The organism is Curtobacterium sp. MCLR17_055 (assembly GCF_003234305.1).
GTDB classification, from domain to species: domain Bacteria; phylum Actinomycetota; class Actinomycetes; order Actinomycetales; family Microbacteriaceae; genus Curtobacterium; species Curtobacterium flaccumfaciens.
In genome coordinates, this window is record NZ_QKSX01000001.1 from 338311 (window position 1) to 390029 (window position 51719).

Sequence of the window (51719 nt, forward strand, 5' to 3'; positions counted from 1 at the left end):
ACGCTGGACGGGCCTCCCGGGTGGTCGGGCACACGGCCCTACTCGGCGACCTCCTCGAGGTCGTCGATCCCACGGGCGGCGGCCGCTGCGCGGCGGGCACGCATCGACGGCGCGGCGACGGCGGCGAGCACGGCCACGACCGCCACACCGGTGCACGCCCAGAACCCGATGGTGAAGGCGTCGTCGGTGGGCAGTCCCTGCGGCGTGCTGTGCGAGGTGATCAGCGCGGCGATGACTGCGGTGCCGACGCTCGAGCCGATGGTCCGGACGACCGTGTTGGCGCTGATGGCCTCACCGGTCTGGTTCGCGGGGACGCTCTCGATGATCGCGTTCGAGCAGGCGGCGAGGGCCATGCCGATGCCGATGCCGGTCAGGACGCCGGAGGCCACCACCTGCCACAGCTCGGCGTGTGCGATCGCCGGCAGCACGAACGCGGCGACGATGGCGAACCCGCCGATGAGCATCGGCGGCTTCGGGCCGACCTTGCGCACCAGGATGCCCGCGATCGGCCCGGCGACGACCATCATCACGACGGTCGGCAGCAGGAAGAGACCGGCCTGGGTGACGTCCTTGCCGAAGCCGTAGCCGAGCGCCGTCGGGAGCTGCAGCAGCGTCGGCACGAGGACGAAGGTGCCGAACATCGCGAACCCGAAGACGAGTGCGACGACGTGGGCGGTCCAGACGCCACGGACCGCGAAGAGCCGGACGTCGATGAGCGGCTCGGCGACCCGGAGCTCGACCAGGACGAACACGACCAGTGCGACGGCGCCGAGGACCAGCAGACCGATGGTCTTGCCGTCGCCCCAGCCCCAGGTCTCGCCCTCGCTGACGGCGAGCAGGATGGCGACGAGCGACACCGCGAGGACGAACGTGCCGGCCATGTCCAGGCGACCGGGCTTCCGCACCGGGGACTCCGGCATGCCGAAGACCGCACCGAGCAGGGCGATGACGACGAGCACGGCGGGGAGCCAGAACAGCCAGTGCCAGGACAGGTGCTCGACGATGGGCCCGGCCGCGACGATGCCGACACCGGCGCCGATGCCGAAGATCGCCGACAGCAGACCGATCGTGACGCTGACCTTCTCCTTCGGCAGCTCGTCACGGACGATGCCGATCGACAGCGGCATCACGGCTCCGGCGGCACCCTGCAGCGCGCGCCCGACGATCAGCACGCCGAGGTTCGGGGCGAGGGCGGCGAGCACGGCGCCGACGAGCAGGATCGACAGCACGACGATCAGGACCTTGCGCTTGCCGATCATGTCGCCGAGGCGACCGAGGATCGGCGTGAGCACCGAGGCGGAGAGCAGGTACGCGGTGAGCACCCAGCTCGTCGCACTGGTGGAGGCGCCGAGGTCCTGCCCGATGGTCGAGAGCGCCGGGGCGACCAGCGACTGCAGGACCGCGAAGGACAGGCCGCCGAGGGACAGGTAGACGATGATCGCCGTGCTGTTCGGACGGCGTCCGTCGGTGGTGGGGTGCGAGCCGGTCCGCGGGCTCTGCATGGTGTCGGTCATCGTGCTCCGTGTCGTCGTGGTCGTCGATGTAAACAATTGCTGACATGACGAGCGTACGCGTTCGAGAGGGCATGTCAACGCTTGCTTACATCCCTGTGAGGACAGGTAGGCTGCGCTCCATGAGCAAGGACGCCGCGGCCACCCGACTCCTGCTCGTGCAGGCCGCCCGGCGTCGGTTCGCCTTCGACGGGTACCGCGCGACGACCGTCCGCGACATCGCCGGGGACGCCGGGGTGAACGTCGCCCTGATCAACCGGTACTTCGGTTCGAAGGAGGGGCTCTTCCGCGCCTGTCTCGACCGCGTCGTGCGCGACCTCGGAGCCGAGGAGACGAGCCAGCAGGGCCTCGAACGGGCGCTGACCGGCATCATCACGCACATCGTGCGCGCCCCGACCGACGACGACTCCCTGCAGCTGATGCTCCTGCTCCGGTCCTCCGGCGACGACGGCGCCGATGCCATCCGCCGAGAGACGCTGCGCCGGTACGCCGAACGGCTCGCGGGTACGGTCGGCGGCGCCGGGGCCGAGGAACTGCTCGTCCGTGCCGAGATCGCGCTGGCGGTGGTGCTCGGGATGTCGATGCTCCGGCAGTCCACCGCGGTGGAACCGCTGGCATCCGCCGACGACGCCGTCGTGTCGGCCGCGCTCGAGGACGCCCTCCGCGCCCTGCTCGCGCCGTCGCGGTAGCGTCGAGGCGTGTCCGACCGTCCCGCACGTCGCCCCGACCCCGCTCCGCGCCTCGACGAGGTCGACGAGCGCATCCTCTGGACGCTGTCGGCCGATGCCCGGATCCCGAACAACCGGCTCGCGGCCGCCGTCGGCATCGCGCCGTCGACCTGCCTGGCACGGGTCCGTGCGCTCGAGGACGCCGGGGTGATCCGCGGCTACCGAGCCGAGGTGGACGTCGCCCGGCTCGGGTTCTCGATCGAGGCGATGGTGTCCGTCCGGGTGCACGCCGCGGCCCGCCACGAACTGCGGGACTTCGCCAAGCGCCTCCTGCGGGTGCCTGTCGTGCAGGACGTTTCGTTCCTGGCGGGGGACAAGGACTTCCTCGTGCACATCGCGTGCGAGTCGACCGAGCAGCTCCGGGACTTCGTGGCCGACGAGCTCAGCGGTGACCCCTCCGTGGCGACGACGCAGACGAACATCGTGTTCGAACGCCTCGTCGCCGACCGGGCCACCCAGGGCCGCTCCTTCGACGAACTCCGGCGCTGGCGGGCCTGACGCGCGGAACCCGGGTCAGCGCTTCCGGGTCATCGGGATGTGCGGGATGCGGTCCTCCAGGTACTCGTCGCCCGAGCGCACGAAGCCGAAGCGGCCGTACCACTGCTCCAGGTGCGACTGGGCGCCGAGGGCGATGCTCGGCGAGCGCGACTCGACGATCGCGGCCTCCATGAGCTGCGCGCCGAGGCCCTGGCCGCGGGCGTGCTTCGCGGTGGCGACCCGGCCGATGCGCTCGGTGCCGTCGGGCTCGCGGAGCAGGCGGAGCGTCGCGTCCACCGAACCGTTGCCGGTCCAGAACTGCACGGTGCCGGGCTCGAGGTCACGGCCGTCGATGTCGCCGTACGCGGCCTCCTGCTCGACGACGAAGACGTCCTGGCGGAGCCGCAGGATCTCGTGCAGCGTGACGATGTCCAGGTTGCGGGTCGGAGCGTTGAAGATCGAGACCACGGACGGCCCTTCCTGAGAATTTCTTCCGAAACAGGGTGTGTTCCGGACCGGATCGGCGTACATTGCCGGTCAACCACTCTACGTGCGCAGCCGAGATCAGGAGGTGAGCGCATGGACCACCCGTTGCGCGCACCCTGGCGCGCCGCACTCCGCATCGTCCTGCTGGGCGTCGGGACCCTCGCCGCCCTCGTGCTGCTGTCCCTGCTCCTCGGCGCGCGACCGGCCTCCGCCGCGACGACCTCCGCCGCACCGACCGAGCAGCGCGGACTCGTCGGTAGCGTCGTCGACGGCGTCGGCGGCACCGTGCAGGGCGTGACCGGTGAAGTCGGCAAGGTCGTCGGCGGCGTGACGGATCCCGTCCGCAAGGCCGTGGCACCTGCACCCGCACCTGCTGCGCCCGCTCCGGCCCCCGCGCCCGCACCTGCTCCGGTGCCCGCAGCGCCCGCACCGGCACCCGCAGCCCCCGCTCCGGCTCCCGCAGCCCCCGCGCCGTCGAGCCCTGCTCCGGTCGCGACCACACCGGCTGCCGAGCCCTCCACGACCGCCCCTGCGGCCCACCCGGCCACGCGCCCGGTGCGACAGGTCGTCGACCAGGTGAGCAGCGCCTCCCGGCCGGTCACCGACACCGTCGCGAACGTCCTGCGCCCCGTCACCGGCACCGTGGAACGCGTCACGGACGCGCGCCCCGTGACCGCCGTCGTCGACACCGTCGACGACGTGGTCGGCGGCGTCCCGGTGGTCGGCACGGTCCTCGGCGACGACACGCTCGGCACCGTCACCGGCCCGGTCGCGGGCCTGGTCGACGACACGCTCGGCTCGGTCGGCACGACCGTGGGCACCGTCCCCGACGTGGTCGAGGGCGTCGTCCCGTCCGTCGGCGGCACCCTGCCAGGAGGCACGGCCCCCGTCGTCGACGTCCCCGCGCTCCCGGTGGGCGGCGGTTCGAACCCGTCCGCCGGGCCCGTCCCGTCGGTGCCGGTCGCGAACGCACCCGTCCGGCCCGGAACCGTCGCCCCGCAGGGCGCCACGGTGCCCGCCGCACCCGCACCCGCACCCGCGCGCCTCGCCGCCGATGCCGTGGGCGACCGCGCAGCCGGACTCCGCCCGTCGGAGCCGCTCGCCGCAGCCGCCACGACGGCCACGGCCGGCCCGGTCGTCCCGGCCGTCGAGCCGCAGGACGCGACCCTCGGCGGACACGCGCTGCTCGTCCCCGCGGACGGCGAGGGCCACGGGCTCCCGTTCGACGGAGCCGACGCCGGCGTGCTCGGTGGCAGTGCCTCCTCGACCTCCGGCGGCGCAGCAGCCGTCGGCATCGTCGGCTCGACCGACGACATCGTCTCCCTCGCCGCGGGGTCTCGCGGCACGCTCTCCGACGACGCGGTCCCCGGATCGGTCGTCGGCGAGCACGACGTCGCCCCTGACTGAGATCGGTGCGCCTGTCCGCCACGGCAGGCACGCACACATCCCGGCTGCGTCCGCGGTCGGTGACGATCTCGATCAGGGAGTACGACCATGAACAAGTACGTCTCCAGAGGGCTCTGGTTCGCCCTCTTCGTCGGCGGGCTCACGCTCGGCGGCACGGCTGCGGCGAACGCGGCCACGACATCCGGTGCCGACGGCACCGTCTCGGGCACCCAGGTGGCCCCCGCCGTCGACGCCCCGGTGTCCCTCGGCGGCAACGCGATCGCCGTGCTCGGCGACGCGGTGTCGACGGCGACGGGGTCCACGCCCGCCGCTCCGGCGACTGCTCCGGCCACGACCGCTCCTGCCCCCAGCACCTCGGGCCAGGACGGCACGCTCTCGGGCACCCAGGTGGTGCCGGACGTCGCGGCCCCGGTGGCGGTCGGTGGCAACGCCGTGGCCGTCGCCGGTGACGCGGTCTCGGCCGCCGCACCCGCACCCGCGGCAGCTCCGGCGCCTGCAGCACCGGCTCCGGCTCCGGCGCCTGCTGCCCCCGCTCCGGCTCCTGCCGCTCCTGCCGCTTCCGCTCCGAGCACCTCGGGCGAGGACGGCACGGCCTCCGGCACCCAGGTCGCTCCGGCCTTGACCGTCCCCGTGACGGTCTCCGGCAACGGGATCGGCGTCCTCGGTGACGGCACCTCGACGTCGACCGCCCCGACGGCGGCGACACCGGCGCCGGCTGCCGAAGCCCCGTCGGCGCCCACCACCTCGGGCACCGACGGACTGCTCTCCGGCATCCAGGTGACCGGTCTGGTCGACGTCCCGGTGACGATCGGTGGCAACGGCATCGGTGTCCTCGGTGACGGAACCGCGACGGGCACGGCGCCCGCCGCGGGTACGGGTACCGGAACTGCTCCGGCGGCCGGCGGTTCGACCTCTGGTTCGGACGGCACGGCTTCGGGCACGCAGGTGTCGCCGGTCGTCTCGATCCCGGTCACGGTGGCGGACAACGGCATCGGGGTGCTCGGTGACGGGACCGCGACGGGCACGGCGCCCGCGGGTACGGGTACCGGAACTGCTCCGGCGGCCGGTGGTTCGACCTCTGGTTCGGACGGCACGGCTTCGGGCACGCAGGTGTCCCCGGTCGTCGACGTCCCGGTGACGATCGGTGGCAACGGTATCGGCGTCCTCGGTGACGGCACGAGCACCGGCGGCGCCACGGCTCCGGCCACCGGCACGACGACCCCGGCGGCCGGTGGTTCGACCTCGGGTTCGGACGGCACGGCTTCGGGCACGCAGGTGTCCCCGGTCGTCGACGTCCCGGTGACGATCGGTGGCAACGGCATCGGCGTCCTCGGTGACGGCACGAGCACCGGCGGCGCCACGGCTCCGGCCACCGGCACCACGACCCCGACGACCGGCGGTTCGACCTCCGGCGACGGCGGCCTGCTCTCCGGCACCCAGGTCACCCCGGTGATCAGCCTGCCGATCACGATCGGCGGCAACGGGATCGGCATCGTCGGTGACGGCACCAGCTCCACCCCCGGCACCGGCACGAACCCCGGGACCGACCCGGGCACGGACCCGGGCACGGACCCCGGTACCGACCCGGGCACGGACCCCGGTACCGACCCCGGTACGGACCCCGGTACCGACCCGGGCACCGTCCCCACCGACGGGACGGGCATCGACACCGGCACCACGCCCGGTACGGTGACCATCCCGGTGGGCGTGGTCGACGTCGTCGAGCCGACCCGGGCCTCCACTGCGGGTGTGGTTACCACCACGACCGCTGCCACCAGCGGGGTCCGCACCAGCGCCGGGACCGTCGCGTCAGCCGCCGCGGCCGGTGACGGCCAGCCGGAGCTCGCCTACACGGGAGCCGGCTCGCCGGTCCTGCCCGCCGGGTTCGCGCTCCTGCTGCTCCTCGCCGGAGCGGGCGCGCTCGTGCTCCGTCGTCGGCACTGACCGGCGGGTGATCGAGGGGCGTCACACCGTGGCGCCCCTCGTCACCATGCCCGGAGGGGCGTGCGCGTTCCACGACAGAACACCGGAGGATCGACGGATGTCCTGTCGGAACATGTCGGCGCATCGGATGCGTGTGCATGTTCCGACGGACCGCTCGTCGATCGACTCGTGCATCGTCGCAGTGCGGACGCCGGACGCCGGACGCGGGCGCCGGACACCGCGGGCGCCACGTGCTCACCGCGCCCGGGGAGACGTCCGGTTACGGCGGCGCTGCCACCGTGGCGCGGCCGTCAGCGGCCTGGGGTATCGTTCCGACTACGCAAGCGCTCCGGGGTCGGTGTAATTCCGAGCCGGTGGTGACAGTCCACGAACTGATGACGGGTGCGAACCCGACAGAGGTTGACCCGGTGGGATTCCGGGACCGACGGTGAAAGTCCGGATGGGAGGCGCGCTGGGCGGACAGGACGACCCCACGACCCGTGGGGTGCGACCCGTCCGTCGATGCCGACGATCGTCGAACGCCCCCGGAGTCCCGTTGAGAGGACACCAGTGTTCACCGGCATCATCGAGGAACTCGGCACCGTCACCGCCGTCGAGCAGCAGGGCGACTCCGTCGCGCTCACCGTCCACGGCCCCGTCGTCGTGCAGGACGCCCGGCACGGCGACTCGATCGCGACGAGTGGTGTCTGCCTGACCGTCGTCGAGCAGACCCCCGAGACCTTCACCGCCTTCGTCATGAAGCAGACCCTCGACATGAGCGCCCACGGTGCACTCCGGGTGGGTGACCGCCTGAACCTCGAGCGCGCCGCCTCGGTCGGCGACCGCCTGGGCGGGCACATCGTGCAGGGCCACATCGACGGCACCGCCACGGTGCTCGAGACGGCCGACGGTGACGGCTGGCGACGCGTGCGGTTCTCGCTCGCGCCCGCACTCAGCCCGCTCGTGGTCGACAAGGGCTCGATCGCGCTCGACGGCGTCTCGCTCACGGTCAGCGCGGTCTCGCCCGAGGACACCGCGCCCGACGCGGCCTGGTTCGAGGTGAGCCTGATCCCCGAGACGCTCGAGGCGACGACGCTCGGGCTCCGCGTGCCGGGTGACCGGGTGAACGTCGAGACCGACGTCCTGGCACGGCACGTCCGCCGCATGCTGCGGCTCGACGCCGCGGCGCAGTCGCTCGAGACCGTCGGATCGGAGGCCCGGTGATGGTCGCCGAGGCCGGTGCCGTCCCGCAGGCACTCGGGTTGTCGAGCATCGAGGCCGCGATCGCGTCGATCGCCGCCGGTCGTCCGGTGATCGTCGTCGACGACGAGGACCGCGAGAACGAGGGTGACGTCATCCTGTCCGCCGAGCTCGCCTCGCCGGAGTGGATCGCGTGGACCGTCGCGCACTCGTCCGGGTTCATCTGCGCGCCGCTCAGCACCGAGATCGCCGACGCCCTCGACCTGCCGCCGATGGTGGCGCACAACGAGGACGTCCGCGGCACGGCCTACACGGTCACCGTCGACGCCGCCGTCGGTGTGACCACCGGCATCAGCGCTCATGACCGTGCCCGTACGCTGCGGGTCCTCGCCGACCCGACCTCGGTGCGCGACGACCTGCACCGACCCGGACACGTGGTGCCCCTGCGCGCACGACCGGGCGGGGTCCGGGAGCGCGCCGGGCACACCGAAGCAGCGATCGAGCTCGTCACAGCAGCCGGGCTCCGGCCCGCTGCGGCGATCTGCGAGATCGTCGACGAGGACGGCAGCATGATGCGGCTGCCGGCGCTCGTCGCACTCGGGGCACGCGAGGGCGTGCCCGTCATCACCATCGCCGCGCTCGCCGAGTGGCTGGACGCGGCAGACCGGGCGGCGGCAGCGACCGCAGCGCCCACGGAAGGAACGACACGATGAGCGGAGCAGGCGCGGCGGACCGCGACCAGGTCGACGGCACCGGGATCCGGGTGGCCGTCATCGCCGGACAGTGGCACGACACCATCGCCGCGGGCCTGCTGGCCGGCGCACAGCGCGAGGTCGAGCGGCTCGGGGCGACGGCCGAGGTCATCCCCGTTCCCGGCAGCTTCGAGCTGCCCGTGGTCGCGAAGACCGCGCTCGAGGCCGGTTTCGACGCGGCGGTCGCGCTCGGCGTCATCATCCGCGGCGGTACCCCGCACTTCGAGTACGTCTCGGGTGCTGCGACGAGCGGCCTGACGCAGGTCGCGATCGACACCGGCAAGCCCGTCGGGTTCGGCGTGCTCACGCTGGACGACGAGCAGCAGGGGCTCGACCGAGCCGGGCTGCCCGACTCCAAGGAGGACAAGGGCGCCGAGGCCGCACACGCGGCGATCAGCACCGCGGTGACGCTGCGGTCCCTGCGCCTCCCGGTCTGAGGCGCCGGACACGCCACACAGAACGGCCCCGCACCGGTGAGGTGCGGGGCCGTTCTGTGTGTGCTGATCAGTGCTTGCTGGCCAGCGGCGATGCTTGCTGGCTCGCGGCAGTGCCTGCTGGCTAGCGCTTGCCGAACACGTGGATCGGCAGGAAGAAGGAGAGGCTCATCAGGAGCACGCCGGCCATGAAGACGAAGGCCTGGCCCGACTCGACCTGGAAGGCGAACCCGAACAGGTACATCGACACCAGCAGCAGCAGGATCGAGAAAACAGCGGCGATGACGCGGCCCACGGGATACCTCCGGGTGTCGACGAGTGGATCGTTCCCCAGTCTATCCCCAGCCGGGGGTGTGCCGGTTCACGCTCCGGGTCGCGTCGCGATCAGACGGTCGACGACGGTGAGCAGGGTCTCCATGTCGACGCTGCCCCGCTTCGGTCGCACCTCGCTCGCGGCACCGAGCGAGGCCTGGTGGTACAGCCCGTCGCCGAGGAGCTTGACGGCCTGCGCGGTCGGCTCGTCGCCGAGGGCGTCGACGAGGGTCGCGAGCCAGGCGTTCTCCGTGTCGTCGAGGGTGCGTCCGGCCTCTTCGTAGCCGGCCTGCTGCAGGCGGCTCGCGGCGAGCAGGGCGAGGTCCAGCTCGCTGCCGACGAACAGGCAGTTGCGGACGAAGTAGCGCGCGGCACCGTCCTCGGCGTCCTGCATGCGCTCGACGTCGATCGCGGACAGGTCGGACAGGCGTTCGCAGAGCCCCTCGACCAGCGCGGCCTTGGAACCGAAGTGGTAGAGCAGGCCGCCCTTCGAGACACCGGCGCGCGCGGCGACGGCGTCGAGCGTGGCGGGACGCTCGCCTTCCTCGCACACGATGGCGACGAAGCTGTCGAGGACGCGGTCGCGGGCACTGGCCATGCCCAGAGTCTAGGAGCAGTTCCGGGGGTCGCGGACGCCGGCTCCTCCGCCGCCGCCGTGAACGCTCACGAATTGCCGCAGGACCATTGCCGATCGCTCTCGAGCCCGCTAGCGTCGAGCCGACCGTGAAGGTTCACGAGACGACAAGGATCCGCATGTCAGCGCAGACGGCGAACACCGCCACCACCCCGACCTCGACCACCACCGACCGCCCCGGGTGGGCCGTCCTCGGCCCCGGCAGCATCGCCCGACGCTTCCTCTCGCAGCTGCCCGCCAGCGGGGGCGTCCTGGTCGCAGCCGGCAGTTCGTCCGCCGAGCGGGCGCAGGTCTTCGCCGACGAGGCCGCCGGGTTCGGGTTCACGGACGTGACCGCCGGGACCTACGACGAGGTCCTCGCCGACCCGCGGGTGGACGCCGTCTACGTGTCGACCGTGCACACCGGTCACGCCCGGCTCGTGCTCGCCGCACTCGAGGCCGGCAAGGCCGTCCTGTGCGAGAAGCCCCTCGCCGTGAACCACGGCACCGCGATGGCACTCACCGATGCTGCGCGCCAGGCCGGCCTGCCGCTCGTCGAGGCGTTCATGTACCGCTTCCACCCGCAGACCGCGGCACTGCTCGACCTGATCCGCGACGGCGTGATCGGCGACGTGACCCACGTCGACGCCTCGTTCGCGTTCCGGACGGGTGAGCGCACCGGTCGCCTGTTCGACGTCGACACCGCCGGCGGCGGGATCCTCGACGTCGGCGGGTACCCGGTGACGATGGCCGCGGCGATCGTGCAGGCCGCCACCGGGGTCGCCGTCGCCGAGCCGGTGGACCTCACCGCCACGGGCACGCTCGGGCCGACCGGGGTCGACGAGTGGACGGTCGCGCAGCTCACCTACCGGGGCGGGATCACGGCGACGGTCCGGACCGGCGTCTTCGTGCAGGACGACAACGCCGTGTCGGTGTACGGCTCGCGCGGTCGCATCGTGCTCACCGACCCGTGGACCCTGGGCGACGATCCCACCATCGAGATCCACACCGTCGACGAACCCCCTCGCTCGATGTCGTTCGCGGGTGAGCACCCCTACGCCCGAGAAGCCGACGCCACCACCGACGCACTTCGTGCCGGTGCGGTCGAGGCGGCGCAGATGACCATCGACGAGACCCTCGCCACCGCCCGCACGCTCGACAGGTGGCGCGCGGCGATCGGCCTGCGCTACCCCTTCGAGGCCGAGACCGCCGACATCCCGACGGTGTCCGGCCGACCGCTCATCGTGCAGGACGGCAACCCGATGCGCTACGGCGAGGTGCCGGGCGTCGGCAAGCGGATGTCCCGCCTGGTGATGGGCGTCGACAACCAGCCCGACCTGGCACACGCCAGCGCGATCTTCGACCTGTTCGTCGAGCAGGGCGGCAACGTCTTCGACACCGGCTACATCTACGGCGGCGGTGTGCTCGAAGGACGGCTCGGCAGGTGGATCCAGAACCGGGGGATCCGCGAGGACGTGGTCGTCATCACGAAGGGCGCCCACACCCCGCACTGTGACCCGGAGTCGATCACCCGGCAGCTGCTCGAGAGCCTCGAGCGCCAGGGCACCGACTACGCGGACATCTACATGATGCACCGCGACAACCCCGACATCCCGGTGGGGGAGTTCGTCGACGTGCTCGACGAACACCGCCGGGCCGGGCGCATCCGCGTCTACGGCGGCTCGAACTGGACCCCCGCACGGTTCGACGAGGCGAACGCCTACGCACGGGCCAACGGCAAGCACGGGTTCGAGGTGCTCAGCAACCACTTCGGTCTCGCCGAGGCGTACGACGTGCCGTGGGACGGCTGCGAACACGCGACCGATGCGGCATCGAAGGCCTGGCTGGAGGAACGCCAGGTCCCGCTGCTGCCGTGGTCGTCGCAGGCCCGCGGCTTCTTCACCGGCCGCGCGACGCCCGAGGACACCAGCGACGCCGAACTCGTCCGCTGCTACTACTCGGACGACAACTTCGAGCGGCTCCGGCGTGCGCGGGAGCTCGGCGAGCAGTTCGGCGTGCCCGCGACGGCGATCGCCCTGGCGTACGTGCTCAACCAGCCGTTCCCGACGTTCCCGCTCTTCGGACCCCGTACGATCGCGGAGGCCCGGTCGTCCATGACCGGCCTCTCCGTCGACCTCTCCCCGGAACAGGTGGCATGGCTGGACCTCCGCGCCTGACCCCGGGCGGCCGCGCGACGATCATCGACGTCGCCGCGGCCGCCGGGGTGTCCCGGCAGACCGTCACCCGCGCGATGAACGGCATGTCCGGCATCAGCGCGGCGACCAAGGACCGCGTGCTCCAGGCCGCGGCTGCGCTCGACTACCGTCCGTCACGGTTCGGCCGCGGGCTCGTCACGGGTGGCGACCACCAGCTCGGGCTCGTCGTCAACGACCTGCGGAACCCCTACGCACCGGCACTCGCCTCCGCGGTGCTCGGCCTGGCCGCCGCCCGCGGGTGGAACGTCATGCTCGCCGACGTCGGGCTCGCGAGCGACTCGGACCGGATGGTGGAGTCCCTCGGTGCCCAGACCGACGTCGTGATCGGCTACCTCGGGTCCCGCGCCCCGGAGTGGATCGAACGGCTCGGCTCGGTCCCGGTCGTCGAGCTCGACCCCTCGGGGCCGGTGACCCGCGCCGCGGTCCGGATCGACCCGACCGCCGCGATCGAGGACCTCGCCGACCACCTCGTCGACGTCGGGGTGAAGCACCCCGTCGTGCTCGACGCCGCCGCCGACGGCGTACCGAGCCAGCGCGGGGAACACATGGTCGCGGCACTCCGGCGTCGCGGGTACCTGCCCGACCTCGTCGTCGCGTCCGCGCCCACCGCAGAGGCCGGTGCCGAACGGACCGAACGGATCCTCGCCGAGCACCGCCGGGTGGACGCGGTCCTGGCGTTCAACGACGTGCTGGCGCTCGGCGTGCTGTCGGCCTGTCGTCGTGCCGGCGTCGACGTCCCCGGTGACGTCCGCGTGGTCGGCGTCGACGGCCTGCCGCTCGGGACGCTCGTCGCGCCGACGCTCACCACGCTGGCCGTCGACCTCGACGAGGTCGCCGGCCAGGCCCTCGACCTGGCGCTCGGCATGCTCGCGGGCGAGCTGCCGCGCTCGGGCGCGGCCGTCGAGCGCACGGTGCGACACCGCTTGCTGCTCCGCGAATCGGCGTAGGCCCGACGACGCGACCAGTGGACCGACGCAAGGCCCGTGGCGGGACCGGCACGGGCCTCCCGGCCGTCGTCAGTTGCATTTGCAACCAAAACCGTCCGGACGGTACACTAACGGAGTCCTGACGGGGCGCGTGTCCATCCCGCGTCCCGTCTCGTCTGCCCCACGTACCACCCGCCGTCGACCTGGTCCGGCTCGAAGTCCCAGGAGTCCGCCGTGTCCGCACTGCTCACCAGCCCCGTCGCCACCCGCGTCACCGGGAGCCGCGCCCGACGGTTCCTCGCGCTCGCCGTGCTCATGCTGCCGGTCCTGCTCATCTCGGTCGACAACACCATCCTGAGCTTCGCGCTGCCGTCGATCAGCCGCGCGCTGAACCCGGACGCGACCACGCAGCTCTGGATCGTGGACGCGTACCCGCTGGTGCTCGCCGGCCTGCTCGTCGTGATGGGCAGCATCGGTGACCGCATCGGCCGTCGGCGGATCCTGGTGATCGGTGCGACCGGCTTCGCCCTGTTCTCGGTGGCCGCGGCGTTCGCGACCGACGCGTGGATGCTCGTCGCGGCCCGGATCGCGATGGGCGTGTTCGGCGCGATGCTCATGCCCGCGACGCTGTCGATCATCCGCAACGTGTTCGTGGACGCGGGGGAGCGGCGGATGGCGCTCGCCGTCTGGTCGACGATGTTCGCGGCCGGCAACGCGCTCGGGCCGCTCGTCGGCGGCGCGCTGCTCGCGCACTTCCACTGGGGCAGCGTGTTCCTGGTCGCGGTGCCGATCCTCGTGCTCATGCTCGTCGGCGTGCCGTTCTGCGTGCCGGAGTCCCGTGACCCGATGCCCGGGCCGGTCGACCTGCCGAGCATGTTCCTGTCCCTCGGCGCCCTCGCACCGATCGCCTGGGCGATCAAGTCGGTCGTGCACCCCGAGGAGCGCGGCCTCGCGATCGCCATGCTCGCGGTCGGAGTCGTCTGCGGCATCGCGTTCGTCCGTCGGCAGCTGCGGTCCCGCACGCCGATGCTCGACCTGCGCCTGTTCCGCAGCACGGCCTTCACCGGCAGTGTGCTGATGAACCTGGCGGCGATGTTCTCGCTCACCGGGTTCCTGTTCTTCATCGCCCAGCACCTGCAGCTCGTGGCCGGGCTCGACCCGTTCGCATCCGGCGTCGTGCTCATCCCGGGGTCGGTCCTGACCATCGTCGCCGGGCTCGCGGTCGTGCCGATCGTGGCGCGCGTCGCACCGCGCTGGGTCGTGTCGGTCGCGCTGCTGTTCTCGGCGGCGGCGTACGCCCTGGTCGCGGTCCTCGGACACCACGCCTCCATCGCCGCCCTGGCGTTCGCGTTCGTGCTGCTCGGCATCGGGATCGGGGCGTCCGAGACGGTGACGAACGACCTCATCATCTCGACGGCACCGGCGGACAAGGCGGGCGCGGCGTCGGCGATGTCCGAGACGGCGTACGAGATCGGCGCCGTGCTCGGCACCGCGGTGCTCGGGACGATCCTGGCGACGACCTACCGGGCGCACGTCGTGGTCCCCGACGGGTTGTCCTCGGCGGCGCACGTCGCGGCGCAGGAGACCCTCGGCGGCGCGGTCGCCGCTGCGGGCCAGCTCGGCGGCAGCGCCGGGCAGGTGCTGCTCGAGTCGGCGCGGGCGGCCTTCGACTCCGGCGTGACGATCACGGCGGGCGTCGCCGCGGTGCTCATGGTCGTGGCGGCCGCGGGTGCGCTCGTCATGCTCAAGCGCCGCTGAGCGGCCGAGCTGCGCTTCGCTTCGTGAGCAGGAATGGTCGGGTCGCCGTGCGTGACCCGACCGTTCCTGTTCACGAAGTGCCCGCCACGGCGCGCCCGGCCACGCCCGAACCTGTGAATCGTTGACCTCAACCAGGGTTCAGGTCATACGTTGGGTGGCAGCCGCCGAGTGACGGCAGCCCCTCCCGAAGGAACGACCACGATCACCATGCCCGACGAAGCACCGGCAACCATCGCCGACGCGTACAAGTCCGCCTTCCGCGGGCACCCTGCCGGCGTCGCCGTCATCACGGCCGAAGGCCCCGACGGACCGACCGGCCTCACCGCCTCGAGCGTCGCGAGCGTCGCCGTCGACCCGCCCGTCCTCGTTTTCTCGCTCTCGACGAACTCCGGCTCGGCCGGGGTCGTGCTCGGTGCGCCGCTGTTCGTCGTGCACCTGGTCGACTCCCTCGGGGTCGCACTGGCGAAGCGCTTCGCCTCGACCGGCAGCCCGGCCGCCGACGACCCGATCTGGGGCACCCTGCCGTCCGGCGACCGCTACCTGCCGAGTGCGGCGAGTGCGCTCCGCTGCCGACCGCTGTCGACGACGCCCATCGGCAGCTCGACCGTCGTCGTGGCCGAGGTGCTCGACATCATCGTCGGTGCCGACCGCGGCGAGCCGCTGGTCTACCACAACCGGGAATTCCACTCCCTCACCGATCGTTCCCGGCTCTCGTGAGCCGCGGAGCCGCGTCCACAACCCACTGATCGAAAGGACCTCACATGGCTGAGTACACCCTGCCGGAACTGCCGTACGACTACGCCGCGCTCGAGCCGCACATCAGCGGCAAGATCATGCAGCTGCACCACGACAAGCACCACCAGGCCTACGTGACCGGTGCCAACACCGCGCTGCAGCAGCTCGGTGAGGCCCGTGAGTCGGGCAACTTCGGCGCGATCAACAAGCTCGAGAAGGACCTCGCGTTCCACCTCGGTGGCCACGTGAACCACTCGATCTTCTGGACCAACCTCGGCCCGGACACGAAGGTCCCCGAAGGCGAGCTCGCCGCGGCGATCGACGAGTTCTTCGGTTCGTTCGAGAAGTTCCAGGCGCAGTTCGCCGCCGTCGCGAACGGCATCCAGGGCTCCGGCTGGTCCGTGCTGGCCTGGGACACCGTGGGCCAGAAGCTCACCACGTTCCAGCTCTTCGACCAGCAGGGAAACATCCCGTTCGGCCTCGTCCCGATCTTCATGCTCGACATGTGGGAGCACGCCTTCTACCTCGACTACCTGAACGTCAAGGCGGACTACGTCAAGGCCGTCTGGAACATCGTCGACTGGGAGAACGTCGCCGCTCGTTTCGAGAACGCGAAGTCGCAGCGGTTCGTCACGCTCTGATCCGCGTCGGCGGGTCACCACGGTGACCACCTGACGAACGGGAGGCACGGTGCCAGCTGGCACCGTGCCTCCCGTTCGTGGTCCGGGTCACGTTCCGGGCCGTGCGCCGTCGCCGTGTCCCGTCGCCGGGTACGCGAGCGGTCCGCGATCGCGTTCGCGTGTGCGCTCAGCGCACGCGGTCTGCGGCGGCCGTGCTGGCTGCCAGGTCGTGGGCGATGCGACGCAGTGCAGCGTCGGCGTCGGTGTGCGCGCCGTCGACGAGCGCGCCCCACTGGGCTCCGCGGGCGGCCAGGACCGTGTGCTGGGCCGCGCGTTCGGCGAGGACGGGGTCGGCGCCGTGTGCTCGGCACCAGGCCCGGACGGCGGCGACCTGGCAGCGGTGCGCGCGGCGCTGCCGGTCACGCCCGTCGAGGGACTCGACCGACCCGAGTTCGAAGGTGAGCCGTGCGGCCAGCGCACGGTGCGGGTCGTCGAGCCCGCCGAAGGTCGCGACCAGGTGGTCGGCGAGGGCGTCCGTGTCGGCGGCCGGGTCGAGCGCGGGCGCTCGGTGCGAGGTCGCGAGGTGCTCGACGACGGAGTCGATCAGGGCGTCGCGGGAGCCGAAGTGGTAGACGACCGGGTAGGCGCTCGTCCCGAGCACGCGGCCGAGGCCCCGGACCGTGACGTCCTCGATCTTGGTCTCGACGAAGTGGTCGACGACCTTCTCGAGGATCGCGGGTTTGCGGGTGGGGTCGGGCTTCCTGGGCATGGCATCTCCGTCGTCGGGGCGGTGGTCGCGCGACCGCCCACATACTAGCAGCCGGTATATCAGTGACACCATTGGTCGTTGTGTGCGATCTCTCCGCGAAACCTCCGTTTTCACCGATAGAAACGGAGAAAAACTCGGCTCCGGGTAGACTGTTGCGGATGTCCATGCCGTACGAGGGCGCTCTGCCGCCGTCACGGCCCGAGGGGACCCGCGCCGGACGGGTGGTCGCGGGCCGTCGTCGCGGCGCCGGAAAACGCTTCCTGGTCGTCGGCGACGTCCTGGACGGCGTCCTCGTGCACACCACCGCACACCGGATCGGGATGCACGACCCCGCTGCGGAGATCCGCCACCGGCCGACCGGTGCCGGTGGCAACACGGCCACGTGGCTCGGCTGGCTCGGGGCCGAGGTCGACGTCGTCGCCCGGGTCGGGGTCGACGACGTGTACCGCCACGAGCGCGCGCTCGAGGACGCCGGGGTCCGCGCCCACCTGCGCTACGACGCGATGACGTCCACCGGGGTCGTCGTCTCGGTCCGCAACGACCACGGTCGCACCGCGATGTCCGACCCCGCCGCGAGCGGGAAGATCAGCGCCGCAGACGTCCCGCCGTCGGTGGTCGCCCGCGCCGACATCGTGCACCTGACCGGGGCCGCCATGCTCGGCGGGGGAGCCGACCGGCTCGCCGACCTCGTGGCGTGCGCCCGGACCGGCCCGGCGCGCGTGGCGGTGGACCCCTCGTCGGTGGCGGTGATCGAGACGATCGGTGCCGACCGGTTCCTCGAAGCCCTGCGGGGCGTCGACGTGCTCTTCCCCGACCAGCACGAGGCGCTCGCCCTCGCCGGGGGTGACGACCTCGACGCCGCAGTGCGGCGGCTGACCGAGCACGTCCCGCTGGTCGTCGTCACGGCCGGGGCCGACGGCGCGCTCATCGGGCGCCGGGGCCGCAGCGTCCACCGGGTCCCCGCGACACCGGCGACCGTCGTCGACACCATCGGGGCGGGGGACGCCTTCGTCGCGGGGTTCGTCCGTGCGTGGGCGACGGATCCGGTCCGCGTCGGTGCGGCAGCCCGCGAGGGCACCCGGGTCGCCGCGCGGGCACTCGGCTTCGTGGGCGGTCGACCGCCGGTCTGAGGCGGGCGCGCACGTGGCGCCGCCTGGTCAGCGCTCGGTCGGGTCAGCGCTCCGCCGGTTCAGCGCTCCGACGGTTCAGCGACGACGTTCAGGGTCTGGACGCGCCCCGCGGCGGCGGGCGCGAGCCGGATCTCGACGCGCAGCCGCCCGCAGGTGCCGGGGAGCCACCAGCGCAGGTGCGACGGTGCCGCCGAGTACTCGGACACCGGTGCGGCACCGAGATCGGCACCGACGTCCGCGACGGCCTGCGCCACCGCCCGGCGCCGTCGGTCGTACGGCACGTCCATCGCCACGTTGGGCGTGCAGATCGCGTCCGCCAGGTCGTCGCGCCAGTCGGCCAGGAGGCGCGTCACGGCGGCCTGGGCGGCTCGCGTCGCGCGGGTGGTCGCCACCACCCCGGTGCTCGGTCCGGTCACGTCGGCGTCGGCTTCCGGCGCGTCGGATGTGTGGGCCGTCAGCGCCGCGTCGAGCACGAGGTCGTGCGCCTGCTGCGCGGCCGCGGAGACCTTGGCCTGCGTGGCGTTCTCGAACGCGACGACCCCGAGGCCGTCGCGCACGGACCACCGCATGTGCGCGGAGAAGCCCGGGTAGCCGCCGGAGTGCGAGACGAGCTCGCCGAAGCGATTGTCCTGCTCGACGAACAGCCCGAAGCCGTACGCCGTCGCGCGGGCCGAACCCGGCACGACGGACGACGGGACGACCCGCATCGCCTGCTGCATGAGCCGGCGGTCAGCGGGGGAGACCGGGCCGGGTTCCGGTGCGGCGGAGAACGCCGAACCGAGGTGTGTCGCCCAGCGCGCCAGGTTACGCACGGTCGAGAAGAGCCCGCCGATCGACGAGAAGGCACCGGGGCCGGTCATCGGCAGGGGTTCCCAGTCGCCCTCGTGTCCGCGGACACCGGTGACCACGAAGCCGGTCGACTCGGCGGCGCTGAACACCGTGTCGGTGAGGCCGAGGGGACGGAGCACGATCTCACTGGCGGCAGCGGTGAAGGGCTGCCCCGTCACGGCGGCGACGACCCGGCCGAGCAGCGCGTAGCCGAGGTTCGAGTAGGCGAAGCGGGTGCCGGGCAGCGAGTCGAACAGCAGGCCGCCGCGCAGGACCTCGTCGAGCTCGGCGTCCGAGATCGACTCCTGCCGGTCGGCCCAGGGGTCGTCGGTGGGGAACCCGGCCGACATCGTCAGCAGCATCCGCACCGTGGGGACGGGGGAGTCCGGGGTCGGCAGGGTGACGGCGCCGAAGGCCGACACGAAGTCGGTGATCGGCGCGTCGAGGTCGAGCGCACCCCGGGCGACGAGGGTCAGCAGGGTCGCGGCGGTGACGCTCTTGGTGCAGGAGGCGATGCGGTAGACGGTGTCGGCGTCCGGGCTCCGGCCGTCACCGCGGTCACCGTGCCCGCCGGACGCGACGAGGCCGGAGCGGTCGAACACGCCCCACACGCTGCTCGGCGCGAGGCCCTGTTCGACGCGAGCACGGAACAGCTCGTCGACCTGGTCGACGACCGCAGCGATCGCGGGGTGCGACCCGGTCACGAGCGCCGCATCCGTTCGTAGGCGTCGAGCGCCCGCTGCCGTGACGCCTTCAGGTCGACCATCGGCTCGGGCCGCAGCTCGTCGGCGGGGACCCAGCGGTGGACGTACTCGCGGTGCGGGTCGAAGCGCTCGAGTTGCCGATCGGGGTTGAAGACGCGGAAGTACGGGGCGGCGTCGAAGCCGGAGCCCGCGACCCACTGCCAGTTCGCCGCGTTGTTGGCGGGGTCGGCGTCGACCAGGGTGTCCCAGAACCACTGCTCCCCGACGCGCCAGTCGACGAGCAGATTCTTCACGAGGAAGCTGCCGGCGGCAAGCCGCACCCGGTTGTGCATGGCGCCGCTGTGCCAGAGCTCGCGCATGCCCGCGTCGACCAGGTCGAAGCCGGTCAGGCCCTGCCGCCAGCGGTCGAGCTCGGCCGCTTCCGGGTCACGCCACGGGAAGGCGTCGAAGTTCCGACGGACGTTGACGGTGGCGATGTCGTCGCAGTGGAAGTACTCGTTCCAGTTGAACTCGCGCCACGCCAGCTGCCGGAGGAACGCGGCGGCGTTCTGGCGCTGCGCGGGCTCGAGCCGCTCGTGCAGGCGGTGCCACACCTGGTACGGGCTGATCTCGCCCCACCGCAGGAACGGCGACAGGCTGCTGGTCGCTTCCATCGCGGGCTCGTCGCGCTGGTCGTAGTCCTCGAGCGCGTGCTCGACGAAGTGCTCGAGCTGCTGCTGCGCGCCGTGCTCGCCCGGGGTCCAGGCGTCACGGAGGCCGCCGGCCCAGTCAGGCTTCGTCGGCAGCAGTGCCCAGTCGGCCAGCGCATCACCCGTGACGTCGGCCGGAGCGGGCAGGTCGTCGGGGTCGGGCAGGGGGTGGCGCGGTTCGGGCAGCGCCTGGACGGCGTTCCAGAACGGGGTGAAGACCTTGTACGGCTCGCCCTGCCCGGTGAGCACGGTCCACGGTTCCCAGAGCAGGTTCGCGGCGAAGCTGTGCGCCTCGACGCCACGGTCGTGCAGGGCCGCCTTGATGCCGGCGTCGATGTCCCGCTCGACGGCGCCGTACCGACGGTTCCAGTACACGGCGTCGGCTCCGGTGTCGGCGACGAGCTGGTCGATCGCCGTCGCCGCGGCACCGCGCCGGAGGACCAGCCGGGAACCCCGCTCGCGCAGGTCGGCATCGAGGGCGGTCAGGGACTGGTGCAGCCACCAGCGGCTCGCGGCACCGATCGGACGGAGCCCGGGGGACTGCTCGTCGAGGACGACCACCACCGTGACGTCGCCGCCGTGGTCGATCGCCGCACGGAGCGCCGGGTTGTCCGACAGCCGCAGGTCGTCACGGAGCCAGACGATCGCGCCGGTCACACCGTCGCCGCATCCGCAGCGGCCACCGGGCGGGCCGTCGACCGCCGGCTCGGTGCCGTGCCGACCGCCAGTCGGAGCTTCGTGCAGAGTTCGGTGAGGGTGCGGAGTTCGGGGTCGGACAGTCCGGCGCCGACCTGCTGCGCGATGCTCGCCGCGTGCTGCACGGCGACCTGGCGGTAGACGTCGAAGCCGTGCGGGGTCAGTGCCACGATCACGCCGCGGGCGTCCGTGGGGTCCGGCTGCTTCTCGACGATGCCGCGGGCGAGCAGCCGGTCGACCAGGCGGCTGACGCTCGGCTGGGTGAGGAGCAGGTGCCCGGTGAGGTCGCGCATCCGGCAGCGGCGGCCGGGCTGGGTCGACAGGTTGAAGCAGACGTCGTACTCGTTGAACGAGATCTCGTCGCCGGGGAAGTCCGCGTTGAGACTCCGCATCACGGCGACCTGGGCGCGGAAGAGCGCTTCCCAGGCGGCGACCGCGGTCGCCTTCTCACTGCGGCGTGTCTCGCTCACGTTCGCGTTCCCTCCGGTCGTACGGTCTGACCACACTACCGACGGGGTCCGACAGGAGCCGGGCGACATGCACGAGGGCCGGCCGCCTGTCGGCGACCGGCCCTCTCCCTTGCACCAAGAGTTTCCTGCAATCACATTCCACAGGCGGTGCCACAGCAAACACCGTCTGCACCACCGACTGTATAACGAAGCGGTAACGGCGCGCCAGCCTCTCCGTGGCCGGTTCGCTGCGAGTTCGCCAAGAGCAGCCGATCAGGCTCAGAAGAGGTCGGGCGACGGGGTCGACGCGTACCGCACGGCGACGTCCGCGTGCCGGTCGAAGCGGTAGCCGACGCCGCGCACGGTGCGGACGATCTCCTCGAACGCGCCGAGCTTGGAGCGGAGCCGACGCACGTGCACGTCGATGGTGCGCTCGTTCGGGGTCTCGTCCTCGCCGTCCGACCAGAGGCCGTCGATGATCGCGGACCGGTCGACGGTCTGGCCCTCGCGGAGGACCAGGAACTGCAGGAGCTCGAACTCCTTGTAGGTCAGTGGTGCCGCTTCGCCGTCGAGGGTCACGCGCTTCCGCGAGATGTCGATGACGACACCGGTCTCCTCGGGTTCGGGCTTCTCGGCCTGCTTGCGGGCGGCCACCGCGGAGCGGTCCTGCAGGGCGAGCCGGACGACGTCGACGTCCCGGCCACCGGATTGCTCGGCGGCGACGGCGACGGCCGCGTACGTCTCGGACGACGGGACGAGCTGCGCCGTGAGGGCCTTGAGCTGCTCGACCACCGCGGCCAGGGTCGTGCCCGCGGCGGCGGCCTTCGCTTCGTCGATGCCGACGTACAGGGCGAAGCCGCGGGCCTCGGTGCCCTCGGGGAGCGCGCGGTTCCGCTGCGGTGCGACCACGGGGCTCGTCGGCACGGTGGCCGGTCCGGTCGCCACCGGGGAGGCCGGGCGCGGACGGATCGGCGTCACGGTGCCGAGGTCGGTCGGGGCCGGTGCGGTGCGGAGCGCGGTTCGGGGCTGGGCGATGGTGAGCGACATGGTGGTTCTCCGGGCGGTGTGGCCGGTGCGCGGGTGGCGCGGCGGCCGGTGTCGAATGCGTCATCCCGGGTACGGCGGTACGCCGATGTGCCCTGCGGTCCTGCTGCGGACCGGGGCCGACCCGGGGGAACGGGAGACAGACCTCGTGGCGTGGTGCGCGTCGCCGACGGTGTCCGTCACCCGGGGATCACGCGCTCGCGACGGGGGTGGTGTCGCGGGGGATCCGGCTGGAACGGGTGCCGATCAGGCACACATTCGACAACGCATGACCGGCATGGTCGGCATCATCACGCCGACGGTCCCCACTGCCCCTGCGGAGGAGCACGCCTCGGAGAGGACGCGGGTGGACACGGTTGCAGTCATGTGACGAGTATCTGCGGTATACCAACGCGGTGTCAACCGTCCGCGCGGACGGTGCGGTGGGCGCGACCGCACGGGCGTCGAGCGCCACGCCCGTTCTTTCCCATTACGCCTGCGATGGAAAGTCGAATCGGGCGTACCGGGTGGAAAGAACCGACCGGGTACGCCCGGAACGACCGGGTACGCCCGGAACAGGCGCGTACGCCCGAATCGACCGGGTACGACCGGGTACGCCCGGAACGACCTGGTACGCCCGGAACGGGCGGGTGCGGTGGGCGCGACCGCACGGACGACAGGAGGCGCGGTGCCAGCTGGCACCGCGCCTCCTGTCCGTGACGTATCGGGTCTGCGCTACTCGGCCAGGCCGTAGAGCCGGTCGCCAGCGTCGCCGAGGCCCGGGACGATGTACCCGTTCTCGTCGAGCTTCTCGTCGAGCGCACCGAGGACGATCGAGACGTTGCGGTCGCCGACGGCCTGCTCGACCATGGCGAGCCCCTCGGGGGCACCGAGGATGCACACGCACGTGATCTCCTGCGCACCGCGGGCGAACAGGAAGTCGATCGCGGCGGCGAGGGTGCCACCGGTGGCGAGCATCGGGTCGAGCACGAAGCACTGCCGCCCGGACAGGTCGTCGGGCAGGCGCTCGGCGTAGGTCTGCGGCTCGAGCGTCTCCTCGTTGCGGGCCATGCCGAGGAAGCCGACCTCGGCCGTCGGGACGAGCTTGACCATGCCCTCGAGCATGCCGAGCCCGGCGCGGAGGATCGGGACGACGAGCGGCCGCGGCTTGGCGATCGCGACGCCCATGGTGTGCGCCACCGGCGTGTCGATCGGCGTCGCCGTGACCCGGACGCCCCGCGTGGCCTCGTACGCGAGGAGCGTGACGAGCTCCTCGGTCAGGGCGCGGAACGTGGGGGAGGGCGTCGTACGGTCGCGGAGCACCGAGAGCTTGTGGGTGATGAGCGGGTGGTCGGCGACGTGGACTCGCATAGGGTCGAGCCTAGCGTGCCGTCGACCGTCAGGAGGTCCCGTGGAGGAGCCCGCAGCCCGCCCGTTCGTCCCGGCGATGGAGCGCGCGCTCGACGAGGCTCGACGGTGCCTGGAGACCGACGACGTCCCGGTCGGCGCGGTGGTGCTCGACCGCGACGGCGTCGTGGTCGCCACCGGCCGGAACGAGCGCGAGGCACGACAGGACCCGACGGCCCACGCCGAGGTCCTCGCGCTGCGTGCTGCAGCGGCGGTGACGGGGGACTGGCACCTCGAGGAGCACACGCTCGTGGTGACGCTCGAGCCCTGCCCGATGTGCGCCGGCGCCGTCATGGCCGCACGGGTGCCCCGTGTCGTGTTCGGCGCGTGGGACCCGAAGGCGGGCGCCAGCGGCAGCGTCTACGACATCGCCAGGGACCGCCGGCTGCCGCACCGCTCCGAGGTCATCGGGGGCGTGCTCGAGCAGGCGTGTGCCGAGCTGCTCGACGACTTCTTCAGTCCGCGGCGAGGATGACGATCGCTTCGGTCGGCGGCTGCGGCCCGGTGCGCAGCACGTCCGGTTCGACGTAGATCACCCGGGCGATCGGCACGGCGCTCCGGACACGCTGCTCGACGGTGTCGATGCCGGCGGCGACGTCACCGAGCCGGCGGTCCCCGTCGACGGCGACCTTCACGCCGACCATCAGCTCGTCCGGCCCGAGGTACAGGGTCTTCAGGTGGATGATCGCGTCGACCTCGGGGCCGTCGAGCACCGCCTGCTTGATGCGCTCGACGTCGGCGGCGGTCGCGCCCTCGCCGACGAGCAGGCTCTTCGTCTCGATGCCGAGCACCACGGCGACCGCGATGAGCAGCGCCGCGATGAGCATGGTGCCGATGGCGTCGAACACCCCGTTGCCGGTGATCGCCGTCAGGCCGACGCCGAACAGGGCGAAGACCAGGCCGAGCAGGGCCGCGGTGTCCTCGAGCATCACGACGGGCAGCTCCGGGGCCTTCGCACGGCGGACGAACTGCACCCAGCTCTGCGAGCCCTTCTGCGGTCGGGCCTCGTGCAGGGCGGTGCGGAGCGAGAAGCCCTCGAGCCCGATGGCGATGACGAGCACCACGAGGGGGAGCCACCAGTTCTCGAGCGGGTGCGGGTGGGCGAGCTTCTCGATGCCCTCGTAGAGCGAGAACACACCGCCGACCGAGAACAGGATGATGGAGACGACGAACGCGTAGACGTAGCGTTCACGCCCGTAGCCGAACGGGTGCTCCTGGTCCGCCGCTCGCCGGGCCTTGCGGCCACCGAGCAGCAGGAGGAGCTGGTTCGCGGAGTCGGCCAGGGAGTGCACGCCCTCGGCCAGCATCGACGCCGATCCGCTGATCGCCGCCGCGATGAACTTCACGATCGCGATGCCGATGTTGGCACCGAGTGCGGCGAAGATCGCCTTCGTGCCTCCGGAAGCGCTCACAGCTGTCCCCTTCTCGTGGTCTGCGACACGATCCTAGGCGGGTGGCGTCGGTAGGGTCGGGAGCATGACGATCGACCTGCCCCGCACCGCCCTGCTCGGCGTCGGCTCCATGTCCGGCGCGGTTCTCGACGGCCTGCTCGCCGCGGGACTCGACCCGGCCACCGTGACCCTCACCACGAAGTCCGAGGCGTCCGCTGCTGCCCACCGGGAGCGTGGTCTCGACGCCACCGCGAGCGACCCCGACCCCGACGCCAACCGGTCGGCCGTCCGTGGTGCGGCCCTCGTCGTGGTCGGCGTGAAGCCGTACATGATCGCGGACCTGCTCGACGAGGTCGCCGACGACCTGGAGCCCGGCGCCGTCCTGGTCAGCGTCGCCGTCGGCACCACCACCGCGAGCATGGAGGCACGGGTGCCCGCCGGCGTCCGCGTCGTCCGTGCCCTGCCGAACACTCCGATCGGCGTCGGCCACGGCGTCACCGGCATCAGCGCGGGCACTTCGGCCGACGCCGAGGCCGTCGCACTGGCGTCGTCGGTGTTCACCGCCTCGGGCGAGGTCATCGAGGTGCCGGAGTCGCAGCTCGACGCGCTGTCCGCCGTGTCCGGTTCCGGTCCCGCCTACGTCTTCCTGCTGATCGAGCAGTGGCAGCGTGCCGCCGAGGAGCTCGGGTTCACCCACGAGCAGGCGGCGACGATGGTGCAGGGCACCGTCCGCGGCGCGGTCGAGCTGCTCGAGCGGTCGGGCCGTGAGCCCGCCGACCTGCGCCGCGCGGTGACGAGCCCGAAGGGCACGACGGAGCGGGCCGTCGCGGTGCTGCAGGACGCCGACCTGGCGGACACGCTGCTGCGCGCGTCGCGTGCCGCGATCGCGCGTGCCGAGGAGATCGCCGCGTCGTAGACGCACACCGCGTCGTGGACGCAGCCACAGTGCGGACGGGAGGCCCGTGGCGACGCCGCCACGGGCCTCCCGTCCGTCCGGTGGTCGTTACTCGTACGCGGCGAAGCGCTCCAGGTCGGTCTCGGAACCCGAGACGATGATGACGTCGTCCTCACCGATGACGCTGTCCGGCGTCGCCGGCACGAAGGGGCTGCCGGGCGGCTTGATGCCGAGCACGGTCAGGCCGAAGCGGGTGCGGATCACGGTGGTGGCGAGGTCCTTGCCGCGGACCGCGCGCGGCGGGAACATCTTGACCACGGCGAAGTCGTCGTCGAACTCGATGAAGTCGAGCATCCGGCCGGAGACCAGGTGTGCCGTGCGCTCGCCGGCCTCGCGCTCGGGGTAGACGACGTGGTTCGCGCCGATGCGGGACAGGATCGTGCCGTGCGAGCGGCTGATCGCCTTCGCCCAGATCTGCGGGACGCCGAGGTCGACCAGGTTCGCCGTGATGAGCACGCTCGACTCCAGGTCACTACCCGTGCCGACGACGGCGATGGCGAAGTCCTGCGCGCCGATCTGCCGGAGCGCGTCGATGTCGGTCGCGTCCGCCTGCACCGCGTGGGTGACCCGGTCGGACCACTTCTGCACCAGCCCGGCGTCGGTGTCGACGACGAGCACCTCGCGGTCCTGGCGCTCGAGCTGGCCGGCGGTGGCGGCCCCGAAGCGACCGAGCCCGATGACCAGGACGGGGGCGTCGTGACTGATGGCACCGTGCTGGTGCGACGAACGGGTGCGGTCAGCCAACGATCGGCCTCTCCTCGGGACGGCGGAACAGTTGCCGGCTCTGGCTGGCGGCCAGGGCAGCGGCGATGGTCACTGTACCGACCCGGCCGAGGAACATGGTGGCGGCGAGCACGTACTTGCCCGGTTCCGGCAGGTCCGCGGACACGCCGGAGGACAGTCCACTGGTCGAGAACGCCGAGATCACCTCGAACAGCACCCGGTCGAGCGAGTCGTCGGTGATCTGCAGGAGCACCACGGTCGCGACGGCCACGATCGTCGCCCCCCAGAGCACGATGGCCACCGCGACCCGCAGGACGTCGCTCGGGATCCGGCGACCGAAGGCCTCCATGCTCTGGCGACCGCGGGCCTCGGCGACCGCGGCCAGGAACAGCACCGCGAGGGTCGTCACCTTGATGCCGCCGGCCGTCGAGGCGGATCCGCCACCGATGAACATGAGCATGTCCGTGACGAGCAGGCTCGAGCCGTTGAGCTGGTCGAAGTCGACGAGCGAGAAGCCTCCCGAGCGGGTCATCGTCGACAGGAAGAGTGCCTGGAACGCGGTGCGCCCGGCTCCTTCTTCGCCGAAGGTCGTCGGGTTCGACGCCTCGAGTGCGGTGTAGACGACCGCACCGCCGAGGAGCAGGATCGCGCTCGTCGCCAGGGTGAGCTTGACGTGGATCGGCCAGCGCCGCGGGGTGCGCAGCTGCTTCGTCAGGGCACGGATCACCGGGAACCCGATGGATCCCGCCACGACACCGATCATGAGCAGCGTCAGGAACCAGTAGTCGTGGGCGAACGGGTCCAGGCCGTCGGCGTTCGGCGAGAACCCGGTGTTCGTGAAGGCCATCGCCGCGTAGTAGAAGGAGTCGCCGACCGCTGTCCAGAACGGGATGCCGGCGATGAGCACCGACGGCAGGAGCAGCAGGCCGAGGACGATCTCGATCGACAGCGTGCTCACCGCCACCGTCGCGAGCAGGGTGCCGACCTCGCCGAGCCGGACGGCCTGGCCCTCGGGCACGGCGCCGTGGTGGGTGCGGAGCGGGTTCGAGTCGCCGGCCGCCATGAGCTTGGCGCGCAGGCCGAGCTTGCGGGTGACGAACAGCCCGAGGATCGACGCGAAGGTCAGGACCCCGACGGCGCCGATCTGCGTGCCGATGACCACCAGGACCTTGCCGAACACCGACCAGTGCGTCGCCATGTCGACCGTGGACAGCCCGGTGACACAGACCACCGACGCCGCGGTGAACAGGGCGTCCGCGAAGTGGGTGCTGCTGCGGTCCGCGGTGGCCCACGGCGTCATGAAGAGCACCGTGAACAGGAAGATCAGCGCGATGAACACCACGATCGCCAGTCGGGACGGCGACGAACGCAGCACCGTCGCGATCCGGCTCGCTCGCCGTCGGCCGACGCTCACGTGGTGCGGGATCGGCTCGGTTCGGTCGAGCATGCGTATGCCTCCGAGGACATGGGCCGGGACGGTTCGTCATGGTACATCCGTGGTGCCCCGGCTAGCCTTGCCCCATGGCCGACATCTTCTCCGTCGTGGCGGACCCGACCCGGCGCGAGCTGCTCGGCACGCTGTTGTCCGCCTACGGATCGGACGTCACCGGCGGCGAGCTCAGCGTCGGCCAGCTCGTCGAACGCCTCGGGGTCAGCCAGCCCACGGTGTCGAAGCACCTGCGCGTCCTGCGCGACATCGGGCTCGTCACCAGTCGCGAAGAGGGGCAGCACCGCTACTACCGACTCGACCCGGAGCCGCTCGTGCACCTGGAGGACTGGGTCCTGCCGTTCACGGGCGCGGTCGACGCCGACGGCACCCCGGCCACCACCGCGTGGACGCCGGACGGCCAGCCGGTGTCGATCCGCCGGAACGGCACGGCCGGCAAGGCGACCGTCGAGGTGGGCACCGAGCTCGGTCGTGTGATGGCCGAGGCGTCGTACCGGGCGACCGCGGCGATCTCCGGCGCGCAGCAGGGCTGGGAGCGCGTCGTCGACCGCAGCCGCAAGCGCTTCACCCGCCGGGGCGACGAGGACTGAGCCCTGCCGCTCGGGCTTCCGAGCCCGGGGCGGCGCCGGTGCACGCGGCGCGGACTGATCCTGGACACCGGGTCGCACACGCCTCTACAGTTGCCACTGACCACAGAGGTCACACCACTCCCGTGCGCAGCGCGCGTGCGAGCCCCGAAGGCGGACCATGACCGGCAGTTTCGACGACGTGCGCTTCCTCACCGTCGCTGAGGTCGCCGAGATGATGCGCGTCTCGAAGATGACCGTGTACCGGATGGTGCACGCCGGTGAGCTCCCCGCCATCCGCTTCGGCCGTTCCTTCCGCGTCCCCGAGTCAGCCGTCGCCGACGTGCTGCGCGGTGGCGTGGCGGACGTCGGCTGAGCGCGCGTTCGACATCCCAGCGGGCAGCCGGTAGACTCGGGCAGGTTGATTTTCCGCGGTCTCTTCGGCCCGGTGTCCGTACATCAGCATCAGTCCGAGCGAGGTCCACATGGGTTCTGTCATCAAGAAGCGTCGTAAGCGCATGGCGAAGAAGAAGCACCGCAAGCTCCTTCGCAAGACGCGTCACCAGCGACGCAACAAGAAGTAGACCCTCACAGGTCTGCGCAGGTCGGAGGACCTGCACGAGAAGCCCCGGTTCGCCGGGGCTTTCGCGTTCCCGGACTAGGCTGGGACCATGCCCGCAGTGACGTTCCTGACGAAGCCCGGATGCCACCTCTGCGACGACGCCCGACCCGTGGTCGAACGCGTCGTCGCCGACCACCCGGGGGTCACCCTGCAGGAACGCTCGATCCTCGACGACGACGCCCTCCGCCAGGAGTACGCGGAGGACATCCCCGTCGTGCTGATCGACGGGCGCGTCCACAGCAACTGGCACGTCGACGCCGACCGGCTCGCACGTGCGCTCGAGAAGGCCGAGGCCCGCGCATGATCTCCCACGTCGTCTCCTGGTCCCTGCGGACCGACCTCGACCGCGCCGCGTCGATCGCCCGCATCCGCGAACTCCTGACCGGTCTGGTCGGCACCGTCGAGTCGATCCGGTCGCTCGAGGTCGTCGAGAACGTCGCCTACCCGGACAAGAACCACGACGTCGCCGTGGTCGCCAGCTTCGACGACCTCGCCGGGCTCGATGCGTACCAGGTGCACCCGGAGCACCAGGCCGCCGCAGCGGCGATCCGCGAACTGGTCACGGCGCGGGCCGCCATCGACTGGCAGAGCTGAGCCGAGCCTCCCGTCCCGCCCCCGGCGCTGCGTGCGCTGCGTGCGCTGCGTGCGTCCAGTGAGCAGAAAAGGTCGCCTCCGATTTCCGGAGGCGACCTTTTCTGCTCACTCGCTGGTGACTACGGGGTCAGGCGCGTCGGGCCACGGAACAGGTAGGTGACCTCGCGGATCGACGGCTCACCGAGCATCAGCATCAGCACGCGTGCGAGGCCCATACCGAAGCCGCCGTGCGGCGGGACGCCGTAGCGGAAGAAGTCGAGGTACCAGCCGAGCTCCTCCGGGTCGAGGCCCTTCTCGACGGCCTGCGCCTCGAGCACGTCGACGCGGTGCTCACGCTGGGCACCCGTGGAGATCTCGGCACCGTTGAAGATGAGGTCGTAGCTGTTGGTGACCGACGGGTCGCCCGGCTTCCGCATGTGGTAGTACGGCCGGATCGAGGCGTCGTACTCCGTGACGAACACGAACTCGGAGCCGTGGTGCTCCTTCGCCCAGGCGGCGACGCGGCGCTCGCCCTCGGGGTCCAGGTCACCGTCGGCGCGGACGACGTCGTAGCCGCTGTCGGCGACGATCTTGCGCGCGTCGGCCAGGGTCACGCGGGGGAACGGCGTCGCAGGGACCTGCAGCTCGAAGCCGAAGACCTCCGCGATGTCCTTGCCGTACTTCTCCTTGACGGCGGTGATGCCGGCGACCAGGACCTCTTCGTGCATCGCCATGACGTCCTCGTGGGACTCGATCCACGAGAACTCGGCGTCGACGCTGGTGAACTCGGTGGCGTGGCGGCTCGTGAAGGACGGGTCGGCGCGGAAGGCGTCCGCGATCTCGAACACGGCACCGAAGCCGGCCGGCTGCGCCATCTGCTTGAAGTTCTGCGGCGACTGGGCCAGGTAGGCGGTCGTCTCGAAGTACTCCAGCTGGAACAGCTCGGCGCGCGACTCGGATGCCGACGCCATGAGCTTCGGGGTGTGGATCTCGATGTAGTCGCGGTCGACCCAGTACGTGCGGAACGCGTGCTCCAGCGTCGTCTGGATCCGGAAGATCAGGTTCTGCTTGCGGTTGCGCAGGTCGAGGAAGCGCCAGTCGAGGCGCTTGTCGAGCGACGAGTCGTCGGCGATCGGGGTCTCCGGGATCGCGGCACTCACCACCTGCAGCGCACCGATCTTGACCTCGAGCCCGCCGAGCTTCACGCGCTCGTCGTGCTTCAGCGTGCCGGTGACGTGCACGAAGGTGCCGTGCGCCAGGCCGGAGATCTCGTTGGTGGTCGCGAGGGCGGACTGTGCGGCGTCGTCGCCGTCCTCGGCCTCGCGCGTCGCCGGGTTCACGAGCTGGACGGCGCCGGTCTCGTCGCGCAGCACGACGAACTGCACCTTCTTCTGGTCTCGGACGGTCTCGACCCATCCGGCCACGGAGACGGGACCGTCGGGGAGGGCTGCCAGGTCGGCGATGCGGGTGCGTTCGATCACGGTGGTCGAGTCTAACCGCCTGCGTCCGGGGGCGTGGGCGGCAGGGTTCTTCCCTCCACAGGGCCGCCTGCGTCCGGCGTTCTCCACCGATGGCCGGGAGGCCCGTGGCGGCGTGCGTGGACTCCGTAGCGTTCTCGACGTGGCCGGGTCGCGGGACGAGAGGGGGACCGGGTGGGGACGGGGACGGGGGAGCTCGCGACCTGGCCGCCTGCGGCGGTCGCGGTGGTGGTGGCTGCGCTCTGCACGGCGGCGTTCACGCTGCTCGTGGCGGTCGTCGGTGGGCTGTGGGCGGTCATCCGGTGGCGGCGGGACGTCGCGCGTGAACAGCGCGACCGGGCTTGGTCACGATTCGTCTGGGTGGTCGACCACGTCACAGACGCGGACGTGGGTCGTGTTGAGATCGGGAGACTCGTCGCAGGAGCGATGTACAACATGCAGGTTCTTCGCGAGGCCGACGAGGTCATCGGCAAGCTCGTGCTGGAACTGGTGACGGAAGAGGAGCAGACGTGACGCAACGGGACCCGGTGAAGGCCTTGTTCGTGCGGCGGGACGAGGAGTGGAAGGCGAATGTGCGCAAACGGCACTGGTTCCGGCCATGGCGAGCACGTCGGGTGATCGCCGAACACGATCGGCTGCGGGAGATGATGGAGGAGATGGCCGAGGCGAAGCGGGAACGGAGTCGCCTCATCGCGGCTGGCGTGCTCGAGGGCTCAGGGGAGCGACGCGCGGAGTGATCCGAGCGTGCCGATGAACTCCTCGGCCATGCCGGCCCGCTCGACGAGCTTGGCGTGGCGGGCACGGGCGTCCTCGAGGTACGCGTCGAGGCGGGCTGCCAACGCTGGTTCGTCCTCGGGGTCCTTCGTCGCGAGGGCGTCGACCACGCGGAGCAGCTCGGCCATCTCGTCGAGCGTGAACCCGAGCGGCTTCATCCGGCGGATCACGAGCAACCGTTCGAGGTCCTGCGCCGTGTAGACCCGGAAGCCGCCGGTGGTGCGGCCGCTCGGCACGAGCAGCCCGACCTCGTCGTAGTGCCGGATCGTGCGCAGGGACATGCCGGCGCGGTCGGCGAGCTCGCCGATGTGCATCGTGTCGGGGGCGTCGCTGGTGCTCACGGCGTACGACTCTACCCTCACGTGAGGGTAGAGTTCCGATCGATGTCCGTGATCACACACGCGCCGACGGCACCGAGCGTCCTCGCCGCCCTCCGCTCGCCCCGCATGCTCACCCGAGAGGTCCTGGCCGGCATCGTCACCGCGCTGGCCCTCATCCCCGAGGCGATCTCGTTCTCCGTCGTCGCCGGGGTCGATCCCGCGGTCGGCCTGTTCTCGAGCGTCGTCATCGCGATCGTGATCTCGATCGTCGGCGGTCGCCCCGCGATGATCTCCGCCGCAGCCGGCTCGGTGGCGCTCGTCATCGCCCCGCTCGTCCGGGAGCACGGGATCGAGTACCTGGTGCCCGCGATCGTCCTGGGCGGCGTGTTCCAGCTCGTGCTCGGGTTCCTCGGGGTGGCACGGCTGATGCGCTTCATCCCGCGCAGCGTCAACGTCGCGTTCGTGAACGCCCTGGCCATCCTCATCTTCACCGCCCAGCTGCCGAACCTGCTCGGCGACGACGTGCCGTTCATCGTCTGGCCGCTGACGGCGCTCGGCATCGCGATCATCGTCGGCTTCCCGTTCCTGACGAAGGCGATCCCCGCACCGCTCATCGCGGTCGTCGTCGTCACCGGTCTCACGATGGTGTTCAGCATCGCCGTGCCGACGGTGGGCGACGAGGGTGAACTGCCGACGGCGCTCCCGGGCTTCGGCGGGATCACGACGCCGTTCACCTTCGAGACGCTGCAGATCATCGCCCCGTACGCGTTCGGTGTCGCGATCGTCGGGCTGATCGAGACCCTGCTCACCGCGCAGCTCGTCGACTCCATCACGGAGACGGGCTCGAGCAAGTGGCGCGAGTCGTGGGGCCAGGGCGTCGCGAACATCGCGTCCGCCTTCTTCGGTGGGACCGGCGGCTGCGCGATGATCGGCCAGACGGTGATCAACGTGAAGACCGCGGGTGCCCGGACCCGCGTCTCGACCTTCGCGGCCGGTGTCTCGGTGCTGGTCCTCACGATCGTGCTCCACGACCTCGTGGCCCAGATCCCGATGGCGGCACTGACGGCGGTCATGCTCATGGTCTGCGTCGCGACCTTCGACTGGCACAGCATCCGACCGCGCACCCTCCGACGGATGCCGCTCGGCGAGACCGCGGTCATGCTCGTCACCGTCGTGGTGGTCGTCGTGACCGAGAACCTCGCGACCGGGGTGCTCGTCGGTGTGGTCGTGGCGGCCCTGGTCTTCGCCCGACGGGTGGCGCACGTGGTGACCGTGGTGCGCGAGCCGGTCGACGACCGCACCGTGCGGTACCGGGTCCGCGGGGCGCTGTTCTTCGCCTCGTCGAACGACCTCGTCACACGGTTCTCGTACGCCGAGGACCCGGAGCACGTGATCATCGACCTGGCCGACGCCCACGTGTTCGACGCGTCCACGGTCGCGGCGCTCGACGGGGTCGAACAGCGGTTCGCGAAGCACGGGTCGACCGTCGAGGTGGTGAACCTCGACACGGGGTCGATCGCGCTGCACGGGCGGCTCTCCGGTGAGCTCGGCGGCTGAGTGCTTCCGCATCCGGTGAATCACCTGAGGGGGCGGTGGGAACCGCGGGCGACCTACACTGGAACCCATGCCCGCGACCCGTCTCCACCTCGTCCGGCACGGAGAGGTGCACAACCCGGGCCGCGTCCTCTACGGCCGGCTCCCGGGCTTCGGGCTGAGTGACCTCGGCACGCGGATGGCGCAGGCCTCCGCGACCGCCTGGAAGGACGCCGGCGTCGACGTGCGTCGGATCGTCGCGTCCCCGCTGCAGCGCACGCAGGAGTCCGCCGCACCCTGGTCGGCCGTCTACGGGCTCGACGTGACGCTCGACGAGCGCCTGATCGAACCGACGAACCGCTACGAGGGGCAGCCCCCCGGGTTCACGAAGCGCTCGCTCGGCCGCCCGGCGGAGTGGCCGTGGATCGCGAACCCGCTGCGTCCCAGCTGGGGCGAGGCGTACGAGTCGATCGCCAACCGCATGCTCGCGGCGATGACCACGGCGTGGGAGAGCGTGGACGAGGGCGACGTCGTCCTGGTCAGCCACCAGCTGCCGATCTGGATGGTCCACAGGAAGCTCGCGGGGGAGCCCCTGTGGCACGACCCGCGCAAGCGCCGCTGTGACCTGTCGAGCATCACCACCGTCGAACGTGTGCCCGCCACGTCGACCGGTCGGTTCACCGAGGTCGGGTACGCGGACCCCGCGCAGGAACTGCGCGCGACCGCCGTCGACGAAGGAGCAGTGTGAACAGCACGAAGCGTGCGCGCGTCATCAGCAAGCGGTTCGCGGTCCTCGCAGCGACGACCGTCGCCGCCGTGCTCGTCCTGTCCGGCTGCTCGTCGGACAGCGGCGGCATCGCGAAGCAGTACGGCAACGGCACGACCCAGAACTACATCTCCGGTGACGGTGCCGTGACCGAGGTCTCCGCGAAGGACCGCACCGACCCGGTCACCTTCCGGGCCGAGGACTCGAACGGCGACACCGTCTCGTCGAAGGACCTCCGCGGCAAGGTCGTCGTCCTGAACTTCTGGTACGCCAGCTGCCCCCCGTGCCGAGCCGAGGCGAAGTACCTCAACAAGGTGCACGACGAGTACGCCGACGCCGACGACGTCGCGTTCATCGGCGTCAACGTCCGCGACGAAGCAGCGACCGCGGCCGCCTTCGAGCGCACCTTCGACGTGCAGTACCCGACGGTCCTCGACCAGCGCACGGGCACGATGCAGCTGGCGATGTCCGGGCAGATCGCACCGAACGCGGTGCCGGCCACGATCGTCCTCGACACCAAGGGCCGCGTGGCCGCCCGGGTCCTCGGCGCGATCGACGGCACGAGCATCCTGCAGACCCTGGTCAGCGACGAGCTCGACGCCGGCAAGGCCTCCTGACCCGTGACCTCCAACCCCTTCGCCGACGCGATCCTGAGCGGCCAGATGGCCGTGGCGCTGCCCGTGGCGGCGCTCGCCGGGCTCGTGTCGTTCCTGTCCCCGTGCGTGCTGCCGCTCGTGCCGGGGTACCTCGGGTACGTCGGCGGTGTCGCCGAGGGCGGGCAGCGTCGGGGTCGTGTGGTGCTCGGCGTGCTGCTGTTCATCGCCGGGTTCACCGCGGTGTTCGTGGCGTACACGACGGTGTTCGGCGCGCTCGGCTTCTGGCTCGTGCGGTGGCGCGACCTCATCACGCAGATCCTCGGGGTCGTCGTGATCGCGATGGGCCTGGTGTTCGTCGGTCGGTTCACGTTCCTGCAGCGCACCATCAAGCCCAGCTGGACCCCGGCCACCGGGCTCCTCGGCGCCCCCCTGCTCGGCATCGTGTTCGGCCTCGGCTGGACCCCGTGCCTCGGCCCGACCCTGGCGGCCATCAACCTGCTCAGCGTCCAGTCGGGCAGCGCCTGGCAGGGCATGTGGCTCGGGGTGGCGTACTGCCTCGGGCTCGGCATCCCGTTCGTCCTCGTCGCCCTCGGCGCCGGCTGGGCCACGGGGGCCATCGCGGCGGTGAAGCGTCACATGCGCACCGTCAACATCATCGGAGGAGCGATCCTGATCGTCATCGGTCTGCTCATGGTCACCGGTATCTGGTCGGCCGTCATGTCGAGCGTGGGGGCGGTGATCCAGAGCTTTGTCCCCGCGGTCTGACCTGAACGAGCACATCCCGACGGGCGCAGGCGACGGAGCCGACAGCGCCTCCGACCCGCAGCGACCGTCCGACCACGTCGACGGCTCCGGCCCCACCGACGGCGGCATCAACCAGCCGAAGCTCGGCTTCGTCGGGTACCTCCGGTTCTTCTGGCGGCAGCTGACGAGCATGCGCACGGCGCTGTTCCTGCTCATGCTGCTCGCCCTCGCGGCGATCCCGGGCTCGCTCGTCCCGCAGCGCACCGCCGACCCGAACGGCGTCGTGCAGTACAAGGCGGACCACCCGCAGCTCTACCCGGTCCTCGACAAGCTGCAGGTCTTCGACACCTACACCTCGGTGTGGTTCTCCGCGATCTACCTGCTGCTCTTCATCTCGCTCATCGGCTGCATCGTGCCCCGCACGAAGCACCACTGGCAGGCACTGCGGACCCGTCCGCCGAAGACCCCCGCGCGCCTGACGCGACTGGCGGGCTTCCGCACGGTGGCGGTGCAGCCGGACGCGATGATCGACGGGACGACCGGGATCGACGCGACCACGGGCCTCCCGTCCGCCGAGCACGCGGTGACGCGCGCGATGGCGATCCTGAAGCGGTCCGGGTACCGCGTCGAGCGGTTCGGCGACTCGGTGAGCGCGGAGCGCGGCTACCTGCGCGAGACCGGCAACCTGGTGTTCCACGCCGCCCTCGTCGGGGTGCTCCTGGCGGTCGGGGTCGGCGGTGGCTTCGGCTTCACCGGTCAGCGCCTGCTGGTCGAGGGCCAGACGTTCTCGAACGTGCTCGGCTCGTACGACTCGTTCAACCCCGGTCGCTGGTTCCAGCAGACCGACCTCAAGGGCTACAACCTCCGGCTCGACAAGTTCGTGACGAAGTACGAGGAGCGCAACCTCGACGCCCTCGGGCAGGCGCTCGACTACTCGGCCACGGTCACGAGCACCGAGAAGGGCGGCGAGCCGAAGACGAGCCGCCTCGGCGTGAACGATCCGCTGCACGTCGGCGGCACCAACGTCTACCTGCTCGGCAACGGCTACGCGATGCAGGTCACGGTGCGCGACGGCGACGGCAACGTGGCCTTCAAGGACGTCGTGCCGTTCCTGCCGGAGGATGCGAACTACACCTCCACCGGCGTCATCAAGGTGCCGGACGCGAAGCCGGACCAGCTCGGCATGGTCGGGTTCTTCTACCCCACGGCATCGAAGCTCGCGAGCGGCGCCTACTCGAGTGCCTACCCGGACACCCAGAACCCGCTGCTGACGCTGCAGGTCTACACGGGCGACCTCGGGCTCGACAGCGGAATCCCGCAGAGCGTGTACACGCTCAGCACCAAGGGGCTCGACCAGATCGCCGGTCGGCAGTCGGACACCGCGAGCATCGCGCTGAAGCCCGGCCAGACGAAGAAGCTCCCCGAAGGTGCCGGATCGATCACGTTCGACGGCGTCAAGCGGTACGTCTCCCTCGACGTGCACCACGACCCCTCGCAACTCTGGGTGGGCGGGTTCGCCCTGCTCTCCACCCTCGGCCTGCTCACCTCGCTGTTCGTCCCGCGCCGTCGCGTCTGGGTGAAGGTCGTCCCGCGCACGGACACGGCGGGCGGCGAGTACGACCTCGAGTACGCCGGACTCGCACGCGGCGAGGACCCGAACCTCGAACGGGCCGTCGCGGACATCGCACAGCGCCACACGTCGGACCTCGGAGTTAGGATGCCCCAGTGAACGACATGACCACGAACCTCGCGACCTACTCGGTCGTGCTCACGTACTCCGCGATGGCGGTGTACGTGGTCGCGTTCATCTCGTTCGCCCTCGACATGGCCAAACGCTCCGGCGACGTCACGGCCGCCGCGAAGAACGCGGGCGCCGACGACAGCTCGGCCGACGCGGCCAGCGCTGCGGCAGCACCCGGAGCGAAGACGGTCGCGACCGTGCGCGGCGGCACCGTCGTGCTCGAGCAGGTCGCCGCACCGCCGTCGGGCGGTTCGGCCGGCCGCGGCACGAAGTTCGAGCGCGTCGGCATGGCGATGACGATCCTCGCGCTCGTCCTGCACGTCGCGTCGGTCGTCCTCCGCGGCATCGCGGCCGACCGTGTGCCGTGGGGCAACATGTTCGAGTTCTCGCTGACCGGCACGGCGCTGATCACGCTGATCTTCCTGCTCGTGCAGTTCTGGCAGAACCTGAAGTTCCTCGGCGTCTTCATCACCGGCCTGACGATCATCCTGCTCGGCATCGCGACCGTGAACTACTGGGTCCCCGTCGTCCCGCTGCAGCCGGCCCTGCAGTCGTACTGGCTGGTCATCCACGTGTTCGTGGCGATCGCCGGCACCGGGTTCTTCGCGCTCGGCGCGGGGCTCGCGGTGGCGCAGCTCGTGCAGACGTACCGCCAGGGCCGCACGGCCTCCGGCAAGCTCCGCTTCATGGCGACGCTGCCCGACGCCGACCGGCTCGAGGTCCTGACCTACCGCGTCCTCCTCGTCGGCTTCGTCCTCTGGACGTTCACGCTCATCGCCGGTGCGATCTGGGCCGAGCGCGCCTGGGGCCGCTACTGGGGCTGGGACACCAAGGAGGTCTGGACCTTCATCATCTGGGTCGTCTACGCGGGCTACATCCACGCCCGTGCGACCCGCGGCTGGCGCGGTGCGCGGTCGTCCTGGCTGGCCCTCATCGGCTTCGCCGCGGTGATGTTCAACTTCTCGGTCGTGAACGTCTTCTTCAAGGGCCTGCACAGCTACTCGGGTCTGTGAGCCGCACGGGTCGCTGACGCGGCCCTGGTCGCGACCACGACCGGACGGGAGGCACGGTGCCAGCTGGCACCGTGCCTCCCGTCCGTCGTCCGGGGTGCGTGCACGGCCAGGAAGACGCCGTCGTGTCGGTGGGACGCCGCGTCGTCGGTGAGACGCCGCTGATTACGGCGGCGTCTCGATGACTCGGCGGCGCCGAAAGGAGACGCCGGCGTCGAACTGAGACGCCGGCGTCTTCCGGAGACGGCGGCGTCTCGTGAGGACGCGGCGGGCGCTACCCGGCGGCGGCGAGCAGCGCGTGCACGCGGGCCACCCGCGCACGCCACCACGCCGTGCGCTCCGGCGACGCGGCGTACCGGTCCACCAGCTCCGCAGCGACGTCGACGCGGCGCACCGGCACCCGACCGCCGACCGGCAGCAGCGGATCGGCCGCGACGTCCCCGGCGAACATCGCCGCCGTCCCGAGCCCGGCGGCGTACCCGGGCGTCATCGCCGCGGCAGCCAGGAACGCTCCCATCCCGAGCCCGACCGAGGTGTCGAGCGCACTGGAGACGACGCACGGCAACCCGGCGTCGGTGATGACGGCACGGGCCGCGGTGATCCCGCCGAGCGGCTGGGCCTTCACGACCAGGACGTCGGCGGCACCGGCCCGGGCGACGGCGAGGGGGTCGCTCGCCTTCCGGACGCTCTCGTCCGCGGCGACCCGGACGCCGAGGCCGGCGATCCGCGACCGGAGCTCCGCGAGCTCGGGCACCGTCGCGCAGGGCTGCTCGGCGTACTGCAGGTCGAACGGTGCGAGCCGCTCGAGTGCCACGGCGGCCTGCTCGACGCTCCACAGCCCGTTGGCGTCGACCCGGACCGCGGCCTCGGGCCCCATCACCCGGCGGACCGCGGCGACACGGGCGACGTCGTCGTCGACGGTCGTGCCGGGTTCGGCGACCTTGACCTTGGCGGTGGTGCACCCGGGGTACCGCGCGAGCAGGTCGGCGACGTCGTCGGCGGCGATCGCCGGGACGGTGGCGTTGACCGGCACGGAGTCGGCGGCGGGTTCGTGGTCCGTCCACCCGAAGTCGACGGTGGCCCGTAGCCAGGCGGCGGCCTCAGCGTCGTCGTACTCGACGAACGGCGAGAACTCGGTCCAGCCGGCGGGACCGCGCAGCACGAGCGCCTCGCGCGTGGTGATGCCGCGGAACCGCACGCGCATCGGCAGGGCCACCACGTGGGCGTCGGCGAGGAGATCGGCGAGGTCGGGGAGCACGTCCGCCATCCTCCCACCGCACCCAGGGGCCCTGCCGGTTCCTCGGAGGGGACCGCCAGGGCAGGGCACTAGCATGCATCGGTCGGCCTCGGTCGGCAGGGGAACGACCCGGAACGAGGGAGGCTCGGTGGCGGTGGATCCGCGGCAGCGCGCAGCACAGCAGCGTGCATCGCAGCGCCCGTCCGACCCGTCGAGCGCCGGAGCAGCACGCCCGGCGGCCTCGGCTCGTCCGGCAGCTGCAGCGCGACCCTCGGCGGCGACCCGCCCGGCAGCGGGCGCTCGATCCGCGGCGGCTCCCGGGCGCGACTCCGACGACTTCGCCCGCCTCATGCAGCGCAACACCGTCGACGTCCGGCAGACGGGTGGCACGAAGCGCCGCAACCCCGTCGTCGGCAAGATCGCCCTCGGCCTGGCCGTGGTGTCCGCCGCTGTGGACGCCAGTGCCTTCGCCGTGTTCATGGGCGGTGACACGAACTTCGCCTTCGGGATCTGCTTCGTCGTCGTGTTCCTGACGCTCGTCGCCGCCGTGCTCGGGTTCGTCGCCGCCGTCGGCTCGTTCGGACGCTGGTACGGCGCCGTCGGGGTCGTCCTGGCGTTCTTCGCGAACCCCGTCATCCTCATCGTGATCATGGTGTTCGTCGCGCCGGAGATCCTGACCGACATGGGCGCCTGACCCGCCGGACGCCCGGCGGTACGTTGGGAGCATGGCTGCTCCCGTCTCCGACCTGTTCGACCCCGACGTCTGGACCACCGCTCCGATCGCGGAGCAGTTCACCGACATCACGTACCACAAGCACGTCTCCAAGGGCATCGTCCGGGTCGCCTTCGACCGTCCCGAGGTCCGCAACGCCTTCCGCCCGCGCACGGTCGACGAGCTCTACCGCGCCCTCGACGACGCCAGGCAGGACCCCCGTGTCGGCGTCGTGCTGCTCACCGGCAACGGCCCGAGCCCGAAGGACGGCGGGTGGGCGTTCTGCTCCGGCGGCGACCAGCGCATCCGGGGGCGGAGCGGCTACCAGTACGTCGGCGACGAGGGTGCGCCGCCCGAGGGTGTGGACCCCGCGGCCGCCCAGGCGTCGATGGGCCGGCTGCACATCCTCGAGGTCCAGCGGCTGATCCGGATGATGCCCAAGGTCGTCATCGCGGTCGTCCCGGGCTGGGCTGCGGGCGGTGGGCACTCCCTGCACGCGATCTGCGACCTCACCATCGCGAGCGCCGAGCACGGGAAGTTCAAGCAGACCGATGCCGACGTCGGCTCGTTCGACGGCGGCTACGGCAGCGCCTACTACGCCAAGCAGATCGGGCAGAAGTTCGCCCGCGAGGTCTTCTTCCTCGCCCAGGAGTACTCCGCCCAGCGCGCGTACGAGATGGGTGCGGTGAACGCCGTGGTGCCGCACGAGGACCTGGAGCGTGAGGCGATCCGCTGGGGCGAGATCGTGCTCGGCAAGTCCCCGACGGCGATCCGGATGCTCAAGTACGCGTTCAACGCGGTCGACGACGGCATGGTCGGCCAGCAGGTGTTCGCGGGCGAGGCGACGCGGTTGGCCTACGGCACCGACGAGGCGGTCGAGGGTCGCGACTCGTTCCTCGAGAAGCGCGCTCCCGAGTGGACCGCGTTCCCCTGGCACTACTGATGCCCCGTCCGCTGGTCGCGACCGGTGCGTCGGACCCGACGGCCGTGCTGCGCGGCCTGGAGGCAGCACTCGCCGGCGGCCCCGCACTGCTCCCCGTCGCCGAGGGGGCACCGGCACTGCCGACGCCACCTCCGGCCGAGGTCCGGCAGGCGGTCGCCCTGGTGGTCGAGACGAGCGGGTCCACCGGCACCGGCAAGCGCGTGGCGCTCTCGTCCGAGGCGCTCCTCGCCGGTGCCGCCGCGGCGGACGCGGCACTCGGTGGGCCCGGGCGCTGGGTGCTCGCGCTGCCGACGCACTACATCGCCGGCATCAACGTCCTGACCCGCTCGATCACCGCGGGCACCGAACCCGTCGTCGTGCCACCCGGGCACTTCGCGGCCGCCGCGTTCACCGAGGCCGCAGAACGGCTCGTCACCGGTCCGGCCGCGCCGCGTCGCTACACCTCGCTGGTGCCGGTGCAGCTCGCCCGGGTCCTCGACGACCCGGACGCCACCCGTGCGCTCGCCCGGTTCGACGCGGTCCTGGTCGGCGGGCAGGCCACCCCGGCGCCGCTCCGGCAGCGTGCGCTCGACGCCGGGGTCCGGGTCGTGACGACGTACGGTGCGAGCGAGACGAGCGGCGGATGCGTGTACGACGGCGTCCCGTTCGGGACGGTTCGCACAGCGCTGGTCGACGGCGAGCTGCACCTGGCGGGGCCGATGCTCGCCGAGGGGTACCTGGACGACGACGCCCGCACGGCGTCGGCCTTCGTCGAGCGGGACGGGCTGCGCTGGTACCGGACCGGGGACACCGCGACCCTGTCCGACGGCGTGGTCCGCGTGCTCGGACGCCTCGACGACGTGGTGATCTCCGGCGGCGAGAAGGTCCAGCTCGGTGCGGTCGAACGGCTCGTCCGCGGGCTGCCCGGGCAGGAGACCGCTGTCGTCGCCCGGCGCTCGGCGGGGGAGTGGGGCGAGGTCCCGGTCGTCGTCACCGAGCAGCCGCTCGACCTCGATGCCGTGCGTTCGCACGTCGGGGCCACCCTGGGCCGTGCCGCCCGTCCGGCGGACGTCGTCGTCCTGGACCGGATCCCGATGCTGTCGTCGGGCAAACCCGACCGTCGGGCCGTGCAGGCGCTCGTGGAGCCGGGCCGCCCGTAGGGACCGCGAGCGGCCGGGCGGCGCATCGGCAATATGATCGGTGCTCGTGGCACGAACGAAGAACTCGACGCAGAAGCAGGGCCGGTCCGGCAACCCGGCGAAGGCCGCTGCCCCCGCCCGCACCAAGCGGAAGGCGACCGCGCGCGACTGGATCGGCGGCGCACGCCTGCGCACCCTGACCCTCGGTGTCGTCCCGGTCGTGCTCGGCACCGCCGTCGCGTTCGTCGACAGCGGGGAGCCCGGCGACTTCGGCGACTACCTGGCGAAGGACGGCCACCTCGCCGTCGCGCTGCTCGCCCTGGCCGTGGCGCTGTTCCTGCAGATCGGTGTGAACTACAGCAACGACTACTCCGACGGGGTCCGCGGCACCGACGAGTACCGCGTCGGCCCGGCACGACTCACCGGAGCCGGTCTGGCCAAGCCCCGGACCGTGCTCACCGTCGCCCTGACGTTCTTCGGCCTGGCCGCGGGCGCCGGCCTGGTCATCGTGCTGCTCACCCAGCTGTGGTGGCTGCTGCTCGTGGGGGCCGCCGCCATCGTCGCCGCCTGGTTCTACACGGGCGGCAAGAAGCCGTACGGGTACAACGCCCTCGGCGAGGTCTTCGTCTTCGTCTTCTTCGGGCTGGTCGCCGTGCTCGGCACCCAGTTCGTGCAGATCCGCGAGGTCACGGTCAGCGGCTGGGCAGCCGCGGTGGCCGCCGGGTTCTTCGCCTGCGCGGTCCTGATGGTGAACAACATCCGCGACATCGACGAGGACCAGCTGGCGGGCAAGCGCACGCTCGCCGTGGTCGTCGGGCGTCCGGTGGCCCGCGTCCTGTACGGCCTGTTCCTGATGCTGCCGTACGTCGTGCTGCTCTGGTTCGTGCTGCTGTACTTCCGCACGGGCTTCACGTACTTCTCGCTGCTGCTGGCGCTGCCGGCACTGGCGATCGGGGTGTCGTCACGGAAGCCCCGCGAGCTCATCACGGCCCTGCAGCTGTCGTCGTTCGCCTCGCTCGCCTTCGGCGTGGTGCTCGGGATCACCCTGGCCGTCCAGCCGTAGCCGTTCCGGCTGCTCCACCGGACGGCCCCGCCCTCGCGCTCGGAGTCAGTCGGCGTCGGTGTCCCGGCGCGCCCCGTGCCGGTCGGCGTCGGACACCGGACGGACGGTCGGGGTGGCCGCGGCGTCGGAGTCGGCGGCGTCGACGAAGTCGTCCTCGAAGTCCGAGTCGGCGTCCCGCTCCGGGGTACCGCGGCGGTTCGCCAGGCTCAGCGCGACCTGCGTGCGCAGTCCGGACAGAGCGATGTACGAGATGAGCAGGCCCACCAGGGCGGCCACGATCGTCGCCCAGTACCACGGCATCGGCGTCAGGAGCAGGAGGAGCACGAGCGCCACCACGAAGATGCCGAGCCGAGCCAGGGTGTACAGGAGCCACGCTTTCACACGGTGAGTCTACGGAGCGCCGACCGGCAGGGGCATCACAGGGTCGCGACCTAGACTTCACCGCATGGTCCGCTTGTGGTTGATCGTCGCCGTGGCCGCCGTCGCCTTCACGGTGTACGCGGCCATCGACTGCGGCACGATGCCGCGTCAGCGCGTCCGTTCCCTGCGTCGTGGCGTGTGGCTCCTGCTCGTCATCATCCTGCCCGTCCTGGGCGGCGTCCTCTGGTTCCTGCTGGGTCGCACCCCGGCGGCCGACCCCGGTGCTTCGGCCCGGTACCGTGGACCCGAAGACGACCCGGACTTCCTCGGCACCACGCCGGAGCCGGGCGCCACCCTCACGGACAAGGACCAGGACGACGCGACCCTCCGAGACCTCGAAGACCAGTTCCACGAGCGCGACGACGACGGCCGCACCGATCGCTGACGGCCCCGCGGGTTCGGGCAGCCCGGCGACGGACACCGCGCTCGCCCTCCTGCAGGAACTCGTGCGTGCCGGCGTCACCGACGTCGTGGTGAGCCCCGGTTCGCGTTCCCAGGCACTCGCCCTCGCGGCGGTCGCCCTCGAGCGCGCCGGCGGGTTGACCGTGCACGTGCGGTTGGACGAACGGACCGCCGGGTTCTTCGCACTCGGGCTCGCGGTCGAGACGCACCGACCGGCGGCGGTGGTGACGACGTCGGGCACCGCGGTGGCGAACCTGCACCCCGCCGTGCTCGAGGCACACCACTCCGGCGCGCCGATGATCGTGCTGAGTGCCGACCGCCCCGACGAACTGCGCGGCATCGGCAGCAACCAGACCACCGTCCAACCGGGGATCTTCGGCCAGGCCGTCGCCTTCGTCCGCGACGTCGAGGCCCCGTCGGCGCACGGCGTCGACGCCTCGGTCCGCGACACCCTGCGCACCCTCGCCCGACAGGCCGTCGCCGCCGCAGCCGGGCACACCGGACAGCCCGGTCCCGCGCAGCTCAACGTCTCGTTCCGCGAGCCGCTGTCCGCCGGACTCGCCCCGGAGCACGTCAGCCCCGTGCCCGAGGACGAGGTCGACCTGGCGTTCGCGACCCGCCGGGCGCACACGGGTCTGCCGGTCGCCGAACTCACCCCGGACGACGAACCGGGCACCGTCGTCATCGCCGGGCACGACGCCGGCGAGGACGCCGAGCGGATCGCCTGGGAACTCGGGGCGCCGCTCCTCGCCGAGGTCTCGAGCGGCGCGCGCTTCGGCCGCAACCTGGTCGTGGCCTACCGCGAACTCCTGCGCGACGCCGACCACGGTGGCGCCGTCCGCCGCGCCGTCGTGCTCGGCCACCCGACCCTCAGCAGAGAGGTCCCCGCGCTCCTGCAGCGCGACGGGGTCGAGACGATCGTCGTCCGCGGACCGGCGGCCGACCCGTTCGACCCGGCCCGCACCTCCCGACCGGACGCCGTGACCACCTTCGTGTCCGACGTCCGCGTGACGGGCCGCACCCGGCCGGAGCACCGTGCGTGGGTCGGCCGCTGGGTCGGCGCCAGCCGACGGATCCTGGGGGACGGCGATGCCGGCCCGGACCTCGACGCCAAGCGCTCCGCCGACCGTGCCGAGCGGAACAAGTTCCTGCGTGACGAGGTCGCGCTCCGTCGCCGACCCGTCGACCGGGCCATGCTCGCCGAGGCCGTCTGGGGGGTGACCTGGCCGCACGACCGGCTGGTCCTCGGGGCGTCGCAGCTCATCCGTGAAGCCGACGCCCGGGTGCTCGGCAAGAAGATCCGGGTGCACGCGAACCGCGGGCTCGCGGGTATCGACGGCACCGTCTCGACCGCACTCGGCATCGCCGCGGCGCTCGAGCAGTCCTCCGCCTCCGTGGGCACCACACGCCTGCTCCTCGGCGACCTGACCCTGCTGCACGACCTCGGAGCGTTCGTCACCGGCACCGAGGAACGCACCCACCGGGTGCAGGTCGTCGTCGGCAACGACCACGGCGGCGCGATCTTCCGCGGGCTCGAGGTGGCGAAGACCACGCCCGAAGCCGACATGCGGCGGATGATGTCGACCCCGCAGCACGTCGACGTCGAACGGGTCGTCACGGGCCTCGGGTGGGAGTACCGCCGGGCGGCGACGTGGGGTGACCTGGAGCGGGTGCTCACCGACCCGGCCGAGCGGGTCGTGATCGAGGTTCCGCTGGCCGACTGACCGGCCAGCGGCTGTCGGGGACCGCGCGACCGCGTGGGTCGCGCGCCTGCCTCAGGCCAGCGCGTCGGTGATCGGCCGGAACTTCAGCGCCGTCTCGGCGACCTCGCGCGCCGGCTCCGAGCCGGCCACGATCCCGGCCCCCGCCCAGGCCCGGACGGTGCCGTCGTCGTCGATCCGGGCGCTGCGGAGCGCGAGCATCCACTCGCCGTCGCCCGTCGCGCTCATCCAGCCGACCGGCCCGGCGTAGCGGCCCCGGTCGACGCCCTCGAGCTCGGCGACCAACTGCACGGCCACGTCCGTCGGGGTCCCGGCGACCGCGGCCGTCGGGTGCAGGGCGTCGGCGACGTCCAAGGACGTGGTGTCGGGCGGGAGCGTGGCCTGCACGTCGGTCGCCAGGTGCCACAGGTTCGGCAGCTGCAGCCGGAACGGTTCGGCGTCGGCGCGCAGGTCCGTCGCGAGCGGTGCGAGGGCCGCGAGCAGACTGTCGATCGCGAAGGTGTGCTCCTCGACGTCCTTGGCACTGCTGGCCAGGGCCTCGGCGGCGGCCCGGTCGGACACCTCGTCGGTGCCCCGGGCGGCGCTGCCGGCGAGCACCCGTGCGGTCAACCGTGTGCCGTCGGTGCGGGCGAGGGTCTCGGGGGTGGCGCCGACCAGTCCGTCCACCGCGAAGGTCACGCACTGCGGGTAGGCGGCCGCGAGGTCGAGCAGGACCGCCCGTCGATCGGCTCCCGGCGACAGCGTGCCGACGAGGTCGCGGGCGAGCACGACCTTCCGGGCGTCCCCGGCCACGATGCGGCGGACCGCCTCGGTCACGTTGGCGGCGTAGGTGTCCTCGTCGATGTGCCCGGGACGCAGGGCCACGGAGACGTGCGGCCCGACGTGGGGGACCGGGACCGAGGTCCGGGTGAAGGCCAGGGGCTCCGCGCCGAGCGTGGTGTCGATCGCGGTCAGCCAGGCCTTGCCGCGACGCCGGCCGAGGACCACCCGGGGCACGATGAGCACGCTCTCGTCGGCGGAGTCGTCAGCGAAGGCGAACGACCCGAACGCGACGAGCCCCGACCCGCGCAGCTGCACCGGGTCGTCGACGACGGCGGTCTCGACGATGCTGCGCCAGAGGGCCGCGGCGTCCCGCATCCGGTCGGGGCCGGTGAACGTGAACCGGAGCGCCTCACCGATGCCGACGATGCCGTCGCCGTTCCGGACGAAGGCGAGGGGACGGTCGCGGAGCGTGTGGCGGAGGACGGCGCCCGGGTCGTCGAGGATCCGGGTCGAGACCGTCAGCGGGGGCGCCGCCGTGGTGGTTCGGGTCACGGCTCCGATGCTACGCGCCGATCCCGCACCGCCCGGGTGGCTGCGAGTCCGGTGAACGCTCGGTCGGGACCTCTAGGATTGATCGTGTGAGCAGAGCGGACCTGAACAAGCGCCCGGACGAGGTGGCGGCGATGTTCGACGACGTCGCGGCCAAGTACGACCTCACGAACGACATCCTGTCGGCGGGCAACGCCCCGCTGTGGCGTGTCGCGACGGTCCGCGCGGTCGACCCGCAGCCCGGCGAGAAGGTCCTCGACATCGCCGCGGGCACCGGGACCAGCGCAGCGGCCTTCGCCAAGAAGGGCGCCGAGGTCACCGCGCTCGACCTGTCCGCCGGCATGATCGCCGTCGGCCGCGAACGCCACCCCGAGATCACCTTCGTCGAGGGCAATGCCGAGCAGCTGCCCTTCGACGACGACACGTTCGACGCCGTCACGATCTCGTTCGGGCTGCGCAACGTGAACGACCCGAAGCAGGCGCTCGCCGAGATGCTGCGCGTCCTGAAGCCCGGTGGCCGCGTCGTCATCTGTGAGTTCTCGACGCCGCCCCGCGCCCTGCTGCGCCTCGGCTACGGCACCTACCTGAAGCGCGTGCTCCCGGGCATCGCGCGGCTCTCGAGCAGCAACCCGGCCGCCTACCGTTACCTCGCCGAGTCGATCGACGCGTGGCCCGACCAGCAGGTGCTCACCCAGTGGCTCCGCGGTGTCGGCTTCTCGGTGGTCGCCTACCGCAACCTGACGGCCGGTATCGTCGCACTGCACCGTGGCCGCAAGCCCGTCGCCGACACGGTGCGCGAGTCCGCGGCACGGCGTGCGAAGGCCCGCCGTGACCACCAGAACACCGGCGAGCAGCCGCGCGTCGACCCGGCCGCCGACTGACCGGTCACCACCCCCGAAGACGGAGCAGCACTTGAATCCGAGCGTCCCGGTCGCACGTCGCGCGCCGAGCCTGCGCGCATCGCTGGGCATCGGCGAGCGGTTGTTCGCCACGCCCGCCGACCGACGCTTCATCTCCGCGGTCGACGACGGGCTCGAACTCGTCGAGCAGGGGCTCGAGGACGCCATGCGCTCCACCGACACCCTCGCCGACACCACCAGCCGGTACCTGCTGTCCGCCGGTGGCAAGCGCATCCGTCCGACCCTGACGCTCCTCATCGCCCAGCTCGGTGACGGCGTGACGGACGCCGTGGTCAAGGCCGCGGTGAGCATCGAGACCACGCACCTGGCGTCGCTGTACCACGACGACGTCATGGACGAAGCGCCCGTGCGCCGCGGGGTCCCCGCCGCGCAGATCACCTACGGCAACAACGTGGCGATCCTGACCGGTGACCTGCTCTTCGCCCGCGCCAGCCTCATCACTGCCGACCTCGGCACCGAGGGCATCCGGATGCAGGCCGAGACCTTCCAGCGCCTCTGCATGGGGCAGCTGCACGAGACCACGGGGCCGCAGCCGGACGACGACCCGCTCGAGCACTACATCCAGGTGCTCAGCGACAAGACCGGTTCGCTCATCGCCACCGCCGCCCGCGCCGGCGTGATGTTCTCCGATGCCGACCGCGCCTACCTCGACGCCGTCGGTACCTTCGGCGAGAAGGTCGGCGTGGCCTTCCAGCTCGTCGACGACGTCATCGACCTCGCCCCCGCGACGGACAAGACCGGCAAGATCGCCGGCAACGACCTGCGTGCCGGCGTCGACACCCTGCCGGTCCTGCAGCTGCGCCGGATGGCCGCGACCGACCCGTCCGCGCAGCACCTGGTCGAGCGCATCGAGCGTGACGTCAACGGTGCACCCGACGACGTGGTCGACTCCGCGCCGTACCAGTCGGCCGTCGCCGCACTCCGCGAGCACGAGGCCACCGCGGCGACCCGAGCCGTCGCCGTCGCCTGGGCCCGCGAAGCCGTCGCCGCCCTCGCCCCGCTCCCCGACGGCACCGTGAAACGGGCACTCACCCGCTTCGCGGACTCCGTCGTCGACCGAAGCCGTTGAACACCCCTCCCGACGGCGCACGCACTGCGGCCCGGTCGGGAGGCCCCCCGGGAACCCCCACCCGAACGAACTGGAGACGATCAGTGCCCACCCTCCGACTCGCCATCGTCGGCGCCGGCCCGGCCGGCATCTACGCCGCGGACATCCTGCTGCGCGAGGCCCACGGCTACGACGTGTCGATCGACCTGTTCGAGCAGCTCCCCGCGCCCTACGGTCTGGTCCGCTACGGCGTCGCCCCCGACCACCCGCGCATCAAGGGCATCATCAACGCCCTGCGTGACGTCCTCGACCGCGGTGTCGTCCGGCTGTTCGGCAACGTCCGCTACGGCGAGGACATCACCCTCGAGGACCTCAAGAAGCACTACAACGCGGTCGTGTTCTCGACCGGCGCGATCAAGGACGCCGACCTCGACATCCCCGGTGTCGACCTCGACGGCTCGTACGGCGCCGCCGAGTTCGTGAGCTGGTTCGACGGCCACCCGGACGTCCCGCGCACCTGGCCGCTGAACGCCGAGAGCGTCGCGGTCATCGGCGTCGGCAACGTCGCCCTCGACGTCTCGCGCATCCTGGCGAAGCACGCCGACGACCTGCTGCCGACCGAGATCCCCGCGAACGTGTACGAGGGCCTCAAGGCCTCGCCCGTCACGGACGTGCACGTCTTCGGCCGCCGTGGTCCGGCGCAGGTGAAGTTCACGCCGCTCGAGCTGCGCGAGCTCGGCGAGGTCCGTGACGTCGACATGGTGGTCTACGACGAGGACTTCGACCACGACGAGGCCTCGAAGACCGCGATCGCGACGAACAAGCAGGTCATGGTGATCAACCGTGTCCTCGAGCAGTGGCGCACGCGCGAGGTCGGCCAGGCCAGCCGCCGGCTCCACCTGCACTTCTACGCGAAGCCGATCGAGTTCGTCGGCGACGAGCAGGGCAAGCTGACCGCCATCCGCTACGAGCGCACCCGGCCGAACGGCGAGGGCGGCGTCGAGGGCACCGGCGAGATCCGCGAGATCCCGATCCAGGCCGCCTACCGCGCGGTCGGGTACTTCGGTTCCCCGCTGCCCGGTGTGCCGTTCGACGAGCGCCACGGTGTCATCCCGAACCACGAGGGCCAGGTCCTCGACGACGACAACCAGCAGATCCCCGGGGTGTACGCCACCGGCTGGATCAAGCGCGGTCCGGTCGGGCTCATCGGACACACGAAGTCCGACGCGATGGAGACGGTGCAGCACATCGTCAACGACCAGGCGAGCTGGTGGACCCCGGAGGACCCCTCCGACGAGGCGATCCCGGCCCTGCTCCGCGAGCGCGGTGTCGAGTACACCGACCTCGAGGGCTGGCACCACCTCGACACCCACGAGCAGGCGCTCGGCGCGGTCGACGGGCGCGAGCGCATCAAGGTGGTGCCGCGCGACGAGATGATCGAGGTCTCGCTCGGACGCGTCGACACCCCGACGAGCTGACGACCATGACCGACACGCGCCCCGTCCCGCCCACAGCGGTGCGGGGCGCGTCCGCGTCGGGGATGCGGCTGCAGGGCGTCGACGTGGCCCGTGCGGTCGCGCTGCTCGGCATGATGGCCGCACACATCGGCGGCATCGCGGAGCAGCTCGACTGGACCGACCCGGCCACCTGGACCGCCGTCGCCCACGGGCGCCCGTCCACGCTGTTCGCGGTCCTCGCCGGCGTCTCGATCGGTCTGACGAGCGGCCGCACCGACCCGCCCGGCCCGCCCACCATCGGCCGCATCCGCGCGCGGCTCGCGACCCGGGCCGTC

At 71.8% G+C, this 51719-nt stretch carries 55 protein-coding genes, 1 pseudogene and 1 riboswitch; of the genes and pseudogenes, 38 read left to right on the top strand and 18 right to left on the bottom strand.

Translation table 11 applies throughout. The features are described 5' to 3' along the window. Positions 1-38: 38 nt before the first annotated feature. Entirely contained in the window at positions 39-1514 is a 1476-nt protein-coding gene (locus DEJ09_RS01570) for an MFS transporter (protein ID WP_111054379.1), read from the bottom strand. Positions 1515-1633: 119 nt separating this feature from the next. On the opposite strand from DEJ09_RS01570, the gene DEJ09_RS01575 reads away from it, so the two are divergent. After that, complete coding sequence (locus tag DEJ09_RS01575; protein WP_111087425.1) at positions 1634-2200, top strand: TetR/AcrR family transcriptional regulator; 567 nt, start codon at positions 1634-1636, stop codon at positions 2198-2200. A gap of 9 nt (positions 2201-2209) precedes the next feature. After that, positions 2210-2737: an Lrp/AsnC family transcriptional regulator gene (locus DEJ09_RS01580; protein WP_027466312.1), complete on the top strand. Its 528-nt coding sequence runs from the start codon at positions 2210-2212 to the stop codon at positions 2735-2737. 15 nt (positions 2738-2752) lie between these two features. Here DEJ09_RS01580 and DEJ09_RS01585 read toward each other — a convergent pair whose 3' ends face one another. Further along, on the bottom strand, positions 2753-3184 hold the full coding sequence (locus tag DEJ09_RS01585) for a GNAT family N-acetyltransferase (protein WP_111087426.1): 432 nt from the start codon (positions 3182-3184) through the stop codon (positions 2753-2755). A gap of 111 nt (positions 3185-3295) precedes the next feature. Between DEJ09_RS01585 and DEJ09_RS18000 the strand changes: the two genes are divergently transcribed. The 5 genes from DEJ09_RS18000 (at position 3296) to ribH (ending at position 8921) form a co-directional block, all read left to right on the top strand. Continuing rightward, the gene (locus tag DEJ09_RS18000; RefSeq protein WP_181433224.1) at positions 3296-4609 is read left to right on the top strand and encodes a hypothetical protein; all 1314 of its coding nucleotides are present in this window, start codon (positions 3296-3298) and stop codon (positions 4607-4609) included. An 87-nt stretch (positions 4610-4696) separates the two neighbouring features. After that, positions 4697-6553, top strand: coding sequence for a hypothetical protein (locus DEJ09_RS01595; RefSeq protein WP_111087427.1), 1857 nt, complete (start codon positions 4697-4699; stop codon positions 6551-6553). 320 nt (positions 6554-6873) lie between these two features. Then, positions 6874-7008, top strand: a riboswitch (FMN riboswitch). A gap of 94 nt (positions 7009-7102) precedes the next feature. Further along, positions 7103-7756: a riboflavin synthase gene (locus tag DEJ09_RS01600; protein ID WP_071247477.1), complete on the top strand. Its 654-nt coding sequence runs from the start codon at positions 7103-7105 to the stop codon at positions 7754-7756. Beyond that, positions 7756-8445, top strand: a complete 690-nt coding sequence (ribB, locus tag DEJ09_RS01605) for a 3,4-dihydroxy-2-butanone-4-phosphate synthase (RefSeq protein ID WP_084741376.1) — start codon at positions 7756-7758, stop codon at positions 8443-8445. The genes DEJ09_RS01600 and ribB overlap by 1 nt, the downstream gene beginning before the upstream one ends. Then, entirely contained in the window at positions 8442-8921 is a 480-nt protein-coding gene (gene ribH / locus DEJ09_RS01610; RefSeq protein WP_071406282.1) for a 6,7-dimethyl-8-ribityllumazine synthase, read from the top strand. Before ribB ends, ribH begins: the two co-directional genes overlap by 4 nt. Positions 8922-9042: 121 nt before the next feature. Here ribH and DEJ09_RS18005 read toward each other — a convergent pair whose 3' ends face one another. Together DEJ09_RS18005 and DEJ09_RS01615 are read right to left on the bottom strand one after the other, a co-directional pair. After that, a complete protein-coding gene (locus DEJ09_RS18005) occupies positions 9043-9213 on the bottom strand; it encodes a hypothetical protein (protein WP_017888559.1) in 171 nt (56 codons plus the stop codon). Between the two features lie 66 nt (positions 9214-9279). After that, positions 9280-9828 (bottom strand): TetR/AcrR family transcriptional regulator, encoded by a 549-nt coding sequence (locus DEJ09_RS01615; RefSeq protein ID WP_071406283.1) that lies wholly within the window; start codon positions 9826-9828, stop codon positions 9280-9282. Between the two features lie 155 nt (positions 9829-9983). Between DEJ09_RS01615 and DEJ09_RS01620 the strand changes: the two genes are divergently transcribed. The 5 genes from DEJ09_RS01620 to DEJ09_RS01640 all read left to right on the top strand — a co-directional run bounded on the left by DEJ09_RS01620 (position 9984) and on the right by DEJ09_RS01640 (position 16119). After that, positions 9984-12020 (top strand): aldo/keto reductase, encoded by a 2037-nt coding sequence (locus DEJ09_RS01620; protein WP_111087428.1) that lies wholly within the window; start codon positions 9984-9986, stop codon positions 12018-12020. Continuing rightward, the gene (locus tag DEJ09_RS01625; protein WP_111032021.1) at positions 11999-13006 is read left to right on the top strand and encodes a LacI family DNA-binding transcriptional regulator; all 1008 of its coding nucleotides are present in this window, start codon (positions 11999-12001) and stop codon (positions 13004-13006) included. The genes DEJ09_RS01620 and DEJ09_RS01625 overlap by 22 nt, the downstream gene beginning before the upstream one ends. 213 nt (positions 13007-13219) lie before the next feature. After that, positions 13220-14743, top strand: coding sequence for an MFS transporter (locus tag DEJ09_RS01630; protein ID WP_027466321.1), 1524 nt, complete (start codon positions 13220-13222; stop codon positions 14741-14743). Between the two features lie 207 nt (positions 14744-14950). Continuing rightward, positions 14951-15460 (top strand): flavin reductase family protein, encoded by a 510-nt coding sequence (locus tag DEJ09_RS01635; RefSeq protein ID WP_027466322.1) that lies wholly within the window; start codon positions 14951-14953, stop codon positions 15458-15460. Positions 15461-15504: 44 nt separating this feature from the next. Next, positions 15505-16119, top strand: a complete 615-nt coding sequence (locus DEJ09_RS01640) for a superoxide dismutase (protein ID WP_027466323.1) — start codon at positions 15505-15507, stop codon at positions 16117-16119. Between the two features lie 166 nt (positions 16120-16285). Here DEJ09_RS01640 and DEJ09_RS01645 read toward each other — a convergent pair whose 3' ends face one another. After that, the gene (locus DEJ09_RS01645) at positions 16286-16867 is read right to left on the bottom strand and encodes a TetR/AcrR family transcriptional regulator (protein ID WP_111087429.1); all 582 of its coding nucleotides are present in this window, start codon (positions 16865-16867) and stop codon (positions 16286-16288) included. 158 nt (positions 16868-17025) lie between these two features. Here DEJ09_RS01645 and DEJ09_RS01650 point away from each other — a divergent pair, with 158 nt between their 5' ends. After that, on the top strand, positions 17026-17997 hold the full coding sequence (locus tag DEJ09_RS01650; protein ID WP_111087430.1) for a carbohydrate kinase family protein: 972 nt from the start codon (positions 17026-17028) through the stop codon (positions 17995-17997). A 59-nt stretch (positions 17998-18056) separates the two neighbouring features. On the opposite strand, the gene DEJ09_RS01655 is transcribed toward DEJ09_RS01650, so the two are convergent. From DEJ09_RS01655 to upp, 5 genes are all read right to left on the bottom strand, one after another. Next, on the bottom strand, positions 18057-19529 hold the full coding sequence (locus DEJ09_RS01655) for a serine hydrolase (RefSeq protein WP_181433225.1): 1473 nt from the start codon (positions 19527-19529) through the stop codon (positions 18057-18059). Continuing rightward, positions 19526-20875, bottom strand: a complete 1350-nt coding sequence (locus tag DEJ09_RS01660; RefSeq protein ID WP_111087432.1) for a deoxyribodipyrimidine photo-lyase — start codon at positions 20873-20875, stop codon at positions 19526-19528. Before DEJ09_RS01660 ends, DEJ09_RS01655 begins: the two co-directional genes overlap by 4 nt. Continuing rightward, a complete protein-coding gene (locus DEJ09_RS01665; protein ID WP_171907864.1) occupies positions 20872-21384 on the bottom strand; it encodes a MarR family winged helix-turn-helix transcriptional regulator in 513 nt (170 codons plus the stop codon). The genes DEJ09_RS01660 and DEJ09_RS01665 overlap by 4 nt, the downstream gene beginning before the upstream one ends. Positions 21385-21642: 258 nt before the next feature. Continuing rightward, positions 21643-22410 carry a winged helix-turn-helix domain-containing protein gene (locus DEJ09_RS01670; protein ID WP_111087433.1) on the bottom strand — a complete coding sequence of 256 codons (768 nt, stop codon included), beginning with the start codon at positions 22408-22410 and terminating at the stop codon, positions 21643-21645. 711 nt (positions 22411-23121) lie between these two features. Continuing rightward, complete coding sequence (gene upp, locus DEJ09_RS01675; protein ID WP_071406290.1) at positions 23122-23757, bottom strand: uracil phosphoribosyltransferase; 636 nt, start codon at positions 23755-23757, stop codon at positions 23122-23124. A gap of 76 nt (positions 23758-23833) precedes the next feature. Here upp and DEJ09_RS01680 point away from each other — a divergent pair, with 76 nt between their 5' ends. After that, entirely contained in the window at positions 23834-24268 is a 435-nt protein-coding gene (locus DEJ09_RS01680) for a nucleoside deaminase (RefSeq protein ID WP_071247896.1), read from the top strand. On the opposite strand, the gene DEJ09_RS01685 is transcribed toward DEJ09_RS01680, so the two are convergent. Continuing rightward, positions 24249-25205, bottom strand: coding sequence for a cation diffusion facilitator family transporter (locus DEJ09_RS01685; RefSeq protein ID WP_027466331.1), 957 nt, complete (start codon positions 25203-25205; stop codon positions 24249-24251). The genes DEJ09_RS01680 and DEJ09_RS01685 overlap by 20 nt on opposite strands. Positions 25206-25269: 64 nt before the next feature. Between DEJ09_RS01685 and proC the strand changes: the two genes are divergently transcribed. After that, positions 25270-26100 carry a pyrroline-5-carboxylate reductase gene (proC, locus tag DEJ09_RS01690; protein ID WP_111087434.1) on the top strand — a complete coding sequence of 277 codons (831 nt, stop codon included), beginning with the start codon at positions 25270-25272 and terminating at the stop codon, positions 26098-26100. 87 nt (positions 26101-26187) lie between these two features. Here proC and DEJ09_RS01695 read toward each other — a convergent pair whose 3' ends face one another. Both DEJ09_RS01695 and DEJ09_RS01700 read right to left on the bottom strand, forming a co-directional pair. Beyond that, the gene (locus tag DEJ09_RS01695; protein ID WP_217499818.1) at positions 26188-26883 is read right to left on the bottom strand and encodes a TrkA family potassium uptake protein; all 696 of its coding nucleotides are present in this window, start codon (positions 26881-26883) and stop codon (positions 26188-26190) included. Then, entirely contained in the window at positions 26876-28309 is a 1434-nt protein-coding gene (locus DEJ09_RS01700) for a TrkH family potassium uptake protein (protein WP_071406293.1), read from the bottom strand. Before DEJ09_RS01700 ends, DEJ09_RS01695 begins: the two co-directional genes overlap by 8 nt. A gap of 74 nt (positions 28310-28383) precedes the next feature. On the opposite strand from DEJ09_RS01700, the gene DEJ09_RS01705 reads away from it, so the two are divergent. The 5 genes from DEJ09_RS01705 to DEJ09_RS01725 all read left to right on the top strand — a co-directional run bounded on the left by DEJ09_RS01705 (position 28384) and on the right by DEJ09_RS01725 (position 30091). Next, positions 28384-28899, top strand: a complete 516-nt coding sequence (locus tag DEJ09_RS01705; protein WP_051596885.1) for a helix-turn-helix transcriptional regulator — start codon at positions 28384-28386, stop codon at positions 28897-28899. A gap of 157 nt (positions 28900-29056) precedes the next feature. Next, positions 29057-29251, top strand: a complete 195-nt coding sequence (locus DEJ09_RS01710) for a helix-turn-helix domain-containing protein (RefSeq protein WP_017888579.1) — start codon at positions 29057-29059, stop codon at positions 29249-29251. Between the two features lie 109 nt (positions 29252-29360). Then, positions 29361-29459: a 30S ribosomal protein bS22 gene (locus DEJ09_RS01715; RefSeq protein WP_003792170.1), complete on the top strand. Its 99-nt coding sequence runs from the start codon at positions 29361-29363 to the stop codon at positions 29457-29459. Positions 29460-29546: 87 nt separating this feature from the next. After that, on the top strand, positions 29547-29801 hold the full coding sequence (locus tag DEJ09_RS01720; RefSeq protein WP_071247435.1) for a glutaredoxin family protein: 255 nt from the start codon (positions 29547-29549) through the stop codon (positions 29799-29801). Next, the gene (locus DEJ09_RS01725) at positions 29798-30091 is read left to right on the top strand and encodes a Dabb family protein (protein WP_111087435.1); all 294 of its coding nucleotides are present in this window, start codon (positions 29798-29800) and stop codon (positions 30089-30091) included. Before DEJ09_RS01720 ends, DEJ09_RS01725 begins: the two co-directional genes overlap by 4 nt. A 119-nt stretch (positions 30092-30210) precedes the next feature. Here DEJ09_RS01725 and aspS read toward each other — a convergent pair whose 3' ends face one another. Next, positions 30211-31551: an aspartate--tRNA(Asn) ligase gene (gene aspS / locus DEJ09_RS01730; RefSeq protein WP_027466337.1), complete on the bottom strand. Its 1341-nt coding sequence runs from the start codon at positions 31549-31551 to the stop codon at positions 30211-30213. 225 nt (positions 31552-31776) lie between these two features. Between aspS and DEJ09_RS01735 the strand changes: the two genes are divergently transcribed. Next, positions 31777-32061, top strand: coding sequence for a hypothetical protein (locus DEJ09_RS01735; protein ID WP_146245652.1), 285 nt, complete (start codon positions 31777-31779; stop codon positions 32059-32061). Beyond that, entirely contained in the window at positions 32058-32285 is a 228-nt protein-coding gene (locus DEJ09_RS17895; RefSeq protein ID WP_128780976.1) for a hypothetical protein, read from the top strand. The genes DEJ09_RS01735 and DEJ09_RS17895 overlap by 4 nt, the downstream gene beginning before the upstream one ends. On the opposite strand, the gene DEJ09_RS01740 is transcribed toward DEJ09_RS17895, so the two are convergent. After that, positions 32262-32636 carry a MerR family transcriptional regulator gene (locus DEJ09_RS01740; RefSeq protein ID WP_071247893.1) on the bottom strand — a complete coding sequence of 125 codons (375 nt, stop codon included), beginning with the start codon at positions 32634-32636 and terminating at the stop codon, positions 32262-32264. The two genes, DEJ09_RS17895 and DEJ09_RS01740, sit on opposite strands and share 24 nt — an antisense overlap. Before the next feature lie 69 nt (positions 32637-32705). Here DEJ09_RS01740 and DEJ09_RS01745 point away from each other — a divergent pair, with 69 nt between their 5' ends. From DEJ09_RS01745 to ccsB, 6 genes are all read left to right on the top strand, one after another. Beyond that, positions 32706-34199 carry a SulP family inorganic anion transporter gene (locus DEJ09_RS01745; protein ID WP_111087436.1) on the top strand — a complete coding sequence of 498 codons (1494 nt, stop codon included), beginning with the start codon at positions 32706-32708 and terminating at the stop codon, positions 34197-34199. Between the two features lie 67 nt (positions 34200-34266). After that, positions 34267-34923: a histidine phosphatase family protein gene (locus tag DEJ09_RS01750; RefSeq protein WP_111087437.1), complete on the top strand. Its 657-nt coding sequence runs from the start codon at positions 34267-34269 to the stop codon at positions 34921-34923. After that, positions 34920-35558 carry a TlpA disulfide reductase family protein gene (locus DEJ09_RS01755; protein ID WP_258370551.1) on the top strand — a complete coding sequence of 213 codons (639 nt, stop codon included), beginning with the start codon at positions 34920-34922 and terminating at the stop codon, positions 35556-35558. The genes DEJ09_RS01750 and DEJ09_RS01755 overlap by 4 nt, the downstream gene beginning before the upstream one ends. A 45-nt stretch (positions 35559-35603) precedes the next feature. Then, positions 35604-36302, top strand: a complete 699-nt coding sequence (locus DEJ09_RS01760) for a cytochrome c biogenesis CcdA family protein (protein ID WP_071247888.1) — start codon at positions 35604-35606, stop codon at positions 36300-36302. Then, positions 36286-38010 carry a cytochrome c biogenesis protein ResB gene (locus DEJ09_RS01765; RefSeq protein ID WP_258373752.1) on the top strand — a complete coding sequence of 575 codons (1725 nt, stop codon included), beginning with the start codon at positions 36286-36288 and terminating at the stop codon, positions 38008-38010. Before DEJ09_RS01760 ends, DEJ09_RS01765 begins: the two co-directional genes overlap by 17 nt. 5 nt (positions 38011-38015) lie before the next feature. Next, a complete protein-coding gene (gene ccsB / locus DEJ09_RS01770; RefSeq protein WP_110863489.1) occupies positions 38016-39035 on the top strand; it encodes a c-type cytochrome biogenesis protein CcsB in 1020 nt (339 codons plus the stop codon). A gap of 271 nt (positions 39036-39306) precedes the next feature. On the opposite strand, the gene DEJ09_RS01775 is transcribed toward ccsB, so the two are convergent. After that, positions 39307-40299, bottom strand: a complete 993-nt coding sequence (locus tag DEJ09_RS01775) for an o-succinylbenzoate synthase (RefSeq protein ID WP_111087438.1) — start codon at positions 40297-40299, stop codon at positions 39307-39309. A 118-nt stretch (positions 40300-40417) separates the two neighbouring features. Between DEJ09_RS01775 and DEJ09_RS17900 the strand changes: the two genes are divergently transcribed. Genes DEJ09_RS17900 through DEJ09_RS01795 form a run of 4 tightly spaced genes read left to right on the top strand, consistent with a single transcriptional unit; the run spans position 40418 to position 44105 of the window. After that, positions 40418-40963, top strand: a complete 546-nt coding sequence (locus DEJ09_RS17900) for a hypothetical protein (RefSeq protein ID WP_146245060.1) — start codon at positions 40418-40420, stop codon at positions 40961-40963. Positions 40964-40994: 31 nt separating this feature from the next. Further along, positions 40995-41924 (top strand): 1,4-dihydroxy-2-naphthoyl-CoA synthase, encoded by a 930-nt coding sequence (locus DEJ09_RS01785; protein WP_111029377.1) that lies wholly within the window; start codon positions 40995-40997, stop codon positions 41922-41924. Beyond that, the gene (locus DEJ09_RS01790) at positions 41924-43063 is read left to right on the top strand and encodes an AMP-binding protein (protein WP_111087439.1); all 1140 of its coding nucleotides are present in this window, start codon (positions 41924-41926) and stop codon (positions 43061-43063) included. Before DEJ09_RS01785 ends, DEJ09_RS01790 begins: the two co-directional genes overlap by 1 nt. Positions 43064-43103: 40 nt before the next feature. Further along, positions 43104-44105: a 1,4-dihydroxy-2-naphthoate polyprenyltransferase gene (locus tag DEJ09_RS01795; protein ID WP_111087440.1), complete on the top strand. Its 1002-nt coding sequence runs from the start codon at positions 43104-43106 to the stop codon at positions 44103-44105. 45 nt (positions 44106-44150) lie between these two features. Here the strand turns inward: DEJ09_RS01795 and DEJ09_RS01800 are convergent, their stop codons facing one another. After that, the gene (locus DEJ09_RS01800) at positions 44151-44486 is read right to left on the bottom strand and encodes a DUF4229 domain-containing protein (RefSeq protein ID WP_111038107.1); all 336 of its coding nucleotides are present in this window, start codon (positions 44484-44486) and stop codon (positions 44151-44153) included. 64 nt (positions 44487-44550) lie between these two features. Between DEJ09_RS01800 and DEJ09_RS01805 the strand changes: the two genes are divergently transcribed. Both DEJ09_RS01805 and menD read left to right on the top strand, forming a co-directional pair. Continuing rightward, on the top strand, positions 44551-44910 hold the full coding sequence (locus DEJ09_RS01805) for a PLDc N-terminal domain-containing protein (protein WP_111087441.1): 360 nt from the start codon (positions 44551-44553) through the stop codon (positions 44908-44910). 49 nt (positions 44911-44959) lie between these two features. Then, positions 44960-46651 carry a 2-succinyl-5-enolpyruvyl-6-hydroxy-3-cyclohexene-1-carboxylic-acid synthase gene (menD, locus tag DEJ09_RS01810; protein WP_309146926.1) on the top strand — a complete coding sequence of 564 codons (1692 nt, stop codon included), beginning with the start codon at positions 44960-44962 and terminating at the stop codon, positions 46649-46651. 51 nt (positions 46652-46702) lie between these two features. Here menD and DEJ09_RS01815 read toward each other — a convergent pair whose 3' ends face one another. Beyond that, a complete protein-coding gene (locus DEJ09_RS01815; RefSeq protein ID WP_111087442.1) occupies positions 46703-47962 on the bottom strand; it encodes an isochorismate synthase MenF in 1260 nt (419 codons plus the stop codon). 86 nt (positions 47963-48048) lie between these two features. On the opposite strand from DEJ09_RS01815, the gene DEJ09_RS01820 reads away from it, so the two are divergent. The 4 genes and pseudogenes from DEJ09_RS01820 to DEJ09_RS01835 form a co-directional block, all read left to right on the top strand. Beyond that, complete coding sequence (locus DEJ09_RS01820) at positions 48049-48840, top strand: demethylmenaquinone methyltransferase (protein ID WP_071406309.1); 792 nt, start codon at positions 48049-48051, stop codon at positions 48838-48840. 31 nt (positions 48841-48871) lie between these two features. After that, complete coding sequence (locus DEJ09_RS01825) at positions 48872-49948, top strand: polyprenyl synthetase family protein (protein ID WP_111087443.1); 1077 nt, start codon at positions 48872-48874, stop codon at positions 49946-49948. An 83-nt stretch (positions 49949-50031) separates the two neighbouring features. Further along, entirely contained in the window at positions 50032-51405 is a 1374-nt protein-coding gene (locus DEJ09_RS01830; protein WP_110863405.1) for an FAD-dependent oxidoreductase, read from the top strand. A gap of 5 nt (positions 51406-51410) precedes the next feature. Beyond that, positions 51411-51719, top strand: a pseudogene (locus DEJ09_RS01835) (heparan-alpha-glucosaminide N-acetyltransferase domain-containing protein); the annotation flags it as partial.

Bases quoted from the DNA above. Each gene is read 5' to 3' on its own strand.
- proC (WP_111087434.1), top strand. From the start codon at position 25,270: ATGACGATCGACCTGCCCCGCACCGCCCTGCTCGGCGTCGGCTCCATG.
- DEJ09_RS01760 (WP_071247888.1), top strand. From the start codon at position 35,604: ATGGCCGTGGCGCTGCCCGTGGCGGCGCTCGCCGGGCTCGTGTCGTTC.
- DEJ09_RS01775 (WP_111087438.1), bottom strand. From the start codon at position 40,299: ATGGCGGACGTGCTCCCCGACCTCGCCGATCTCCTCGCCGACGCCCAC.
- DEJ09_RS01645 (WP_111087429.1), bottom strand. From the start codon at position 16,867: ATGCCCAGGAAGCCCGACCCCACCCGCAAACCCGCGATCCTCGAGAAG.
- DEJ09_RS01705 (WP_051596885.1), top strand. From the start codon at position 28,384: ATGGCCGACATCTTCTCCGTCGTGGCGGACCCGACCCGGCGCGAGCTG.
- DEJ09_RS01740 (WP_071247893.1), bottom strand. From the start codon at position 32,636: ATGCACATCGGCGAGCTCGCCGACCGCGCCGGCATGTCCCTGCGCACG.
- DEJ09_RS01575 (WP_111087425.1), top strand. From the start codon at position 1,634: ATGAGCAAGGACGCCGCGGCCACCCGACTCCTGCTCGTGCAGGCCGCC.
- DEJ09_RS01680 (WP_071247896.1), top strand. From the start codon at position 23,834: ATGGAGCGCGCGCTCGACGAGGCTCGACGGTGCCTGGAGACCGACGAC.
- DEJ09_RS01595 (WP_111087427.1), top strand. From the start codon at position 4,697: ATGAACAAGTACGTCTCCAGAGGGCTCTGGTTCGCCCTCTTCGTCGGC.
- DEJ09_RS01620 (WP_111087428.1), top strand. From the start codon at position 9,984: ATGTCAGCGCAGACGGCGAACACCGCCACCACCCCGACCTCGACCACC.
- upp (WP_071406290.1), bottom strand. From the start codon at position 23,757: ATGCGAGTCCACGTCGCCGACCACCCGCTCATCACCCACAAGCTCTCG.
- ribH (WP_071406282.1), top strand. From the start codon at position 8,442: ATGAGCGGAGCAGGCGCGGCGGACCGCGACCAGGTCGACGGCACCGGG.
- DEJ09_RS18000 (WP_181433224.1), top strand. From the start codon at position 3,296: ATGGACCACCCGTTGCGCGCACCCTGGCGCGCCGCACTCCGCATCGTC.
- DEJ09_RS01790 (WP_111087439.1), top strand. From the start codon at position 41,924: ATGCCCCGTCCGCTGGTCGCGACCGGTGCGTCGGACCCGACGGCCGTG.
- DEJ09_RS01710 (WP_017888579.1), top strand. From the start codon at position 29,057: ATGACCGGCAGTTTCGACGACGTGCGCTTCCTCACCGTCGCTGAGGTC.
- DEJ09_RS01635 (WP_027466322.1), top strand. From the start codon at position 14,951: ATGCCCGACGAAGCACCGGCAACCATCGCCGACGCGTACAAGTCCGCC.
- DEJ09_RS01720 (WP_071247435.1), top strand. From the start codon at position 29,547: ATGCCCGCAGTGACGTTCCTGACGAAGCCCGGATGCCACCTCTGCGAC.
- DEJ09_RS01715 (WP_003792170.1), top strand. From the start codon at position 29,361: ATGGGTTCTGTCATCAAGAAGCGTCGTAAGCGCATGGCGAAGAAGAAG.
- DEJ09_RS01615 (WP_071406283.1), bottom strand. From the start codon at position 9,828: ATGGCCAGTGCCCGCGACCGCGTCCTCGACAGCTTCGTCGCCATCGTG.
- DEJ09_RS01650 (WP_111087430.1), top strand. From the start codon at position 17,026: ATGTCCATGCCGTACGAGGGCGCTCTGCCGCCGTCACGGCCCGAGGGG.
- DEJ09_RS01785 (WP_111029377.1), top strand. From the start codon at position 40,995: ATGGCTGCTCCCGTCTCCGACCTGTTCGACCCCGACGTCTGGACCACC.
- DEJ09_RS01745 (WP_111087436.1), top strand. From the start codon at position 32,706: ATGTCCGTGATCACACACGCGCCGACGGCACCGAGCGTCCTCGCCGCC.
- DEJ09_RS01670 (WP_111087433.1), bottom strand. From the start codon at position 22,410: ATGTCGCTCACCATCGCCCAGCCCCGAACCGCGCTCCGCACCGCACCG.
- DEJ09_RS01625 (WP_111032021.1), top strand. From the start codon at position 11,999: ATGGCTGGACCTCCGCGCCTGACCCCGGGCGGCCGCGCGACGATCATC.
- DEJ09_RS01700 (WP_071406293.1), bottom strand. From the start codon at position 28,309: ATGCTCGACCGAACCGAGCCGATCCCGCACCACGTGAGCGTCGGCCGA.
- DEJ09_RS01570 (WP_111054379.1), bottom strand. From the start codon at position 1,514: ATGACCGACACCATGCAGAGCCCGCGGACCGGCTCGCACCCCACCACC.
- ribB (WP_084741376.1), top strand. From the start codon at position 7,756: ATGGTCGCCGAGGCCGGTGCCGTCCCGCAGGCACTCGGGTTGTCGAGC.
- DEJ09_RS01750 (WP_111087437.1), top strand. From the start codon at position 34,267: ATGCCCGCGACCCGTCTCCACCTCGTCCGGCACGGAGAGGTGCACAAC.
- DEJ09_RS01805 (WP_111087441.1), top strand. From the start codon at position 44,551: ATGGTCCGCTTGTGGTTGATCGTCGCCGTGGCCGCCGTCGCCTTCACG.
- DEJ09_RS01640 (WP_027466323.1), top strand. From the start codon at position 15,505: ATGGCTGAGTACACCCTGCCGGAACTGCCGTACGACTACGCCGCGCTC.
- DEJ09_RS01725 (WP_111087435.1), top strand. From the start codon at position 29,798: ATGATCTCCCACGTCGTCTCCTGGTCCCTGCGGACCGACCTCGACCGC.
- ccsB (WP_110863489.1), top strand. From the start codon at position 38,016: ATGACCACGAACCTCGCGACCTACTCGGTCGTGCTCACGTACTCCGCG.